The organism is Ignavibacteriota bacterium (assembly GCA_016212665.1).
Classification (GTDB): Bacteria; Bacteroidota; Ignavibacteria; order UBA10030; family SZUA-254; genus FW602-bin19.
In genome coordinates this window covers 1-57,671 of the sequence record JACREZ010000037.1, presented here as the reverse complement: position 1 = coordinate 57,671, position 57,671 = coordinate 1, and the positions used below count along the sequence as shown (strand labels likewise).

At 42.6% G+C, this 57,671-nt stretch carries 47 protein-coding genes and 1 tRNA gene (1 of these 48 running past the window's edge); 26 read left to right on the top strand and 22 right to left on the bottom strand.

The features are described from left to right. The 3 genes in view from HY960_13240 to HY960_13230 are tightly spaced (each overlapping or abutting the next) and all read right to left on the bottom strand, a layout consistent with a single transcriptional unit that may run on beyond the window. Positions 1-458, bottom strand: the 5' portion of a protein-coding gene (locus HY960_13240) for a hypothetical protein (protein MBI5216710.1). It extends 1,378 nt beyond the left edge of the window; only the first 458 of its 1,836 coding nucleotides appear in the window; it begins with the start codon at positions 456-458; the stop codon falls past the left edge of the window. After that, on the bottom strand, positions 458-1,594 hold the full coding sequence (locus HY960_13235; protein ID MBI5216709.1) for a hypothetical protein: 1,137 nt from the start codon (positions 1,592-1,594) through the stop codon (positions 458-460). The genes HY960_13240 and HY960_13235 overlap by 1 nt, the downstream gene beginning before the upstream one ends. Then, positions 1,594-2,739, bottom strand: coding sequence for a helix-turn-helix domain-containing protein (locus HY960_13230; protein ID MBI5216708.1), 1,146 nt, complete (start codon positions 2,737-2,739; stop codon positions 1,594-1,596). Before HY960_13230 ends, HY960_13235 begins: the two co-directional genes overlap by 1 nt. Positions 2,740-3,186: 447 nt before the next feature. On the opposite strand from HY960_13230, the gene HY960_13225 reads away from it, so the two are divergent. Then, positions 3,187-3,813, top strand: coding sequence for a hypothetical protein (locus HY960_13225; protein MBI5216707.1), 627 nt, complete (start codon positions 3,187-3,189; stop codon positions 3,811-3,813). Between the two features lie 118 nt (positions 3,814-3,931). Here the strand turns inward: HY960_13225 and HY960_13220 are convergent, their stop codons facing one another. Further along, a complete protein-coding gene (locus HY960_13220; protein MBI5216706.1) occupies positions 3,932-4,441 on the bottom strand; it encodes a hypothetical protein in 510 nt (169 codons plus the stop codon). A gap of 1,895 nt (positions 4,442-6,336) precedes the next feature. Here HY960_13220 and HY960_13215 point away from each other — a divergent pair. The 4 genes from HY960_13215 to HY960_13200 all read left to right on the top strand — a co-directional run bounded on the left by HY960_13215 (position 6,337) and on the right by HY960_13200 (position 15,561). Next, positions 6,337-8,859: a T9SS type A sorting domain-containing protein gene (locus tag HY960_13215; GenBank protein ID MBI5216705.1), complete on the top strand. Its 2,523-nt coding sequence runs from the start codon at positions 6,337-6,339 to the stop codon at positions 8,857-8,859. A 194-nt stretch (positions 8,860-9,053) separates the two neighbouring features. Then, complete coding sequence (locus HY960_13210) at positions 9,054-12,017, top strand: hypothetical protein (GenBank protein MBI5216704.1); 2,964 nt, start codon at positions 9,054-9,056, stop codon at positions 12,015-12,017. Further along, positions 12,014-14,149 carry a T9SS type A sorting domain-containing protein gene (locus HY960_13205; protein MBI5216703.1) on the top strand — a complete coding sequence of 712 codons (2,136 nt, stop codon included), beginning with the start codon at positions 12,014-12,016 and terminating at the stop codon, positions 14,147-14,149. Before HY960_13210 ends, HY960_13205 begins: the two co-directional genes overlap by 4 nt. A gap of 149 nt (positions 14,150-14,298) precedes the next feature. Further along, positions 14,299-15,561 (top strand): T9SS type A sorting domain-containing protein, encoded by a 1,263-nt coding sequence (locus HY960_13200; protein MBI5216702.1) that lies wholly within the window; start codon positions 14,299-14,301, stop codon positions 15,559-15,561. A gap of 66 nt (positions 15,562-15,627) precedes the next feature. Here the strand turns inward: HY960_13200 and HY960_13195 are convergent, their stop codons facing one another. Beyond that, positions 15,628-17,241 (bottom strand): hypothetical protein, encoded by a 1,614-nt coding sequence (locus HY960_13195; GenBank protein ID MBI5216701.1) that lies wholly within the window; start codon positions 17,239-17,241, stop codon positions 15,628-15,630. Positions 17,242-17,425: 184 nt separating this feature from the next. On the opposite strand from HY960_13195, the gene HY960_13190 reads away from it, so the two are divergent. The 7 genes from HY960_13190 (at position 17,426) to HY960_13160 (ending at position 24,175) form a co-directional block, all read left to right on the top strand. Continuing rightward, positions 17,426-18,529: a Glu/Leu/Phe/Val dehydrogenase gene (locus tag HY960_13190; protein MBI5216700.1), complete on the top strand. Its 1,104-nt coding sequence runs from the start codon at positions 17,426-17,428 to the stop codon at positions 18,527-18,529. Positions 18,530-18,559: 30 nt separating this feature from the next. Continuing rightward, positions 18,560-19,063, top strand: coding sequence for a transcription antitermination factor NusB (nusB, locus tag HY960_13185; GenBank protein ID MBI5216699.1), 504 nt, complete (start codon positions 18,560-18,562; stop codon positions 19,061-19,063). Further along, complete coding sequence (locus HY960_13180; GenBank protein ID MBI5216698.1) at positions 19,060-20,355, top strand: MFS transporter; 1,296 nt, start codon at positions 19,060-19,062, stop codon at positions 20,353-20,355. Before nusB ends, HY960_13180 begins: the two co-directional genes overlap by 4 nt. Positions 20,356-20,407: 52 nt before the next feature. Next, complete coding sequence (locus HY960_13175; protein MBI5216697.1) at positions 20,408-20,851, top strand: hypothetical protein; 444 nt, start codon at positions 20,408-20,410, stop codon at positions 20,849-20,851. Positions 20,852-20,856: 5 nt separating this feature from the next. Continuing rightward, on the top strand, positions 20,857-21,579 hold the full coding sequence (locus HY960_13170) for a UDP-2,3-diacylglucosamine diphosphatase (GenBank protein MBI5216696.1): 723 nt from the start codon (positions 20,857-20,859) through the stop codon (positions 21,577-21,579). 5 nt (positions 21,580-21,584) lie between these two features. Beyond that, positions 21,585-23,801 carry a PBP1A family penicillin-binding protein gene (locus HY960_13165; protein MBI5216695.1) on the top strand — a complete coding sequence of 739 codons (2,217 nt, stop codon included), beginning with the start codon at positions 21,585-21,587 and terminating at the stop codon, positions 23,799-23,801. A gap of 290 nt (positions 23,802-24,091) precedes the next feature. Further along, positions 24,092-24,175, top strand: a tRNA-Leu gene (locus HY960_13160). Between the two features lie 95 nt (positions 24,176-24,270). Here HY960_13160 and HY960_13155 read toward each other — a convergent pair. The 8 genes from HY960_13155 to HY960_13120 form a co-directional block, all read right to left on the bottom strand. Further along, complete coding sequence (locus HY960_13155; protein MBI5216694.1) at positions 24,271-25,365, bottom strand: FAD:protein FMN transferase; 1,095 nt, start codon at positions 25,363-25,365, stop codon at positions 24,271-24,273. Beyond that, complete coding sequence (locus tag HY960_13150; protein ID MBI5216693.1) at positions 25,344-25,835, bottom strand: hypothetical protein; 492 nt, start codon at positions 25,833-25,835, stop codon at positions 25,344-25,346. Before HY960_13150 ends, HY960_13155 begins: the two co-directional genes overlap by 22 nt. Next, entirely contained in the window at positions 25,835-26,416 is a 582-nt protein-coding gene (locus HY960_13145; GenBank protein ID MBI5216692.1) for an FMN-binding protein, read from the bottom strand. Before HY960_13145 ends, HY960_13150 begins: the two co-directional genes overlap by 1 nt. A gap of 4 nt (positions 26,417-26,420) precedes the next feature. Beyond that, positions 26,421-27,530, bottom strand: coding sequence for a hypothetical protein (locus HY960_13140; GenBank protein ID MBI5216691.1), 1,110 nt, complete (start codon positions 27,528-27,530; stop codon positions 26,421-26,423). 293 nt (positions 27,531-27,823) lie between these two features. Further along, complete coding sequence (locus HY960_13135; GenBank protein ID MBI5216690.1) at positions 27,824-27,988, bottom strand: hypothetical protein; 165 nt, start codon at positions 27,986-27,988, stop codon at positions 27,824-27,826. Positions 27,989-28,090: 102 nt separating this feature from the next. Next, a complete protein-coding gene (feoB, locus tag HY960_13130; protein MBI5216689.1) occupies positions 28,091-30,217 on the bottom strand; it encodes a ferrous iron transport protein B in 2,127 nt (708 codons plus the stop codon). 21 nt (positions 30,218-30,238) lie between these two features. Next, on the bottom strand, positions 30,239-30,469 hold the full coding sequence (locus tag HY960_13125) for a ferrous iron transport protein A (protein ID MBI5216688.1): 231 nt from the start codon (positions 30,467-30,469) through the stop codon (positions 30,239-30,241). A 1-nt stretch (position 30,470) separates the two neighbouring features. Next, positions 30,471-30,908 (bottom strand): transcriptional repressor, encoded by a 438-nt coding sequence (locus HY960_13120; GenBank protein ID MBI5216687.1) that lies wholly within the window; start codon positions 30,906-30,908, stop codon positions 30,471-30,473. A 225-nt stretch (positions 30,909-31,133) separates the two neighbouring features. Here HY960_13120 and HY960_13115 point away from each other — a divergent pair, with 225 nt between their 5' ends. The 4 genes from HY960_13115 (at position 31,134) to HY960_13100 (ending at position 34,790) form a co-directional block, all read left to right on the top strand. After that, on the top strand, positions 31,134-31,892 hold the full coding sequence (locus tag HY960_13115) for an SDR family oxidoreductase (protein ID MBI5216686.1): 759 nt from the start codon (positions 31,134-31,136) through the stop codon (positions 31,890-31,892). A gap of 97 nt (positions 31,893-31,989) precedes the next feature. Beyond that, on the top strand, positions 31,990-33,102 hold the full coding sequence (locus HY960_13110) for a deoxyhypusine synthase (GenBank protein MBI5216685.1): 1,113 nt from the start codon (positions 31,990-31,992) through the stop codon (positions 33,100-33,102). 87 nt (positions 33,103-33,189) lie between these two features. Beyond that, entirely contained in the window at positions 33,190-33,393 is a 204-nt protein-coding gene (locus HY960_13105; protein ID MBI5216684.1) for a histone H1, read from the top strand. A gap of 179 nt (positions 33,394-33,572) precedes the next feature. Continuing rightward, the gene (locus HY960_13100) at positions 33,573-34,790 is read left to right on the top strand and encodes a membrane dipeptidase (GenBank protein ID MBI5216683.1); all 1,218 of its coding nucleotides are present in this window, start codon (positions 33,573-33,575) and stop codon (positions 34,788-34,790) included. A gap of 205 nt (positions 34,791-34,995) precedes the next feature. Here the strand turns inward: HY960_13100 and HY960_13095 are convergent, their stop codons facing one another. From HY960_13095 to HY960_13055, 9 genes are all read right to left on the bottom strand, one after another. Continuing rightward, entirely contained in the window at positions 34,996-35,631 is a 636-nt protein-coding gene (locus tag HY960_13095) for a bifunctional phosphoribosyl-AMP cyclohydrolase/phosphoribosyl-ATP diphosphatase HisIE (protein MBI5216682.1), read from the bottom strand. Beyond that, entirely contained in the window at positions 35,628-36,380 is a 753-nt protein-coding gene (gene hisF, locus HY960_13090; protein MBI5216681.1) for an imidazole glycerol phosphate synthase subunit HisF, read from the bottom strand. The genes HY960_13095 and hisF overlap by 4 nt, the downstream gene beginning before the upstream one ends. Then, a complete protein-coding gene (gene hisA / locus HY960_13085; GenBank protein MBI5216680.1) occupies positions 36,374-37,087 on the bottom strand; it encodes a 1-(5-phosphoribosyl)-5-[(5-phosphoribosylamino)methylideneamino]imidazole-4-carboxamide isomerase in 714 nt (237 codons plus the stop codon). Before hisA ends, hisF begins: the two co-directional genes overlap by 7 nt. After that, the gene (hisH, locus tag HY960_13080) at positions 37,084-37,662 is read right to left on the bottom strand and encodes an imidazole glycerol phosphate synthase subunit HisH (GenBank protein MBI5216679.1); all 579 of its coding nucleotides are present in this window, start codon (positions 37,660-37,662) and stop codon (positions 37,084-37,086) included. Before hisH ends, hisA begins: the two co-directional genes overlap by 4 nt. Beyond that, a complete protein-coding gene (gene hisB, locus HY960_13075) occupies positions 37,659-38,750 on the bottom strand; it encodes a bifunctional histidinol-phosphatase/imidazoleglycerol-phosphate dehydratase HisB (protein ID MBI5216678.1) in 1,092 nt (363 codons plus the stop codon). The genes hisH and hisB overlap by 4 nt, the downstream gene beginning before the upstream one ends. Then, complete coding sequence (hisC, locus tag HY960_13070; GenBank protein MBI5216677.1) at positions 38,747-39,778, bottom strand: histidinol-phosphate transaminase; 1,032 nt, start codon at positions 39,776-39,778, stop codon at positions 38,747-38,749. Before hisC ends, hisB begins: the two co-directional genes overlap by 4 nt. A 1-nt stretch (position 39,779) precedes the next feature. Further along, entirely contained in the window at positions 39,780-41,060 is a 1,281-nt protein-coding gene (hisD, locus tag HY960_13065) for a histidinol dehydrogenase (GenBank protein ID MBI5216676.1), read from the bottom strand. Next, positions 41,061-41,918 (bottom strand): ATP phosphoribosyltransferase, encoded by an 858-nt coding sequence (locus HY960_13060; protein ID MBI5216675.1) that lies wholly within the window; start codon positions 41,916-41,918, stop codon positions 41,061-41,063. Between the two features lie 227 nt (positions 41,919-42,145). Next, a complete protein-coding gene (locus HY960_13055; protein MBI5216674.1) occupies positions 42,146-45,358 on the bottom strand; it encodes a S8 family serine peptidase in 3,213 nt (1,070 codons plus the stop codon). A gap of 156 nt (positions 45,359-45,514) precedes the next feature. On the opposite strand from HY960_13055, the gene HY960_13050 reads away from it, so the two are divergent. From HY960_13050 to HY960_13005, 10 genes are all read left to right on the top strand, one after another. Further along, complete coding sequence (locus tag HY960_13050) at positions 45,515-46,714, top strand: glycosyltransferase family 2 protein (protein MBI5216673.1); 1,200 nt, start codon at positions 45,515-45,517, stop codon at positions 46,712-46,714. A gap of 6 nt (positions 46,715-46,720) precedes the next feature. Then, the gene (locus HY960_13045; GenBank protein ID MBI5216672.1) at positions 46,721-47,806 is read left to right on the top strand and encodes a glycosyltransferase family 9 protein; all 1,086 of its coding nucleotides are present in this window, start codon (positions 46,721-46,723) and stop codon (positions 47,804-47,806) included. A 187-nt stretch (positions 47,807-47,993) separates the two neighbouring features. Further along, positions 47,994-50,054, top strand: coding sequence for a tetratricopeptide repeat protein (locus tag HY960_13040; GenBank protein ID MBI5216671.1), 2,061 nt, complete (start codon positions 47,994-47,996; stop codon positions 50,052-50,054). A gap of 21 nt (positions 50,055-50,075) precedes the next feature. Next, a complete protein-coding gene (locus HY960_13035) occupies positions 50,076-51,242 on the top strand; it encodes a glycosyltransferase (GenBank protein ID MBI5216670.1) in 1,167 nt (388 codons plus the stop codon). Between the two features lie 2 nt (positions 51,243-51,244). Next, on the top strand, positions 51,245-52,132 hold the full coding sequence (locus HY960_13030) for a class I SAM-dependent methyltransferase (GenBank protein ID MBI5216669.1): 888 nt from the start codon (positions 51,245-51,247) through the stop codon (positions 52,130-52,132). A 1-nt stretch (position 52,133) separates the two neighbouring features. Continuing rightward, positions 52,134-53,264: a UDP-N-acetylglucosamine 2-epimerase (non-hydrolyzing) gene (gene wecB / locus HY960_13025; protein ID MBI5216668.1), complete on the top strand. Its 1,131-nt coding sequence runs from the start codon at positions 52,134-52,136 to the stop codon at positions 53,262-53,264. A gap of 15 nt (positions 53,265-53,279) precedes the next feature. After that, complete coding sequence (locus tag HY960_13020; GenBank protein ID MBI5216667.1) at positions 53,280-54,173, top strand: glycosyltransferase family 2 protein; 894 nt, start codon at positions 53,280-53,282, stop codon at positions 54,171-54,173. A gap of 15 nt (positions 54,174-54,188) precedes the next feature. Continuing rightward, positions 54,189-54,755 (top strand): dTDP-4-dehydrorhamnose 3,5-epimerase, encoded by a 567-nt coding sequence (gene rfbC, locus HY960_13015; GenBank protein ID MBI5216666.1) that lies wholly within the window; start codon positions 54,189-54,191, stop codon positions 54,753-54,755. Positions 54,756-54,892: 137 nt separating this feature from the next. Further along, positions 54,893-55,741: a dTDP-4-dehydrorhamnose reductase gene (rfbD, locus tag HY960_13010; protein MBI5216665.1), complete on the top strand. Its 849-nt coding sequence runs from the start codon at positions 54,893-54,895 to the stop codon at positions 55,739-55,741. A 108-nt stretch (positions 55,742-55,849) separates the two neighbouring features. Continuing rightward, positions 55,850-57,175 (top strand): oligosaccharide flippase family protein, encoded by a 1,326-nt coding sequence (locus tag HY960_13005; protein ID MBI5216664.1) that lies wholly within the window; start codon positions 55,850-55,852, stop codon positions 57,173-57,175. Positions 57,176-57,671 lie beyond the last annotated feature (496 nt).

The following is a 57,671-nucleotide window of genomic DNA, read 5'->3' as shown; positions in this document are numbered from 1 at the left end:
TTATTGTTTTTGTCTGTTCCCCAGTCAGCAATGATGTAACCTTCATATTTGAAAGTATCAATCAATATTTTAGGAGTTGAGTAGGGATTATATTCAGCACCACCGAATTCTTTTTCACTTTTCTTGTGTCCAGAAATTTTGATGTAATACATTTCTGAAAAATACGCAGCAACTGCACCGTAGGTGCGCTGAAGTTCGTGGTCTTCAGTTTTTACCGCTTCTGTAAATTCAATTAAAGCTAATGGATATTCAACATCATTTTTTACTGCAGTAATTAAGGCATCGGGTGTAGTGAACGATAAGATTGATGATAGAGCACCATTGGAAAGTTGAGTTGCTTTCTTGGGTCGTTTGATAAGTTTGACTGAGGTTTCCTTTGAAACTACCTCGCTAATCATTGGCAACAAATAATCGTTGCCCTGTTCTAAACATTCATAGTAAAGACGAATTTCTTGCATTATACTTTTTCTAAAATGATTAAATGTTCCTTCTTACCTTTCTGTGCATAGGAAGGATTGAAAATTTTTGAATGGCTGGATAAATCAGAAGATAATATTTCATTCACCTTGAAACCTATGCTTGGAGCAAAGTCGGAAATTTCTTTCTCAATTTTTATCAATTCCTTTTTTATTACGCTGTCGCCAATTACAATGAATGCAAAATGTTTGGGTTTTAATACTCGCTGCATTTCAGCAAAACATCTGATCAAATCTTCGTTCCACTTTTCTTTTTTTTCTTTCAAACTTGAATACTCTCGTCTTGAACCGATCTCATTGTATTGGGCGAATTTCACATCAAGGTCAAGCCAGCGTTTGCGGAATTTATGATACAAATAATAGTCATATGTATTTGCGTATGGTGGCGAAGTAATGATGATGTCTATTGAATTATCCGAGATGAAATCTAAGTTCCTACTGTCAGCATTAAAAATCCTTAAGTCTGTTTCGTGGCAAATAAGTTTTGAAAACTCTGACATTCGCGTGTTATATTCTTTTGCCTTCTTGCAAAACTGTTCAAGAGTGTAACAGTCCAAAACGTTTTTCTCTATTGCAGCAAATCTTGTATCACTATCTTGGTTTGAGACTCTTACAATAATTGAGGACAAAACAATTTTTAGAAAATTTTGTACACCCTCATCATTTTGTTTGCTGATTTCATTCAATAGAAATGTAATTTCTTCTGAAACATTATTTTGAAACCAATGGTCTTGTCCTTCAATTTCTTTTACTTTAATCTTTGGCCTACCAGAAAATTTCCATTGAAAAATATCTTCTTCAATTTCTATGATGAAGTTTTCAATTATTGAAAACTGCTTTTCTGAAAGTGGTGTTGCTTTCACCTGAGAAAGTAAAACAGAAAGCCCGTTTACATCAACTCCCACTGCATTCAATCCATAAATCCTTGCTTCAACAAGGGTAGTTCCTGAACCGCAAAAAGGATCAAGAACAGTTTGTCCTTTGACTGCATAATCTTCCAAAATTTTTTTTGGTAGCTGTGGTGGAAACTTTGCAGGATACGGATGTAGAGAGTGATTGAGATAAGACGTATCCTCACCGTTAAAATCAAACTCCATCTCTCTATTAGTTTTTACCATTACTTCGGTTTTCTAAATACAACAATAAATGAACAATTTTGATTAACATAAAATACGCTTGGATATCCAAGTAACACTAATCTTCTTTGTCCAGTTTGGTCCCAAATAATTAAATCCTGATATAACCATCCAACTTCCTGTCCAACTGCTGCTAAGTCAGAATGGAAAGGTACATACGGAATCTTATTTTTCGTGTTTCTATAATCTTTCACCACCCAACATGAATAACCTCCCGGCTTTGTGACCTCCAAATTATCCTTCAAGATATGTTTAATTCCTTTCAAAAAATCTTTGTAAGGCAAATTACCAAAGTCATGTTCATGGTCGCTATATTGTTTTACCGTGCTGTTGTTTTCGTGTGTGATGATTGATGTCTTATGAACAGTTGCTCTGTCCTTTAATGATCTTTGAATAAAATCAGCATACGGCGGCGAGGTAACTGTAAGTTGAATTTTATCTTTTCGGATATGCATTAGCATATTTCGACAATCATCATTAATGACTTTGTAATGTTTGTCGTTTGCAAAAAGTCCCTGCACATCATTTAACCATTGCTGTGCGATGTTGGAAAATTTAGGATTGAGTTCAATGCCTGCTCCATGCCTGTTAAGTCCATGTGCCGCAATTATTGTTGAACCAATTCCAAGGAAAGGGTCAAACACTGTGTCACCTTCCGCTGAATACATTTTTATTAGTCGTTCAGCAAGTTTTACCGGATAAACAGCTCCATGTTCTAATTGATATTTGTTTCTTGGAGAAGAAAGATCATTCCAGACTGGATTGAGAATCTCTTTTTCATCAATGACGTTTTTCGAGAGCAGAGCCCATTCTGTCGGTGTGAGATTGTTAAAACCTAGTTTAGTTTTTTTTAATTCTTTCTCTATTTCCCGCTTTACTGTGTAAGGGGGGTCAGCTTCAGAAACTTTATTCGATTTTAATTTGAGTTCTTGACGATTCTTTTCAACAAAATTATCCCAAACATCATTCTTGACTATACGTCTTGCACCACCAATTTTTACAGATGGTATTATTTCTTTAGAAATATATCGCTTTACGGAAACCTCGGAAACTTTAAGTAATCCCGCAGCCTCTTTTATAGTGAGCAATATTTCACTTTCATTCTTTGTTTTCTTTTGTCTCGGCATTCTAAGTCGTTTTTTTAAAGTATCAATTAGTATCAGATAATATTGATGTTTTTTTCATTGAATACAAATATTCTTTTCTATTTACCTAGCAAGTTACCATTTGTAAATGACTTGATTTCTATCATAAACCGACAGTTTAATCAATCAGATAATTCCGCTTTATATAATACATCATTAGTCTGTTCTTTGACCAACATCTTGCCACAAATATACATTTTGTATCAGGAAACTATCAGGAAATTCCTGATACAAGCATCAGGAATTTCCTGATTGACACGCCTTCATTCCTGATGTATATTACTCCCGTGATTTTTCAGAAGGAAAAAATATCAACAACGTTTTCGGCAAAGATGAGTTCTCTTTCGGAAGGCATCTCCGGCAGACAGATATTTTCAATCCCCAATTTATATTCATCAATCAACAAGCCTTGAAAGGAGGTGAAAAAATATGGCAGCGCGTGATTTTTACCCGGGCGCAGATATGAACGTGATGCGATGGTGGGAAAACCTCAATACGAAGTTAACCAACCATGCGGCAACACTCGGTCTTTCGGGCGGACAATTGACTCAGGTGCAGACGCACTTCGATGCTATCAAGCAAAAACTTGCAGAAGTCGAAGCGGCGAAAAGCACGCTCAGGTCTCTTGTCGCCGCGAAAATACAAGTACTCGAAGAAGCGGAAACCTTCATCCGGAATCTTGTAGCAACGCTCAAACTCCACCCGAACTTCACGCAGGCAATCGGAGAAGACCTGAATGTCTTCGGTTCTTCCGCTCCGGATGAATCCTCAATTATTGCAAATGCGAAGCCTGAGTTTCAGGCAATAGCGCTCGCAACAATGGTAGGGCTCGAGTGGGTGAAAGGACTGTTCGACGCAATCCTCTTCGAACGGAAACGGGGCAACGAAACCACGTTTACGTTTTTCGATAAGGATGACCGCTCTCCCTGCAATGACAAAGATGCAAATCTTGTTGCGGGAGTTCCGGAAGTTCGAACCTATCGGGCAATCTATCTCAAGAACGGCGAACCCGTAGGCAACTGGTCTGACGAAGTGCGTGTGACAGTGCTGATTTAACCTCAGCATACGAACTCCTCAATCATGTGGCAGGACGAACTCCTGCCACTTTTTGTTTTGTATATCAGGAGCATGTCGCCGAATAGTCGTTGTGGGGTAGGGATTGCTTCATCCCGCTTCAGCCAATGGCTCGTAGAGCAGGATGAAGCAATCCCACAGCATCTTTTGGGTATGAGGCAGCAAGGTTATTATCCTTCATTGTGTGAAAACGTTCTAATTTCGATTGTTTTCCGTCCGTAATTGAATTCCGGACGTCCGTAACTCCGCCGCGGACTCCCGTAGCCGAGCCACGGACTCCCGTAGCCGCGCCACGGACTCCCGTAGCCGTGCCACGGACTCCCGTACTTGTGCCACGGACTCCCGTACTTGTGCCACGGACTCCCGTGCTTGTGCCACGGACTCCCGTGTTTGTGCCACGGACTCCCGTAGCCGCGCCACGGACTCCCGTAGCCGCGCCACGGACTCCCGTACCTGTGCCACGGACTCCCGTAGCCGCGCCACGGACTCCCGTAGCCATGCCACGGACTCCCGTACTTGCGTCACGGACTCCCGTAATTGCGTTGCGGACTTCCTCAACTGCTCTACGGATTCCAGTATTCGCTTCATGGGTTCCCGATCTCGATTGCATAGAGGTTGTTCTACTTTCATTCGACATGTTGAAATAACACCCCATACTTGAATATTTTTCTAAAAACTCCTTGTTTTTATCATGGAGTTTAGTTACAATTCGACTGCTAAAAAGCCCGTTTTTCAACTACTACAATGAAACACGTAGTTTATTCACACCGTAGTTCACTGCATGTTTCATTACATTGAAGTTTAAGAATCATCAACCAAAATTTTCAAAAAGGATAACGTATGAAATTTTCTGTTTCTATTTTTCTGGCGGTCATGGTATTTGTACTGCCGACATTTCTTTTTGCTCAGGCGCCTGCGAACGATGAGTGTATTGGCGCCTTTGCTGTTGATACATTGCCATATATTTACAGCCAGAATACACGAGTGGCAACATCAAATGTTCTTGACCCATATCTACCGTGTGCTGAAGGTGGCGGGGGAAAAACAGTCTGGTTCACGTTTACACCAGACACTACAAGATTTTTCACGATTACAACGCGGTACAGTACACCGGCGGGTCCGGATGGCGCCTATGATGTTGCGTTAGGTCTTTTTACAGGTATATGCAACAGTCTTAATTTGGTAGAATGTAACGACGATATTATTCCCGGTAATCCTCGTCAATCTGAGTTGACAGTTTTTTTAGACTCGGGCGTTACGTACATTGTCCATGTAGCAGAGTGGAAAGGTGGAGGACCTAATGGTGGAGTACCAACAGGTGGTGATTTAGTGTTTGAAGTTTTTCCGGATTTTCAGAAACCATTATATCAAGGACCTAAAACGGGTTCCGTTGCAAGCGGTGCGACGACAAACACGGGTTTGTTTATGAACATCAAACCGAATGAAAATGAAGAACAAAAAATAATAAAGAATCCTGTCTATCCTTCTTTAATTGAAGCGCAGAAAGGGACAGTTCGTCCGACAGGAAAAGTCGGTTCAAATCTTCAAAAAGGAGAAACGATGAATACGAATTCCGTTTCTCAACCTGTTGTGTTAAATAATTTTCAGGGAATGACTCCCTCCGGTGCAATTCCTCCCGACCCGATTTGTGCCGTTGGTCCGAACCATGTTATTACGATGGTGAACTCACGATTCAGGATTTTTGATAAAAACGGAACGATGCTTCACCAAATAGAACTTGATTCATGGTTTTCAAATGTCAGAAATCCAGTAGGCTTCAGCGACCCGCAAGTGTTTTATGACCACTTTGCTAATCGTTGGGTGATGGCGGGCGGTGGATTTGCAGAACCATATTCCCTGCTTCTCTCTGTTTCGGATGATGATGACCCGAACGGAACGTGGTATAACTGGTCGTTACCTGCGGGACTTGGCGACTCGGCTACAGGAAACTTACCCGATTATCCTCAAGTCGGATTCGATGCTGATGCGGTGTACATTACTTCCAATGAATTTAACCCGACATTAAAATACAGCAGAGTAAGAATCATAGAAAAATCTCAACTCTATAATGGTACTGCGGGAAGTGTTAGTTGGTTTGACTTTTGGGATTTCCGTGAGCCCGACCACAGAAGTGTTCCGCTCACTTCACTTCGTCCTTCAATTCAGTTTGGTCAACCGAATGTTCATTTCATGGTGAATACTTCGCCTTATACACCGGGAACATTTTTTACTGTCTGGACAATTTCCAATCCGACAACATTTCCATCTTTAACTGCTGTGAATGTTCCCGTTGTTGAATATTATTCGGCAGGAAATGCAAACCAACTCGGAGGGTCGAGCACATTATTAGAAGCAGGCGGCAGTGCGATAAGGCACAAGACTGTGTATCGCGACAGTTCCTTATGGATGGCACACTCGATTGCCTACGATTCGGGAAGTTCCTATTCATCGTTGCGTTATGTCCGGTTGAATCCATTTACATCAACAAGCCTGGAAGATGTTGCGATGGGGATGCCGAGTTATTGGCATTATTATCCTTCGCTCATGGTTGATGCGAACAAAAGTGTCGTGATTACCTACACACGTTCGAGTGTGTTTGATTACCCCGGGATGTATGTTTCTGGAAGAAAAGATACTGACCCGCCCGGACTGGCGCCAAGTGTGGTGGTGAAAGCCGGAGAAGGACATTACCAATTAGTTGGCGGCGGAAGAAATCGTTGGGGCGATTACAGCGGCGCAGGATTAGACCCTGTTGATACAACGGCAATCTGGGTGAATGGTGAATATTCACTGAGCAATAACAACTGGGCAACGTGGGTAGGTAAAATAAAATTATCGCCGGTTGAAGGAAAATATATTTATGGAACGCCTTCAACAATAGATTTTGATGAAGGAGAAATCGGTACACAAGGTGCAGGGAAAACAGTCATGTTACGAAATTTCGGAGTGGACCCGGTTGAACTTTCGGATATTGTTTTATCAAGCCCGCACTACACATTGCTCAATGAACCATCGTATCCATACTCAATTGCTTCCGGTGATTCCTTCGCTTTAAACATTGCGTTTGTACCACAGGATACAGGTGTTCTCTCAACAACCTTGGAGATTGTTAGCAATGATGCCGAGCGTTCTCCGTTGCAGGTGGAATTATCCGGGGTCGGATTCAGAATTATTCCGGTGGCAAGTGGAACGATGTACACAACCTCCGGCAGTTCGGATGGCGGACGGTTGTTTACAATTGATGAAAGCAACGGAATGACAACGTTAATTGGTAATTCTGATTACCAGCAAGTTGTCAGCTTACGTGTTCACCCGACGACGAACGAATTGATTGGCTTGGTACCGGTCGGCACAACACATCTGCTTGTACGAGTAAATAGCGAAGCCGGTGATGCTCACCCGATTTCTACAATCAATCTTCCGACATTGAAAGGAATGGAATTTATCAATGATTCAACGTTGTATGTTGGAAGAATCAATGGAAAAATTTATAGTGTAAATTTCTATACCGGAATTGCGACGGAGATTGCAAATACTGGAATCGTTATTGCCGGTCTTGCCATCAATCCGGTAGATGGACAACTGTGGGCTTCAGTCCGCGCGTTTTCCGGTCCCGACCAGATTTATAAAATCAATATGCCATCCGGGACAAAAACATTAGTCGGAACAACCGGTTTCAATCAGCAAACGCAGGATATTATTTTTGATGGAAACGGAAATCTGTATGGCATTACCGGTTACTCAGCACAGACAAACAGATTAATTTTAATTGATAAGCAAACCGGCGCAGGTACGGAACTTGGCTCGACCGGGCGGACAAATTTGCAGTCATTAGCATTTGCAAACGGTACGTCATTCGATTTGACAACATTTAGTCTCCGCCCATCATGGAATATGTTGTCGGTACCGGTTACGGTTGCCAATGCCTTGATTGACTCTGTCTTCCCGACTCACTCCTCGAATGCTTTCTCGTTCGACGGGAGATATATAAGTAACACCACGCTGGAAAACGGAACAGGGTATTGGGTAAAGTTCAATGCATCGAAGTTTCATCTCTTAAAAGGAACATATCGCGGCGATGACACGATTGCTGTACGCGCAAAGTGGAATATGATTGGTTCGGTGTCGCAATCAATTCCAACGAGCGCGGTATTCCCGGTTCCTCCGGTGGATATTCTTTCTTCGTTCACGTGGTACAATCCCGATAGCGGCTATCAGGTGAAAACGACAATTGACCCGGGCAAAGCATACTGGGTGAAGACCGATGAAGCAGGCGAGATGATTTTGAATTACACAACGGCGTCAAAGAATATTGTGCATCACAACGATGTTGATGTGTTGAAGAATCTGAATGAGTTGGTGATTAAGGACAAGGCGAATCATTCACAATCGCTGTATTTTGGTCAGCGTGAAAACGGAATCAACACGGACCGATACGAAATGCCGCCTCCTCCGCCAAGCGGAACATTTGATGCGCGGTTTGGAACGAACAGCATGATTGCACTGCACTCATCGAATGTCTCTTCGGAAACATTCCCGGTACAGATTGAAGCAAGCGCGTATCCTGTAACGCTCTGCTGGAATATTGATGAGAATATAAATGTTCGGTATTCAATTGAAACATCAGATGATGACGGACAGAACAATCGTTCCGTAACAATGAAAGGGAACGGAAGCATTTCGATTTCAAGTGCAACAACGAACGTTCGGTTACGCGTCAGTGAAAATGTACTCCCGGCGGAATTTGCATTGAATCAAAACTATCCGAACCCGTTCAATCCTTCGACCGTCATTCGTTATGAGTTACCCGTTTATAGTTCTGTCAGTTTGCGGGTGTTTGATGTGTTGGGGAAAGAAGTTGCATCGCTCGTAGAACAGGAACAGGAAGCAGGCGCGTATGATATTTCGTTCAATGCTTCGGCGCTTGCAAGCGGTGTCTATTTCTATCAATTAACGGCAGAGCCGCTTGATGCTTCAAGCGGCAAAGCGAGATTCCAGAGCATTCAGAAGATGGTGCTCATGAAGTAAATCTCAACTAAGGTAAATACCATTCAGAATGGCAATTACCTTGAAACGGAGTAATGGATTGTTGGAGTTTTGGAGCGGTGAAATTTCTCTCCGAAACTCCATCGCTCCAATGAACCACTAACAACGTGGCAAAGTTTTTTTACAATTACATTTTACAAAATAACTATCTATTCACTAATAATTATGGGGTGCGTATGAAGCTCTCTACTACATTTCGAATAATCAGCGTTTCGGTTCTTTGTTTATCATTTCTTGTTGCCGTGGGAATCGCGGGTGGCAAACATGTTTCAAAGGAACAACAAGAATCTTCTCAAGTGATTTTCTCACTGAGTAACCATGCCGGTACGGGATTGCCTGCAAACGTCTCAGTTGCTGAAATTAAAAAACAAATTCAAGAACACCGTTCGCAAATACAACAGCAGAAACCTGTGGTGAATGAACGGGACGGTCGCCGTGTCGGCGGTGCGAGGGAAACTTCTTCCCGCGGCGGAGAACAACATTCACCGATGAGCGATATTTCCAACTTCCTCATCATGCGGAACGTTGATATGGCAAGCGGTGGATATGGTGGAATGCGCAATTCCGGTGTCGGAACAATTTCAACACAGCCATATACAGGGACGGTTTTGAAAGCATTTCTCTATTGGAATGGTCCGACCAATTCATCCGTACCGGACGCGAATTCAGAAGTTCAATTTAACGGCACAACAATCTTCGGTGATAATATCGGTTTCTCCGATGATAACTGTTGGGGATTTGAGAACAGTCATGCGTATCGTGCCGACGTTACCGATATTGTCAGCGCAAATGCAGGACCGTACTCGCTAAACGGATTTTTGAAAGAAAGTGGTAATGTAAATATCAATGGAGTTTCTCTTATCGTTTTTTATGATGATGGCGATTCCACCAACAACCGCGATTATGTTGTGTTTGACGGGAACGATTCAAATGAAGATAACGCGTATGATGTGAACGGTTGGAATGTCATGCTCAACGGCATCAACTATTCATCAGGTAATGCTTCGATGATACTGCACGTTTCCGATGGACAAATTTGGGTTGATGACAATTTATATTTGAATACGGTTGCGATTACGAATACAGACCAAATATTCGAAGGGAAAAGCGTTCCGTACGACACCGTGAGTGCGAATAATACAAATGGTAGTATGTGGGATATTAAAGAGTTTGATATTACCACGTCACTCGTTCCCGGTGTGAATGATGTCTATTTATACACAGGTATGAATAATGATTGCCTCGCGTTAGTTGTCGCTGTCGTTTCATTACCTGCCGGTTCCGCGCCCACAGAATTCGGAACAGGAAAAATTTCCGGCGCGAAGTTTCTCGATGCTAACAATAACGGACTATGGGATGAAGGAGAACATGGAATCGAAGGTTGGCAGATAGTTTTAAGCGGTGCCGATGCAGAGACTACCGAGACTGACCCGTACGGAAATTACACATTCCGAAATCTTCTCCCCGGAACATATACAATCTCTGAAATAAACAGAGAGCAATGGACACAGACAGCACCGGAGAGTTCATATTCCGTTACGCTTGATAGCGGCGCAGTGGTGGATAAATTATATTTTGGAAATTATCCTCCGCCAAGTTCCATTTCGGGATATAAGTGGGAAGATGCAAACGGAAATTATGAGTGGGACATTGACGAATCGGGAATCGTGGGATGGGTAATTTACCATGAATATTACGACCTGAACGGATATCGTTTTGATTCAACGGTGACAGATTCTACTGGGTATTATATATTCGCGAATTTGACAAATGGTTACCACTATATTTATGAACAGACGAAACCCGGTTGGCAACAGAAATATCCATTCTCGTATTACTATTATTTTAATATTGATGAACCGGGAGAAACATACACAGAAATGAACTTCGGCAACATGCAGGTTACGCCGGTAACAATTTCGGGAATGAAGTTTAATGACTTGAATAATGACGGAGTCAAAGATGAAGGCGAACCGGGACTTGCCAATTGGGTTATTCATCTTTATGCTTCTGATGTTGCAATGAAGTTGATGGAAAAGAGTCCGTTGGCTGAAGGGAAGAAATTAGAAACAATGCCGGAACGAATTCCCTACTTCAAAACGACAGGTGGAGGCGGTTGGGTAGCAACAACGGATTCACTTGGAAAGTATTCGTTCACGGATATTTATCCGGGTTATTATTATGCTGTTGAAGAACCTCAGGAAGGTTGGCAACAAACGTATCCATCCACAAGTTCTTGGCAAATTCAAGTCAATTCAGGAATTGACGTAGAAAATATTGATTTCGGAAATCATGAAATTCCACCGCCGCCGCCGTTTGTGTGCGGTGATGTGTATGCCTCGGTGAACAATGGTTTGGTGTATCGTTTCAGTCAGGATGGAACATTGATTCAGGTATTGAATACCGGTTTGGGTGGTTTCACCACAGGCATGGCATTCGACTCTACGGGAAATCTTTACGTTACAAACTTCTCGGCAAATTCTGTGAGTAAGTTTGATACGAATGGAACGAACCTTGGAACATTCGGAAGCGGATATAATGGATATCCTGAATCCATCTTATTTGATAAGTATGGAAATGCATACGTCGGTCAGGCTGGTTCTACCATCATCAAAAAATTTGATGCAACAGGAAATTCGATAGCAGATTTTACGGTTGAAATTGAAGATAGAGGAACAGACTGGATTGACATTGGAGGTGACCAAGCAACCATGTTCTACACATCTGAAGGATATTTAGTAAAACGGTATGATGTCGGGACGAACACGCAGTTACCTGATTTTGGAACGCTTCCCGAACGACCGGCATATGCGTTGCGATTACTTCCGGGCGGTGGTGCGTTAGTCGCCGCAACAGGAAATATTTATCGCTTGGATAATCTCGGAAACGTCGTCCAGACATACGATGCCGAAGGTCAGAATCAATGGTTTGCTTTGAATCTTGACCCCGATGGTCGTTCGTTCTGGAGCGGCGATTTTGCAACCTCGGAGATTTACAAGTTCGATATTGAAACAGGAAATGTGTTAACACATTTCAATACAGGGACAAGTACGTACACATTGTTTGGTTTGACTGTCTATTGTGAAGTGACAGCCGCTCCGTTGTACGGCTCATTTCCGGGACGAAGTTCAATGACATGAACGGAAACGGAAGTAGAGATGAAAATGAACCGGGAATTCCTGAATGGGCAATTGTTATTGAAGGTCCGGTGACGGCACGAGCGTTAACGGATGAAAACGGTGAGTACCACTTTACGAATCTTCCCTTAGGTCAATACACGGTGTGTGAAATGCCGCAAGAAGGTTGGGTGCAAACCTTCCCGGATGAAGATGACGGGTGTTATGAAATCGAGTTGACAGACAGTATCAGTAACCGTTGGTATATTGATTTCGGAAATCATTCAACTATCGGTGGAATTACCTTCGATAGAAAATGTATCACGTTCCCGACAGTCCGACCGAGTGAATCGCTCGCACTGCCGTTAACACTCACCAATGAATCAGCATCTGCTGTAGAAGTCACTTTTGTAACGACAGATGGTGCATTCAATGTTGTAAATAACGGAAGTTCGGTTATTAATCCCGGTGAATCTATTACTGTAGATATTGATTTCTCGCCGGCATATCCGGGAGATTATCTTGCATCATTGTTCGTTATGGCAGGGGAAACTACCGATACATTATTCCTTGCCGGTCAGGGTGAACTTGAGACGACGGGCGCCGGTCAACAAATCTTTGCAGGCTTGGCAACGATGCACAACATGGTAGCACCCAGGCATGCAGTCGTCGTCGCGCTGACAACAAGTTATCAACTCATCAAAGCATCGCTTATACAACTTTCGCCCGATAGCGTTCTCGAAGGAATGAATTACGCACTTTCCATTCAGGAAGGTCAGGCAGGAATTGAAGCAGGCGACACAATTCTCTTCGGCATAAGTTACGGTTGCGATTTACAGTTCGAGCGAATTTGTGGTGCAACAATCTTCCAGCCCGGGTTCCCTCCCGAAGGCGGTTACACATGGCATGACATCATCGGTGTTGATTTCAAGTCGGTGAATATTTCTCTGCGTGAAGGATACAATGCCGTTTCTTGGAATGTTCTCCCGCACGACCAGAGTATCATGGGTGTGTTCGGTAACGCGCTCTATTCTCGTAATGTCAAAATCATACTCGATTATGTGAACGATGGTTCAACCCAGCCGAGATTTGATTTCTACATTCCGGCGTTGGGCGAGTATAATCCGTTACAGACGACAGATTTCCGAAAAGGATATTTTGTTAACATGTGGGATGATGTAGAAGGTATGCAGGTTTGGGGTCAACCGGTCTGTGCCTCGATTCCTCTTACGTTATTTCCGGGATATAATTTTGTATCGTATTTACCAAACCAAACACATCATGTTTCGTCGATACTCTCATCGCTCGGTGAAAACCTAAATGTTGCTCTCGATTGGGTGAATGACGACGGCTATCAATACTTTGACTTCTATCCCAACGGTGGATTTGAATACATGAACGAAGGAAAAGGATATTTCCTGAACGTCTTCTATCCGAGTTATTTCGTCTATCCTGATTTCGAGGATAGTATCGGTTTCTCGGCGAAGCGGAAGGAAGGTTCCAGCGCAACGCAACGGAAAACTTTATCATCTTCCGGAATGCCTGAAGCAGTGTTCGCCTATGGGAAGAATGTTCAGATGAATGGAACAATAATTCCGAAGGGAACCGAAGTGAAAGCGCTTGACAATGATGGTGTTGTATGCGGAACCGCGAAGTTCCTTGCAGACGGGATTTTCGCATTGCCGATTCTTGCCGATAATCCTTCGACCGCACAGGACGAAGGCGCATCGAAAGATGAGTTGGTGAAAGTCTATATCGGAAACCAACTTGTTTCTCAGCGCGTGAAGTGGACGAAGTTCGGCGATACGCCGGAGTTGAGCGGTAATCTCGAAGTTCTCGCTGCCGGAGATGCGAACACCGTTCCACAACAATTCGTGTTGCATCAAAACTATCCGAATCCGTTCAACCCGGTAACATCCATCAAGTATGAACTTCCCAATGCTGCGTCAGTATCATTGAAAATTTATGATATGCTCGGTCAGGAAGTTCGCACGTTAGTAGATGCCCAACAGGATGTTGGATTCTTTGAAGTGACATGGGACGGAACGAACAATTCCGGTCAGTCGGTCTCCAGCGGAATCTACACGTACCGTCTGACAGCGAATGACGGAAAAGATAATTTCGTTCAGTCGTACAAAATGATATTGATGAAGTAATGTGATGAAGTGAGGTTGTCTCGAAACTCGAATTGTAGAGTCCGATTCGTAATCGGACGAGAACGTTTGGAAAAACACAGTCCATTTGCGAAATGGACACTACAATATGTTTGAGACAACCTTACTGTTATCAAGAAAAGGATGTAGTTATGAAAAGATACTTAGGAATTATTTTCTTGTTGATGGTTGCAATGACTCAGGTCTTTCCGCAAACATCGCAATGTATATTTCAGGGGAGCGTGACGATTCACCCTGAAATATTTCCCAATCCCTGCTCAACTGAACCGCCGGTCATTCAATTGCTTATTCACGACGGCGATTCGAGTCGTACGGCATCGTTCAGTCCGGAAACGCAAATGTATGGTGTGAGTGCATTCTCTTGGGATGGATTCAATGACAGCGATGTTGTGCAATTCAGAATTTTGTACAACTGTGATACGCTGATTGCAAGAACGAGCGGTGAAGCGGCAATCTTTATCGGAACGCCTTCGCCACAACCGCCTGAACCACGAGAAGTAAATCTCACTATCAATCGCCGACCGTATTTCACTGAATTTGTCAGCGATACGACATTGGAAGATTTCCCGTATCAACGTCAAATCGTAGCACACGATTTGGACAACGATGCAGTAACATTTTCTCTTGTCGGTGCGCCATCGTGGCTTTCTATTGATGAAGAAACCGGTTTCATTCATGGAACTCCCGGAGCGTCAGATGTCGGTTCGCACCAAATTACTGTTGAAGTAAACGACGGCTATTATCGCGGTATGAATCAGATGACATACACGCTGTATGTACTTGCGACGAACCATGCACCGTCTGCATTCCACCTTCTGACACCAACGATGTTTGATACGCTTGAATATCATCCGTCTGATAATGTTCATTTCTCCTGGAGTCGCGCTCACGATTCTGATGTAGGCGATATTGTCGGTTACGAAGTTGTCATTGTGAATTTGAACTTTGATACGTTGCGGTTTTCAACGACCGACACATTCAAGACCGTTGCAATGACGCAATTCCAACAATGGATGGCGTACGGATGGAGCGTGTTTGCATCGGATGGCATTGAAACGGTTGCCGCTTCCGATACGTTCTTTTTCTTCATGGTTGATTTCAATGATGTGAAAGAAATGCCCGGAATTCCGACGACGTTTGCGCTCAAACAGAATTATCCGAATCCCTTCAACCCGAGCACGAATTTCGAATTTCGGATTGCCAATTTCGGATTGGTGATGTTGAAGGTGTATGATGTTTTCGGAAGGGAAGTTGCTGAGTTAGTGAATGAAACGATGCATCCCGGAAATTATCATGTAACATGGGATGCACAATCGCTTGCCGGCGGAATGTACTTTGCTACGTTGCGGGTGAATAATTTTACTGAGACGAGGAAGGTAGTGTTGGTGAAGTAAGGTACCATTTAGAAACCAGCAAAAAAATGGGCTGTCTCTTTTGGTTATTGAGACAGCCCGTTTTTTTTAGAACTTGTACTGTAAAGCCATCACCCAATCCCGCGATTCGGTAATGCTTCCTGTGTTTATAAAGTCGGCTTGCAATCCTTCGATTATCTCCCATCCGAAACCAATGGTCGGAATTGAAGAATACATGTCGTTTGTAGAATTCCGTGCTGCTTTATACTCAGAATAATTTTGGTCAGTTTCAAAAAAATACTCAATATACCAACCGCCACGAAGTGTTAAATCTTCCACTACTTTATATTCAATCCCGACAGGAATTGAAACTCGGAAAATTCCAAATTTTCTTTGATACGAATTATTGACAATTGTTGCTTGCTGCCTTGTAATGATTGTTGTATCCGGTTTAATACGAATCGAGGTATCTATATAACTATAGTACGACGGATAATCATAACTGAATTTGGCAAAATTACAAATGACCCCGATTAAAAAGTGAGCATTAGTAACAGACAGTTGATATACCAATCCTCCATTGAGAAAATATCCCGTTCCATCCGGGGAGAGAGTTTCGGAACTAATCCGATTAAGGATATTTTTATTATAAGAATAACTTGTATCGGTACTCAATTCCGCGATACCGATTGACTTGTAACTACTGCCTTTCTGTTCTTCCGCATTGAATGAACTCAGACCTCCATCAAAACTTGCAATAATGGAATTTCGTTCATTAATGATATTTTTGTATCGAAAATTTAATTTTATAATAGTAGCATCGGTATTACTCAGCCCTGACCCAATAATATCGTACTCGTTTTGATTGAACCCATTTCTACTACCTTCGGTATAATGATAAATACGCCAAGAGTTGTTTATATCATGACTGTATCCAGTAGCCCGAAGCGACATACGTTCTATTGTTCCAGTGACATCGAAAATTGCACGTTCTTTTTTCCATTGTAATCCGCTTCGAAAAATATGGGAGGAGTTTTTATATGACGATGCACTGTTCCCTGTGCGTTCTTCGTATGATGTATCAACATAAGTTGAGTTGATATTATCATCTTGTAGCAATCTGTATTGATTATGCTCAGTAGGCGTTTCATCAAACACAAATGAGTAGCTAAACCCCAATGAAGTGTTCTCTTGTAATGGAAAAGCATAGGATAACTGAACATCACTGATGTTTTTTTTCCAATCGTTTTGTTCGATGTTCATATACAACGGAATGATATTAGTGATATTGTCACTGCGAGTAGAATTATTGTCCTTGTCAGAACTCGCATGTTTCAATCGAAGCATTACTCCCCATGAATCTGCGTATCCGACTCGTACACCCTTTGCTTTTTCCGAAACATAATAAGGATAATAATCCGACCCGTTGAAGTATTTTGAAAGCGACGGGGTTGTTCTCTGGAAGTTTCCTTCGTACTCACCAAACACTATTGCTTGCTTCATCGTATTGAAGTTTGCAGGGTTACGATATAAATCTGACACGTCATCTTCGATGAAGTTTGCAAAATCACTCCCTAACGTATATACACGATACGATTGATACGTTTCCCGTTCAGATCCAAGAATAATTCCTGAACGTAAGTATTGTTCACTGCTCACGATGTTGTAATACTGTCCCATCGTTTGCAGTGGGAGAAGCAAGAGAATTATGAATAAACCCATTTTCATTTTTGACCTCAAGATTGTAAATAGTTTTGGATATTAAACGCCGAACCTGCCTGACGTTTATTCTTTGTCGAGAAGGTACACAACTTTTCTTTGAAATTCAAAACAAAACATCTTTTGTCTTCCTCTCATTTTTTCGGTACATTAGCACAACTTTTTACGCGAATCAACTACATTACTCATGTCGGTCTTTTCTGAAATCACTCAATACGGTCACGAGCAAGTCGTTTTTTGTTCTGATACAAAAGCGGGATTGAAAGCGATTATTGCCATTCATAACACGACGCTTGGTCCATCGCTTGGCGGAACGCGCATGTGGAACTATGCAACCGATGAACACGCACTCACCGACGCGCTCCGGCTTTCACGCGGGATGACGTACAAAGCCGCAGTCTCCGGTTTGAATTTAGGAGGCGGCAAGGCGGTCATAATCGGCAATCCGAACACGGATAAAACAACGCAACTGTTCCGTGCTTACGGAAAGTTTGTTGATTCGCTCAATGGAAAATACATCACAGCAGAAGATGTCGGGACGAATGTGCATGACATGGAAATTGTGCATCAGGAAACGAACCATGTCACCGGAATTGATCAGGCATTCAAAGATAGCGGAGACCCTTCGCCGTTGACCGCGCTTGGTGTCTATTACGGAATTAAAGCGTGCATGAAAGAAACGACCGGGAACGATTCGCTTTCGGGGAAGACCGTTGCCGTTCAAGGTGCGGGAAATGTTGCAAACGCACTGTGTGAATTTCTTGCAAAAGAAGGGGCGAAGATTTTTATCACAGACATTTATGAACACAAAGCGCAGTCCATCGTGGCGAGAACGAATGCGACGCTTGTCAAGCCGGATGAAATTATTGAGATGGATGCGGATGTGTTTTGTCCCTGTGCGCTCGGAGCGATTCTCAACGACCATTCTATCACTCAGTTGAAAGCAAAAATTGTCGCGGGCGCCGCCAACAATCAACTTGCCGATGAACAAACGCACGGAATGAAACTGCTCGAACGAGGAATTCTCTACGCTCCTGATTACGTCATCAATGCGGGGGGACTTATCAGCGTTGCGAACCAACTCGACGGCAACACGTACGAGCAGGCAAAGAAACAAATCGAAGGGATCTACGAAACACTTCGGAACATCTTCAGAATATCACACGAGAAGCAACTGCCGACATTTCAGGCTGCAAATCATTTGGCAGAAGAACGACTTGCACAGGGACGAAACAGAGCAAAAGGGAAATTGACATACTCAGGAAATAATGTAGTTGCGCATATTGCGTAACGAAATATTCATTGACAAAGAAAGAAGACAATGGCAGCAATCAGAAGAAGAATCCTCAGGGAAAAAGTAATGCAGGTGTTGTATGCATCTGAAATTTCGAAAGAACCGCTTTCGCTTATTTTAGACCAACAACTCACAGACATTCATCCAAAACCGAATGAAATAAAATTTATCAAAGAATTGTGTCAGGCAGTCGTGCAACACGAAATGGAACTTGACCAACTTATCAAATCAAAAGTTCAACATTGGGAGTTCGACCGGCTCGCACTTCTTGACCGCATCGTCATGCGGATGGCGCTCGGTGAGTTACTCTACTTTCCTGATATTCCTCCGAAAGTTTCTCTCAATGAAGCAATTGAACTTGCGAAAGTGTATAGCACACCGAATAGCGGAACATTCATCAACGGAGTGCTGGATGCGATTCATCATGAGTTGATTGATTCGGGCACTATCTTGAAATCAGGAAGAGGACTTGTCGAGCAGACGCTTCACACTCACGAGGAAGAAGAGCAACAACCAATCGGAGATGCATGACGGAGACGAATCCGGACGTAGTGCGCTCGCTTCCGAATGTCGAAGCACGTCGCGGAATGCAAGTGTTCGCATGGTCTCTTTTTGATTTTGCCAACACGGCGTTTTACGTTCTCATTCTTGTCATCAGTTATCCACTCTATTTCAAAGAGGTTGTTGTTCGGGAGTCTCAGTACGCAGACTTTCTCTGGGGATTGACATTCAGTATTTCAATGGCAATTGTCGCGTTCATTTCTCCCATACTTGGCGCGGCGGCAGACCGAGGTGTTTCCAAGAAAACATTTCTTTTCCTTTTCACTGCATTGTGTATCGTTTCAACGTCGTTCCTTTTTTTTGTTGATGCAGGAGCAATTGCCCTTGGAATGTTCCTGCTCGTTCTTGCAAACATCGGTTTTGAGGCAGGTTTGGTTTTTTATGATGCGTTTCTCCCGGAACTTTCCCGACCGCATGAACTCGGAAAAATTTCCGGCTATGGATTTGCGATGGGATATGTCGGTTCGTTAGTGACGCTTATCGTTTCCTTCCCATTGCTGAGCGGCGGGTTTGTCGCTTCAAATCTGATGAACGTGCGAAGCAGTTTCCTTCTTGCGGCAGGGATGTTTTTTTTGTTTGCAATTCCGCTTTTTGTTTTTGTTCGAGAGAAGTCGGGGCGTGAACGGTTTCATTTCGGATTTGTCTCGCTCGGTTTCAGACAAGTCGGACAAACGTTGAAGGAAATTTCCCGTTACAAAAATGTCGGGCGGTTTTTACTTTCGTATTTTATTTATTTCGATGCTATCAATACGATAATTATTTTTTCCTCAATTTTTGCAAGACAATCATTGCACATGGATTTGAGTGAAATAGTGATTTTCTTTTCGTTAGTTCAAACTTCAGCAATCATCGGTTCCTATTCTTTCGGAATTCTCGCCGACCGAATCGGGCAGAAACGCGGGCTTAACTTCACGTTGCTTCTTTGGTTGTTCGTGTTGGTAGCCGCGTTTTTCACGGAAGAGAAAATGATGTTCTTCGGAGTGGGAGCGGCGGCGGGAGTTGCGCTCGGTTCCTCGCAATCAACGAGCCGAAGTCTCATGTCCGTTATTATCCCGCCGGAAAAGAGAACGGAATTTTTCGGGTTTTATTCGTTTTTTGGGAAAGCATCGGCAATTTTGGGTCCCGCGCTTTTTGGTTATATTTCTTCCGTTATGAATCAACGCGCCGCACTTGTTGCTATCGGAGTGCTTCTCATTATCGGTTTTCTACTTCTCCAACGAGTTCAAGAAGAACCGTATGCGAAGGAACTCTCGCTTTCATAAATCCGTTCTGTTTGTGTTTGATATCCGTCCACAGATATATTACAGGTAATTGATGAACATACTTTTCTCACTCTTTGTTATTGTAATGATGCTTGTTTCGTCCGGCGATAAATCCAAGCCGAGCGTTAATAAATTTGTGCAATGTGAAATCAAATTGGTTGAACAATCGCTCAAAGCCGGTTCGACCGGAACTGTACAAATTTCTTTCAAACCGACAAAAGGAATCCACGTCAATCTTGACCCGCCGATGAGTTTGAATCTTGATAAATCAGATGTAATTTCTAAAATAGAAAAATTAGAGACGACGAAAGATAAAAAGCACGATTATCTTGATGCAACCAAACCGGTGACTGCAAAATTCACTATAACAAAAAACGCAAAACCCGGTACCATCAAACTGAAAGGCACATTCACTTATTTTTATTGTTCCGATGCAGAGGGATGGTGCAACCGGTTCAAGCAACCGATAGAACTTGCTCTCACTATTACTAAGTAGATTTGATGTCGAAGACATATTTCATGTCTGATGCTCATCTCGGGTTGAGTGCGCCGGATGTTGAGCGGGAAAAAGAGCAACGCCTTCTTTCTTTTTTTGATTTTGTGATGAACGATGCAAGTCAACTCTTTATCCTCGGCGATTTATTCGATGCGTGGTTTGAATATAAAACGGTCGTTCCGAAGGGATTTCATCGTACGCTAACAAAGTTAGAAGACGTTGCGCGTAATCAAATTACTGTTCACTATCTTGCCGGCAACCATGATTACTGGATGGGAGATTCATTCCGGGAACTCGGCATCAATGTTTATCATGAAGAATTTGAAACGACAATTGACGGGAAACGAATTTTTCTTCATCACGGCGATGGACTTGCACATAACGACAATGGCTATCGAATATTGAAAAAGATTCTTCGTAATCCCATCAATATTAAACTGTATAAACTTCTTCATCCCGACCTCGGGCTTTCGCTTGCGAAATCATCTTCAAAGAAAAGCCGGAGTTACACTTCCGCAAAACATTATGGCGAAGAAGACGGTATGATGCAATTCGCACAAGAAAAAATTAAACAAGGATGTGATGCCGTGATTATGGGACATCGTCACGTACCGAACTTCAAACAATTCGGAAATGGAATCTATATTAATCTTGGTGATTGGATTACGTATTTTTCCTATGCTGTACTGGAAAACGGAATTTTTGAATTGAAACGCTGGAACGATTGAACTGAATGACAAAGAAACTGTTAAAACCTGAACAGAAGAAAAAACTTATTTGGGCGAGCGTATTTGCCTCGCTGCTTGTAATTGCGTATGGCATTTTTGTTTTGTCCGGCTTGCCCTCACTTGAGCAATTGGAAAACCCGCGACCGGAACTTGCAACGAAAATCTATTCCATTGACGGAGAAGTGCTTGACCAATTCTATATTAAAAACCGAACGCAGGTATCTCTCAGTGATTTGCCGCCGCACCTTGTTGATGCACTCATTGCAACGGAAGACAAAAATTTTTATGAACACTGGGGAGTTGACTTGCGCCGCTTCGTCACCGCGATGGTGAAGAATGTGTTCACGCTCCGGCTTCGTGAAGGTGCAAGTACAATTACCCAACAACTTGCTCGCAATCTCTATGGGTTCAAAGGAGAGAGCGAAAATGTTTTTTCCAAAGCAACGAGGAAAATCAGGGAGTTTATCACTGCCGTGCAGATTGAACGTAACTACACGAAGCAAGAAATCATCGAAATGTACCTGAGCGTTGCATACTTCGGTCGAAGCGCGTACGGCATAGCCTCCGCGTCAGAAATATATTTTGATAAAAAGCCGATTGATTTAAGTTTGACTGAAAGCGCTCTCCTTATCGGTATGTTGAAAGGACCTGGAACGTATGACCCGTACAAAAAATTCGAGCGAGCTATCGGGAGAAGAAATACGGTTCTCGGTCAAATGATAAAATACAACTACATCACCGAGGCGGAGGAACAACGTGCGCGCATCGAGCCGATAATTCTCCATCCGCTTGAAGAACAACGAACAGGTCTGGCGCCGCATTTCGTCGAATACATCCGGCAACAACTTATTCAAAAGGCAGAGACCTACGGATTTGATATTTACCGTGATGGACTATCGGTGTACACAACGCTCGATAGTAGAATGCAACAACATGCAAACCGCGCTGTTGATGAACATCTCACGGAATATCAAAAAATGTTCGATAAATCATGGAACTGGAAATACCATCCGCACGATTTGAAGAAGGTTATTTCTCACACCATCAGAACTCTTGACGTCTATAGGGATGCGCCGGAGGAATTGAAAGACAGCATTGCAAAAGCATTGAAGAACAATCCGGAGTTTGTTGATTCCGTCAAACGTGCGACTAAACAAATCGAAGTCGGTTTTGTTGCACTCGACCATCGAACCGGAAATATCCTTGCGATGGTTGGAGGTTCGCAGTTCAAAGTATTTAAGTATGGATTGAATCACGTTACGCAAACGAAACGTCAACCCGGTTCAACATTCAAGCCGTTTGTATTTACTGTGGCGATTGATAATGGGTATGCGCCATCGTATGAAATTTTAAATCAGCCGGTCACCGTGATGTTGCCCGGAGGAAAACGATGGACTCCACAAAATTTTGATGGAACGTTCGGAGGAAAACTTACTATACGCGAAGGATTTACATACTCCATTAATTTAGTCGCCATTCGTACGATGATGGAAATTGCACCGGTTCAGCAAGTGATAGAGTATGCTCACAGGATGGGAATCAAGTCCGACCTTCCTCCATACGAATCGTTAGCAATTGGAACCGGTGAGGTTGTTCCCTTGGATATTGTTTCAGCGTTTGGTGTATATGCTAATGAAGGAGTGCATGTGGAACCGATTTCGATTTTGAAAATCATTGATAAAAACGGAAGCATCATCGAAGAAAACTTTCCGTCGAGACGCGAGGTATTAAATCCTGAGACTGCGTACATCATCACTGACATGATGGAAGATGTGGTGAACAGCGGAAGCGCAGCGCGTATCCGTTCAATGTTTCATTTACCAGCGGCAGGTAAAACCGGAACGACACAGGAATATGCCGATGCTTGGTTTATTGGCTACACACCACACATTACCGCCGGAGTTTGGGTCGGATTCGACAATAAAACTGTGCATTTCACAAGCGCAGATGGACAGGGTGGACGTGCCGCCGCACCGATTTGGGGAAAATTTATGAAATACACATACGAAGACGGGACAATTGGAATGCCGCTCGGATATTTTAATCAACCCGAAGGCGTCGTCCGTGATACGATTTGTGCCGAAACGAAAAAACTCGCGACAGAATATTGTCCGAACAAAATAGAAGAACTCTTCAATCGAAAATACCGACCGGAAGCCTGCCCGAAACATACTTCATGGCGATGGAAAGAGGAAGAGGAAGCGAAAAGCCCTATCAACTAATACCGTTTGGCTCCACACAGCCGACGATTATTCTTCCGCGTAAATATCGAAATCATCTTCGATTGCAACATCGGCTTCGTCCGTCCGAAGTTTTCTGACAATCAGGAAAATCGGGAGCGACACCAATGCCGCAACACCGACCCACTTTAAAAATTTCATCATTGGGTAGTTGTTGTTGAGATTGTGAATTATATTCTGTGACAAGATACATTCATTTTTTTAATGATTGGTTGACTAAAGTCACCCATTGGAAGTAGAAACTGAAATTCTTATATTGGAGCGCAAGAAAAGCCCGGATGGCGGAATTGGCAGACGCGCTAGATTCAGGTTCTAGTGGCTGAAAGGTCGTGCAGGTTCAACTCCTGTTCCGGGCACAATAGACCATCTCTTAAAAGCATGAAATGGTTGGTAGGAACTTCAAATTATTTTGAAGATTTATGTCTTGTAATTATTTTACTTTTTTTTTACACTAATCAGAGTCTATTACAATAAAATGCATCTTTTGTTGTGACAAAAATTGAGTTGCTTCCTTTTTTCCCATCACAAACATCCCCGTAGAAAAAGCATCAGCCTCAATCGCAGTGTTTGCTATTACAGTTCCGCTGAGAATTGATGAAGCACTTCGTCCTGTGCGCGGGTCAAGCAAATGCCCGATTCGTTTACCATTCAGTTCGATAAAGTTTTGGTAGTTGCCGGAAGTTGAAAGCGCCTGATTTTTTATTTTGACTGTTGTCATAATTTCTTCCGTGTTCTGCGGGTCAACAATTCCGACTTCCCATGCATCCTCATAGGGAGGAGTACCAAGTGAAAAAATATCTCCGCTATGATTGATAAGCGCAGATTCGATTCCGTGTCGCTTGAGAATGTTCACTGCCCGGTCGAGCGCGTAGCCGACGGCTATGCCGCCGAAATCAAGACGTGTATTTTCGTGTAGTAAGTTGACGACTCCAAGTTTGCTGTTTTCGGTTTCCGGTTTCCTGTTGCTAATCAAGTGTTTCGAGTTTTGAGTTTTGGGATTTGTGGTTGTCCTTTCGAAGTTTGAACTGAATGAGACATTGTGGAAACCCACTCCATCGAGAACTTGGGCGATTTGTTTATCGGTCGGGAAGTGATGGAGAGATTTGTCATCACGGAAACCATAGAGTTCCATCAATGGCTCGATGGTTACATCGAAAGCGCCGCCTGTGAGTTGATGAAATTTCCTCGCGTGTTCAAGTACCTCGATGATTCTGAAATCAACAGCAATTTCTTGTTTAATCGAATGACAATTGACCAATGACAAATGACTATTGACATCATACACACTCATCAGTTTGTCAATCGTCTTCATCTCCTTGATTGCTTCATCAATTGCATTGTTGCACAGTCGTTCGTCTTCGTGATATGCTGTGAACGTAACGATGCTTCCCATGGTGAACGCCGCTCGGTTGATTTCCTTCAACTGAAGAATTTCTTTTGAGAAAATCTTCAACGGAATTAGTGACGCTCCAACTGTTAACAGGGAAGAAAGCCGGAGAAACTTTCTCCGCGTGAACGAATGAATCAATTCGTTTTTCTGAACCATAATTCTTTCAGCATCAATCCAACCATAACAAAATAACAACCGACCATCGAAGTGCCGGAGATAAGGACGAGCCAGACGAAATGTTCGGAGACAAACCGCATCGCCCAAATTCCCCCGAACGTTGTGATGATGGCGATGAGCGGTTCAACCATCAGCAATGTTTTCCATGATTCTTTTATCGAAGAGAAATAAAACAATCCACCAAGTGCAAAGAAGACAAATGATAACGAAAGAATATGATTGTGAAGAAAGATGTACATTTCATCAGCGCTCTTCTCGTATTTCAGTTCAGCCGATTCAATTCCTTCCGGCGTGCCTCGATATTCTTCCACCAAACCGGAGGGTGAACCGCTCGATTTATGTTCGACAAAAAACAAGCCGATGGAATAACCGATAGTAAGTACAAGCAAGAACGCTGTAAGAAATAGCCGCAACGTTGTGTCGGCATCTTTTAATCGCCACTGTGTCATTATTTTTCCAACCGTTCTTTGATAAGTTCGTACGTTGTAAGAACTCTTTTCACCCCAAGTGTGATAGCCCGGACGGACAGCGTCGCTCCGCTGATGTTCTTGATATCTTTGCCCGAAAGAAGTTTATCATTAAAACCCTTGCCGCGAAATTGTTTCCGGAACGATTCATAGGTGATTTCCCCTCCATACGCCTCACGGTACGCAAGAACGTCCACATCAACAACTTCTCCGCTCGGTTTCAATGAAACGAGATATGTGATGAGTTGTACTTTTCCCTTCACATCATCAACAAAACCGAAGCCGACAACTTCGTTTTTATTCTTACAAGAATACACCTTCACCGTATCAGATAACCACTGCGACTTGCTTTGCTCAAAAATTTTCTTCTTCTCGTCTGCACCGAGAACAACCTTCGACAAAGTAACGGCGACTGAATCACCGAACATCTTTTTCAGTGACTCAGTAGCCTTCGATTGCAGTAATGGTTGTGCGCTTGCATCAAGAAAAAACAAAGTACAAAGTACAAAGTACAAAGTACAATGAGCGAGGAGCGGTGAGTGTTGAGCAGAGAGCAAAAACATTCTCTTAGAAATTGTAACCAATTCCAAGGTTTAACTGCTTTGTATTTTTCTCCGCCGCGTTGTTGAAGAACTGATAATCAAATTTGAAGACAGTGTTGTATGTCGGTTTGTAAGAAACACCGAGTGTGATTTCATTCCGGTCGAGCAGAGGATTGGCAGTAATGTTCGTGACCTTCGATTGTGTATTGTACTTTTCATATCTGCCAAAAGCATACAGCGCTTGTTCTGTATCTTCGCACATATGAGGAAGAACATTGTACGCCGCTTCGATATAGTAACCAATCATTTGGTCGCCAACACCTTTCTTATATTTTTTGTTGATAAGTTCTGCATCTCCAAGATTTTCCAACACAGCAACAGCCCGAACTGCGAGATTATCGTACGAATATTGTGCATCGGCAGAAAGTACGCTCAAAAATCCGCCGCCTAACGAATCGTTTGCCTCAGTCGTATTTCCAAGAAAGAAAGAACCGCCGAGTTTCAAATCAGTTGAGGCAGTGTAATCAACTCTTCCTGTGAATGTTGGATTAATCGGTGAACTGTAAAAACTGCTTTGGCGTCCGCCGCGAATTCCACTTGTGCTATCAAAGCCGCTTGCTTTTAATCCAGCCATGACATAGAGTTGGTAGTTCATTCCTTCAGCAACCGAGCCATAAATTCCCACACCCGATTCTCTCCATGTTGAAGGAATTATCGTGCGGTCAACATTCGGTCGTTCAACTCCGTGAAATGTTGGCGGTTCATGAAATTGGTTGATGATTCCAACAGGTGGAAGCAAAATACCTGCTCGCAATCCGATGGATTGATTGAAATGCCAATCGAGGTATGCCTGCTCAAGTGCAATTTCACTGCCTGATTTTGTTCCTTCGACTTTCGTATGCTCAAGTTCAAGTTCGGACTTGAACGAAAGTTGTTCGTTGAAGGAATGTCCGATATACAACACGAAGCGATGGAAATCAAGTTGTCCGGCTTTGTCGCCATCGGGCTCGTTGTAGTGTAACTCGCCATAACCGCCGACGGTTGTGGCTTCTTCGGTTTGTGAGAAAAGTCTGCTGTTGAAAATTGAAACACTCAACAGCAGCGTGATAGTAATAAGTGATAATAAAGAACGCATTGTTGTTCTCCTTAAGTTAGTTATTGATTTAGTTATTGATTTAGTTAATTAAGGAGTGATGATTGATGCTTGAAATCCACCAAACACTTCAGTATATTGGTGCCGTGACTGATGGGCAGCATCGCTCATCACTCTCTTTGATTGAGTACTTCACCTTCAAGTTAGCGCAAGAAGTGAAGTACTCTTTTTTATTTATGGTGATTGGTGAATAGTGAATAGTGAATGGTTAATGGTTAATCATCCATTGATGTTCAGGTTGACAAATCACGATTCACAATTCACTACTCACTATTCTAAACTTCGAATGTCGTTTGCTTTTGTTTGATTGTAACAGAACAACCGCAATCATGGCCGCACGCGCTCAACTTCGCTCGCTTGCGGCGACGAAGTTCATGCCGAACGAGAAGCACTGCGCTCACGCCGACAATTAGTAACGATAGTAGTTGCTGCCAATCCATAAATCAATTCAAAAATGAAAAATGCAAAAGTAAAAAAATGTTCTGTACAATGAGCGATAGTTGACAATTGACCGTTGGCCGTTGGCCATTCACCATTGACAATTATCCATTGATTAATAACCCAATTCTGTAAACTATAAAAGTAACAACGTAAGCGAGTGCGGTCATGTATCCGAACTGGAGCGTTGCCCATTTCCAACTGCCTGATTCACGGCGGACGACGGCGATGGTTGAGAAACATTGCATCGCAAGAACGTAATACACCATCACGCAAATCGCAGTAAGTGCTGTGAACGTCGGCAGACCTGTTTCGGGATTCGTATCGTTCTGCATTCGTGTTTGAAGCGAAACAGTTTCCGAATCATCCGATGTATTCACGTTGTATAGCGTTCCCATCGTGCTTACGAAGACTTCACGTTGTAACAGCGAGGTAACAATTCCAACTCCGATTTTCCAATCAAAGCCAAGCGGTTTGATGAGCGGCTCAATCAAATGTCCGGCTTGACCTGCAAAACTTTTTTCGAGCCGTTCTGTCGGAGTTCCATATTCAGTTTTTGGATACGTTGCAAGAAACCACAAAATGATAGACACGCCGAGAATAATTGTTCCGGCTCGTTGGAGAAAGTGCCACGCTCGTTCCCACATTTGAATCAAAATATTTTTCAGTGATGGAACTTTGTACGGTGGCAACTCCATGATGAACGGAGAGGACTTTCCTTTTAACAACGTTTTCTTGAACAACCAAGCAACTGAAAGTGCCATCACTACTCCGAGGAGATACATTGAAACAAGCGTCAAACCCGGGAGCGAAAATATTCCGAGTACCGTTTGTTTTGGGATGAACGCGGCGATCAACAACGTATAGACAGGAAGCCGTGCGCTACAACTCATGAGTGGAGCGACGAGCATGGTTGCAAGTCTATCATTCTTGTTTTCGATTGTTCGCGTCGCCATGATTCCCGGAATCGCACACGCAAACGAACTGAGTAACGGAATGAATGATTTCCCATGCAGTCCAACTTTGCCCATCATTCTATCCATAACGAATGCGGCGCGTGCCATGTACCCCGTGTCTTCAAGAAATCCGATGAAGAGAAAGAGCAGTGCAATTTGCGGAAGAAACGTTACAACTGCGCCAACACCTGCAACCGCGCCGTTCACAAGTAAATCCTGTAAATCTCCGGGTGGAATGATGTTGGTAATCATCGCTCCAATTCCATCAACTCCGCTCGAAATCCAATCCATCGGATAACTTGCCCACGAGAAAATTGTCTGGAACATCAGCAGCATCACAAGAAGAAAGAACAAAAATCCCCAAACATTGTGTGTGAGAATTTTATCAATCTTATCGCTGAGTCGTTGTGGAGTTTGCGCATTTCTCTTGACCGCTTCGTTGCAGATTCGTTGAATCAACTCGTACCGCGACTCGACAAACACTAACTGCGTATCAAATCCAAGTCCTCCGAGTTTTTTGTAATCGCCTTTTACATGCTCAATGATTTCCGGGTCGAACCGGTCTTCATGTTCATGCAATGCTTCGGGTGAAGTGAGGAGCGTAATCGCTTCATGAAATGCAAGCGCGTCATGAAAATGGTGTTTCTGTTGAAGCAACTCTTTGAGTTCATCACATTCTTCCCGAACGACTTGAGGAAGTTTCCATTGCCGAACTTTTAGCGAGACTTCAATTTTCCTAATGACGACATTTTTCAATTCATTCAAGCCGATGCCTTTGCTTGCGACGGTCGGAATGACGGGAACGCCGAGTGCGCTCGAAAGTTTGTTCACATCAATTGAAATTCCCTGTTTTTCGGCAACATCCATCATATTCAACGCGATGACGATTGGGAAACCGTAGTCAATAATCTGAGTAACAAGGTAGAGATTTCGTTCGACGTTGCTTGCATCTACTACACAAATGATAAGCGAGGGAGAAACGATACCTTCAATTTTTTGAAGGAGAACATCAGTGGCAATTTTTTCATCGGGAGAATTTGCAGTGAGACTGTACGTCCCGGGAAGGTCAAGCAGAACGGCTTCGGTTTCATCGGGGAGAGAAAGCGTGCCTGACTTTTTTTCGACTGTTACGCCGGGATAGTTCGCGACTTTTTGTCGCAAGCCGGTGAGTGCATTGAAGAGCGTTGTCTTGCCTGCATTCGGATTGCCGATGATGGCGATGTTGCGGAGAGCGATGTACTGAGTTGACTCAACTTGTTGAGCAGTGAGTGACATGGTTCAGAATCCTGAACGGAATTAACCGAAAGGAACGACGAGAATTTCCTTTGCGATTTGTTCATTCAACCCGATGCGAGTGTTGCACACTTCGCAGACGAGATGGCTATCGTGGTTAATCGTGCATCGGATGATTGCGTTTTCGTAGAAACCAAGTTCGCGCAGGCGATGACAAATTTCCGGCGTGGATTGGATGTCGTAGATTCTGCAAAATTGTCCGACGGGGGCTTGTGTTAATGTAGTTGCACTCATATTATTTTTTCTGACACTTAGAACATGTTCCAAAAATTTGAAGCGAAGAATTTTCAAACCGAAACTTGTGTTCCTCACATACTTCGGTTTGAAGCCGGTCTAACTCTGTGTTGACGAACTCGATGATGTCGCCGCACGTGAGACAAATGAGATGGTCGTGGCGCGGTCTGCCGAATGCTTTTTCGTAGCGTGATGAGTTGTCGCCGAAGCGATACTTGGAAATCAATCCGCACTGAACGAGAAGGTCGAGCGTGTTGTAGACCGTCGCCCGCGATGCCTTTGTTCCTTTTGTCCTCAGAATTGAATAGAGTTGGTCGGCATCAAAGTGACCATCGGTATTCATAATTTCTTCAACCAAGGAGAGCCGTTCCTGAGTAACACGGAGTTGCTTTGTTTGAAGAAACTGAGTAAAAGTTTCGATTGCGGTTAAATTATCCAAAAATCTTATTCTTATTTAGACTTAGTCTAAATATAAACAAACATCGTGCAAGAAACAAAACATCTGATTGGGTCGTTGACGATGGAGTCATTGTCGTATTGAAATTTGGCTGATTCGTTTTGTTTTCATCTGTTTCGAAGAATTATATGTTGGAGAAATTGCCGAGAAAGAGTACATTCGCGGAGAGAAAAATTCAAATAATTTATCAAATGAAAGAAAATGAACATGATTGATGTATCAAATCAGATAGTATTGATTACGGGCGGTTCAAGGGGAATTGGCGCCGCAACGGCAATGCTGTTTGCACAAGCAGGAGCAAACATAGCGATAACGTATCAAACTAATAAGATGGCGGCAGAAGAAGTAGAACGCACTGTGAAAAATCTCGGCAGGAAATGTCTTTTGTTGAAAGGAAAAATTGAACTGTATTCAGATTGTGAACGAATCGTTCAGCAAACACTTGAGAAATTCAAGCGGATTGATGTGCTTGTTAATTCAGCAGGAATTTGGGAAATGGGGAAGATTGGAGCGATGTCCCCCGAACAATGGAAACGAACGATTGATGTCAATCTTACGGGTACATTTAACCTATGTAATCTCGTCGTTCCAATAATGAAAAAACAAAAGTATGGCAAAATAATTAATGTTTCAAGCACGGCGGGGCAGAGAGGTGAAGCAAACTATTCTCATTACGCAGCCTCAAAGGGAGGAATGATTGCGTTTACAAAATCCATAGCAGTTGAGTTAATTCGGAATGGAATTTGGGTGAATTGTGTAGCCCCGGGTTGGGTTGATACCGATATGGTTTCTCATGTTTTCAAGAATTCAAATCAAAAAGAGGGAATTTTCGATTCGATTCCAAGGGGAAGAATTGCTTCGCCGGAGGAAATTGCCGGACCGATTTTGTTTCTCGCATCGGATTTATCAAACCACATAATCGGGGAAGTGCTGAATGTGAACGGTGGTAGCGTATTATGCGGATAAAATAAAATCAGTCAAAGAATCATTTTTTTTAAGATTTTGCTTGACAAGTTGTTGAAATTTTGTATATTTGAGCGATTTTGAAAACGATATTGACCAAATGAAAAAACATCACACAAAATTTCTTTCCGGAAAAGCAATCGAACGAAAACCGATTGCACCGAATACGAGCGTTGTGAATTTGGTTGAAAATTATTTTAATGCTTACAACGCCGCACGGTTGAGAGAAGCATGTCAGTTATTCACACAAAAAATGCTTGTGCCTGAATCAACTGTAGGATTGAGTTTAACAGGCGCTTTAACTCCGGCAGGATTAGGTGGAACATGCATTGTTCCGCTGATGAAAGCGGGCTTTGTTGATTGGATTGTCAGTACCGGTGCGAATCTCTATCACGATACACATTTTTCAATCGGGCATTCGTTGCATCGCGGCTCGCCGAACGTGAACGATAAGGCGCTTCGCAAAGCAGGAGTGATTCGCATTTATGATATTTTATTTGATTATGATGTTCTGCTGACGACAGATGCGTTTTTCAGGAAAGTTCTTCGGCTTGAAGAATTTCAAAAAGAAATGGGAACTGCCGAGTTTCATTATCGAATGGGTAAATACGTTGCAGAACGTGAACGAGTTCTCAGAATCAAACACAGCAGTATGCTTGCGGCGGCGTATCGTTATGGTGTTCCGATTTATACTTCATCGCCGGGCGACAGTTCGATTGGAATGAACATAGCGGCAACAAAACTTACAGGAAGCAAAATTAGTATAGATGTTTTGCTTGACGTAAATGAAACCGCAGCGATTGTCCTCGCGGCAAAACGAAGCGGTGGAAAGAGTAGTGTTGTTTTGATTGGCGGCGGCTCACCGAAAAATTTTGTGTTGCAGACCGAACCACAAATTCAGGAAGTTCTCGGCATCAATGAAAAAGGGCACGATTACTTTTTACAAATCACCGATGCGCGACCCGATACCGGCGGACTTTCCGGCGCAACTCCGGGCGAAGCAGTCACGTGGGGAAAAGTTGACCCCAACTCACTCGGCGATGCAGTTGTCTCGTATCTCGATTCAACAGTTGCTCTTCCGATTATGACATCGTACGCCTTGAAAAAAATCAAGCCGAGACCGTTGAAGAAATTGTACAAACGGCGTGAAGAATTTATGGCGTTGTTGACAAGCGAGTACAACAAAGCAAAATCAAAAAAGAAAAAGAAATAAAATTAGATTGTTTAAAAATATAATTCAGTACTGTAACGTCGAAAGACATTGCAGGGTCATCCACACTAATTAACTCAAGGAGTCACCATGGGCAGATACACAGAACTGCATGAATTACTTAACAGCTTCGAGAAAGACTTTGTCAAGTTTTACGAGAAGGGAAATAAGTCAGCAGGAACACGCGTTCGGAAACACATGAACGACCTGAAGCGCAAAGCACAGGAAATCCGAATGGAAGTTCAGTCAATGAAAGCAGTTTCCAAAGGTTCAGAAGAACCCGCGGCGCAATAATCGTTTGAAAATTGGACTCCTGCCCGCTTTGGCGGGCAGGAGTCTAAAACGAATGTAAGACGAATTTCAATTCGTCTCCAATAGGTCGAAATGAAATTCGACCAATATGTCTTCTCTCCAACAATCGTAGAGATGAAGAAAGCGGTGTATTCACTTTACTCATCAACTCCTCGGTTCCTATGAACTTCTCCAATCATTTCGTCTCCCACAAAGCAACGTACTTTTTATTATTGATTGTCGTCTCTGCATGTTTTGTCTTCGGATTTCAATTCGGAGCGAATTACCGGGCGATTCATTACAACGCACTTCTCGTTGATACGCATAATGATGTTGTTCAACGCGTTCTCGGCGGCGAAGATATTTCCTTCAGAACGTTGCACGGACATTCGGATTTGCCCCGCTTTATCGAAGGGGGTGTTGATGTTCAAATGTTTTCGATTTGGGTTCCGCCCGAAAAGAAAAAGCAGTCGTATTACGCGCAGGCAAACGAGCAGATTGATTCCATCATGAGTTTTGTCAAACGAAATCCTGAGCAAACCGGATTTGCGCGGACTGCAAACGAGGCGGTTTCCATTGCGTTGAAGGAGAAACTTGCCGCGATGCTCGGAATGGAGGGCGGACATCCGATTGGTAATGATTTGAAAAAATTAGAACACTTCTACAAACGTGGCGTCCGGTATATGACGCTGACATGGAACAACAGCACCGATTGGGCTACATCCGCGAAAGACGAAACAGACACGACCTTGCATCTGAAGCATAAAGGTCTGACAGAATTCGGAAAAAAAGTTGTGCAGAAAATGAACGAACTCGGAATGATGGTGGACGTTTCCCATGTCGGCGAGCAAACGTTTTGGGATGTTATGAGCGTAACAAAAAAACCGGTGATTGCCTCGCACTCGGATGTGTGGGCGCTACGACAACACCGCCGCAATCTGAAAGATGACCAAATCAAAGCGATTGCAAAAAGCGGTGGAGTAGTGTTCATCAACTTTGCTCCATGGTTTATTGATAGCACATTCAGTGCGAAGGAAGATGTGCTTCACGAAGAGTACAAACATCAGATAGACTCACTAAAGAAAGCGCACAAAGGACCTGAATGGCTCGAAGATTTTTTAGTGTGGGAAATGTTATTTAAGGAATACCTGAAAATTCGTCCGCCGTTAAGCATGTTGATTGACCATTTTGATTATGTTGTCAAACTCGTGGGCGTTGACCATGTCGGTGTCGGCTCCGATTTCGATGGCATTACCGCTGTGCCGGGTGAAATGGATGATGTTTCCTGTTTTCCAAACATCACCCGAGAATTGTTAAACCGCGGATACAAAGAATCAGATGTTAAGAAAATTCTGGGAGAGAATTTTTTAAGGGTGATGAGGGAAGTGGAGAAAAAATAGAGTCTGATTCATCATGGGGTTGGAAGTAGAACTTCCTTGAATATTGGTTATGAACATTTAATTTGTAGTTGGAGAGCGTCTGTATTTTGCAAACAACAAATGCATCCCCGAACTTAATAAGCCTCTGAACTCTCTATTCTCACGAGATCGTATGGGAGATAATGCCGACGTTGACTTTTTCATTGAAAAAAAAAGTATCTCTCAATCAAGAACTCGAATTATCGTCTTTTGGGTAATGCTGTTGCATACTATTTTTTTTTGTCCTTGAATAAAGCACCTCTTCAATATCAACTAATGTCACTTGTTTTGCTTTGAGAAGTATTAAAAAATGATAGAGCAAATCTGCAGCTTCGTTTTTGAACAATTCAGTATTATTATCTATGGCTTCAATCACCAATTCTACAGATTCTTCTCCGACTTTTTGAGCTACTTTCTTAATGCCTCTTTTGTAAAGCTGGTTTGTGTATGATTTTTCCTCGTTGTTTTCAATTCTTTGAGCAATGGTTTGTTCTAATCCATAAAGAAATCCTTTTGGAGTTTCTGTCTTAAAACATGAGGTACTGCCCGTATGACAAGTGGGTCCTTGAGGTTCAACTTTAATGAGAATCGCGTCGTTATCGCAGTCAATATGAATGTCTTTTACGATTAAAAAATTGCCGGAAGTTTCTCCTTTTGTCCACAATCTGTTTTTACTACGGCTAAAGAATGTTACAGTATTGGTAGCTTGAGTTTTCTCCAATGCTTCTTTGTTCATGTAGCCCAACATCAATACTTGTAACGTATTGTTGTTTTGAATGATTACCGGTACTAAACCATCGTGTTTATGAAAATCTATATTCATCGTACTTCAATATTTTGTTTTTTTAAATAAATTTTAAGTTCTGGAATGGAGATTTCTCCAAAGTGAAATACACTTGCGGCTAAAGCTCCGCTTGCTTGGGTTTGTTCAAACACGTTTTTGAAATGTACTTTTAAACCCGCACCACCGGAAGCGATGACAGGAATAGTTACAATTTTGCTTACTTGATTTGTTATGTCAATGGCAAAACCATCTTTGGTTCCATCGTTATTCATAGAGGTCAGCAATATTTCTCCAGCGCCTGATGCCTCTGCCTGTTTTGCCCAATCAATAGTTTTTAGGCGTGTAGGTGTTTTTCCGCCATGAATGAAAACAATCCATTCGTTATTCAGGAATTTAGTGTCAATGGCTACAACTACACATTGATTTCCATATTGTTCTGCTATTTCAGTTATTAGTTCAGGTCGTTTTACTGCCGAAGAATTAAGACTAATTTTATCCGCACCAGATTGAATGATGATTGCCACATCTTCCAGCGAATTGATTCCACCACCAACGGTAAATGGAATATTGATTTCAGCGGCAATTTTTGTAACTAATGAGGACAAGTTTTTTCTTTTTTCAATAGTCGCCGTGATGTCTAAAAAAACTAATTCATCAGCGCCTTCTTGTACATATCTTTTTGCTAATTCAACCGGGTCGCCGGCATCTATGATGTTAATGAAATTGACTCCTTTTACGGTTCTCCCATCTTGAATGTCAAGACATGCTATAATTCTTTTTTTTAACATAATCCCGTAAGTTCTTTTAAGGTGATTTTCCCTTCATAAATGGCTTTACCGATAATAACGCCTTCGCAACCAATTATTTTCAAATCATTCAAATCTTGAATTGATGATACTCCACCGCTTGCAATCAATTTTACATTTGTTGCTTTCAGTATATCAGCATATAAGTCATTGGAAGTTCCTTGCAACATTCCATCTTTTGAAATATCGGTGCTAATAACATATTGAATTCCACTTTGCTCGTAGCCTTTGATAAAATCAATTATGTTAATTGTTGATTGATTTAACCAGCCGTTAGTTGAAATTTTCCATTCATTACAATCGGCACCCAATACTATTTTATCGGAGCCATACCGAGATAACCACGAGAGAAACAATGTTTTATCATGTACAGCAATACTTCCTCCCGTGATTTGAGAAGCGCCACTGTTAAAAGCTATTGCTATATCTTCATTACTCCTTAGCCCACCGCCGAAATCTATTTTTAAGTTTGTACGAGAGGCGATTTGTTCCAAGATTTTATGATTCACAATGTGCTTTGATTTTGCTCCATCTAAATCTACCAGATGAAGAAAATTCATTCCATTGTCTTCAAATTCAATGGCAACCTCCAAAGGATTTTCGTTGTAAATGATTTTGGTCTCATAATCACCCTTGGTTAAGCGAACACATTTTCCTTCAATGATGTCTATTGCCGGAATGATTCTCATAATGCTAAAAAGTTTTTAAGGATTCTTTCGCCAACGGCGGCAGATTTTTCAGGGTGAAACTGGGTAGCATAAAAATTGTTTTTCTGAATAGCCGCGCTAAAGGATACGCTATAATTACACTCGGCTATAGTTTGCGGACAAATATCAGCATAATAACTATGCACATAATAGACATTATCTGTCTTTTCAATTCCATTAAATAGCTCACCTTTTGTAAAAGTAAAATCATTCCAGCCCATATGCGGCACTTTCTCTTTGGATGGAAATTTTCTTACCCTGGAATCAAATATACCAAGACATTCTGTATTTGCTTCTTCAGAAAATGAACACATCAATTGTAAGCCCAAACAAATGCCTAACGAAGGTTGTTCTAAAGACAGAATTGTTTTGTCGAGTTCCCGTTCTCTTAAATACTTCATAGCCGAACTTGCTTCACCCACACCGGGAAAGATCACTTTTTTAGCATTAAGTATCTCTTCTTTATTGTCGGTAATAATGCACTCGTGACCGAGTCTTGTTATCGCATTTTTTACTGATGTAACATTCCCCGCGTTGTATTGTATGATTGCTATCATAAACTCCCCTTAGTGCTAGGAATAGAAAAATTATTTGTTTTACTAACAGCCATTTTAATCGCCATTGCAAAAGCCTTAAAGATAGACTCAATTTTGTGGTGTTCATTTCCACCTTCTGCTTTTATATGAAGGTTGCATTTAGCATTGTCGCTGAATGATTTAAAAAAATGCATGAACATTTCAGTAGGCATTTCACCAATTTTTTCTCGCGTGAATTTTGCATCCCACACTAAATAAGGACGACCGCCAAAATCAATAGCCACTTGTGCCAAACAATCATCCATAGGAAGTAAAAAGCCAAAGCGTTGTATTCCTTTTTTGTCTCCAAGCGCTTGTATGAATGTGGTTCCTAAGGTGATGGCTACATCTTCAATAGTATGGTGTTCGTCAATGTCTAAATCTCCAATAACACTAATTTCCAAATCTATATTTCCATGTTTTGAAATTTGTTCTAACATGTGATCGAAAAATCTTATTCCGGTTGAAATAATACTGTTCCCGGAACCATCAAAGTTTAGTACGACGCTAATTTCTGTTTCCGAAGTTTTTCTTACTGTTTTGGCAGTTCTGGGTTTTTCTTTTAGATACTGATAAATATGTTCCCAACTTGAAGTTGTTAAAGTAGCTCCCGTATTTTTTTCTTTACCTAAAAATATAGATTGACACTGTAAATTTTTCGCCAATTGTACATCTGTAAGTCTGTCCCCAATAACGTATGAATTATCTAAATCATACTTCCCGTTCATATAATGGGTAAGCATTGCAGTTCCCGGTTTACGAGTAGGTGAGTTATCTGCCGGAAGACTTTTGTCAATAAGGATTTCAGAAAATACGACACCTTCATTTTGAAAAGCCTGAATAATTTTATTCTGACTTGGCCAAAAAGTGTCTTCGGGGAATGATGCTGTGCCCAAACCGTCCTGGTTGGTTACCATGACTAAATCGTAATCTAATTCTTTTGCAATTCGAGATAGGTATTGGAAAACGCAAGGATAAAATTCCAATTTTTCCAATCTGTCCAACTGGGAATCAATAGGAGGTTCAATAACAAGCGTTCCATCTCTATCTATAAAAAGTACTTTTTTCATTTTGACATTTCTCTTAAAGCGTTTATTAATGCTTGATTTTCTTCCGGGCTTCCCACTGTTATCCTGATACAATTATAGATTACACTATGTCTATTTCGGGTAATGATTTTTCTACGCACTAAATCACTGTAAATTTGGTTAGCATCAATGACTTCAACCAAGAGAAAATTAGCATCAGAGGGATATATTCGTTTTATGAGGCTACTATCACGAAGTGCGGCTTCCAGCATTCTCTTTTCCGTTAAAATGATTTTTTTATTTTTTTCAAACTCCTCTTTTTTAGACAGGGCATCGATTGCCGCTTGTTGATTGAGCAGGCTAACATTATAAGGAGGTTTTACTTTAGTAAAGAATTGAATGATTGCCATAGTAGAATACGCTATTCCAACTCTTGCAGCCGCTAAGCCCCATGCTTTGCTAAATGTTTGAATTACAATCAAATTAGAATACTGGTTCAATTGTTCAAGCCAAGAAGTTTTTTCACTAAAATCAATATACGCCTCATCAATCATCACTACACCTTGAAAATTCACCAAGATAAATTCAATATCTTTAGTATTGATGCAATTACCTGTTGGATTATTGGGTGAGCAGATAAAAATTAATTTCACCTGTTCATCAAAAAGATAGTTTGTTACGGCTGCTATATTTATTTGAAATTCATTATTCAGGGGTAGTTTAATCAATTCAATATTGTTGATATTTGCTGATACTTCATACATTCCGTAAGTCGGTGAGAAAATCAGGGCTTTATCAATCCCTGGATTGCAAAATAGTTTAAAAGCCAAATCAATAACTTCATCGCTTCCATTGCCGATAAAAATATTTTCCGTAGTCGTTCCTTTTAATTGGGCAAGTTTCTTTTTCAGTTCATTTTGATGCGGATCGGGATAGCGATTTAATTCTCCAAAAGGATTTTCGTTAGCATCTAAAAAAACGCCTTCTTTACCGGAAAATTCATCTCTGGCGCTTGAGTAAGGTTTGAGTGTGTGAATGTTAGGGCGGATGATTTTATTTAAATCGAACATCTTATAAAGTCTTTAATCGAATTGTAACAGCATTTTTATGGGCTATCAATTGTTCGGCTTCCGCCATAATTTCAATAACAGATCCAATGTTATGAAGTCCTTCTTTACTAAGTTCTTGAAAGGTGATTTTTTTTACGAAGCTATCTATTGAAACGCCACTATAATTACGGGCATAACCATTAGTGGGTAACGTGTGATTTGTTCCGCTGGCATAATCACCTGCGCTTTCGCAACTGTAATTCCCTAAAAAAACTGAACCGGCATTGTTGATTTTATCAATCAACGACTCGGGATATTCTATAGATAAGAGTAAATGTTCGGGTGCAAATACATTACTGAACTCAATGCAATCGTGTAGATTTTTTAACAGAATTGCTTTGCTATTTTTCATTGCCGCTTCTATGATATCTTTTCTGGGCAATGTATCCAACTGCTCTTCCAAACATGCAATAGTATCTAAAATAACTTGTTCGTTGTCTGACAAAAGAATTACTTGACTATCAGCACCATGTTCGGCTTGTGATAATAAATCGGCTGCTACAAATTCAGGATTGCAATATTTATCAGCGATGACTAATACTTCACTCGGGCCCGCTGGCAAGTCAATAGCCACACCATATCTTTGAGCAATTTGTTTTGCCGCAGTTACATATTGATTTCCGGGTCCAAATATTTTATCTACTTTAGAAATGCTTTCGGTACCAAAAGTTAAAGCCCCGATTGCTTGAATGCCGCCAACGCGAAATATTGATTTAATACCTATTAAGTTGGCTGTAAATAAAATAGCCGGATCTATTTCACCATTGCTACCGGGTGGTGTACAAAGTACGATTTCCTTACAACCTGCTAGTATTGCTGGTATCCCCAACATCAAAACGGTGGAAAAAAGAGGAGCCGAACCACCCGGAATATAGATTCCTATCTTCTCGATGGGCCTGTTCTCTCTCCAGCATTTCACCCCTTTTGTAGTTTCGATAATTTTTTTTTCTTGAATCTGAGAGGCATGAAATTTTTCAATATTTCCTTTGGCTAAGGCAATTGCCTCTTTGAGTTCTAGTGAAACTGTATTCAATGCGTCTTCGATTTTTTGATATTCGACAACGATGGAATTCAGAGTCACATTATCAAAAAGTGAAGTGTACTCAAGAAGCGCTTTGTCTCCATTTTCTCGTATGTTTTCGAAAATACTGTAAACTATTTTTTCTAAATCCTGAGATGATTTAATTGGTCTTTTTGATAATTCAACCCAGTGTTGTTTTTCGGGATTAACTATTTTTTTCATTTACACAATCATTTTTTCAATAGGTACAACCAATATTCCTTCGGCGCCAAGACTTTTTAATTGGTCTATAATATCCCAAAACTCATCTTCTTTTACCACCGAGTGGATACTACTCCAACCTTTTGCAGCAAGAGGTAAAATAGTTGGGCTTTTCATACCGGGAAGTATGCTTGAAATTTTTGATATAGCTTCGTTGGGAGCGTTAAGCAAAATGTATTTATTTTCAGATGATTTACGAACAGCATTAATTCTAAATAATAACTTATCAAGAATGAGTTTTTTTTCCTCATTTAAGTTTTTGTTACTGATAAGTACCGCCTCACTTTTCAATACAATTTCAACTTCTTTTAACCCATTCATTAAAAGAGTACTGCCCGAACTTACGATATCAAAAATTCCATCTGCCAATCCGATACTTGGGGCAATTTCTACACTTCCTCCAATCTCTTCAATCTCAACGGCAATATTGTGTTCTTCAAAAAACTTACTAATGATTTTTGGATAACTAGTTGCTACTTTTTTATTATTGAAATACGACAGCCCCGTATAGTTTTCTTCTTTCGGAATCGCTAACGATAATTTACATACAGCAAAACCAAGTTTTTCTAAAATGTTTATATTTTTATCGGTTTCCCAAACCTCATTCTCGCCCAAGATGCCGATATCGGCGACGCCTTGCTCTATGTATTGTGGAATATCATTATCTCGAAGAAACAGCACTTCTATCGGAAAATTTTGTGCTTCTGTTTTTAGCTTTCTATCACCGTTAGATAATTTAATGCCACAATTTTTTAGCAGTTCGAGTGATTTTTCACTTAAACGGCCACTTTTTTGAATTGCAATTTTTATTTTATTCATTTTTTTCAATAATAATATAGACAAACTGAAGGTGTGTAAAAATAAAAAAACCCGTCTGAATACTTAGACGGGTTTAGAAGAATCTTAAAAATTACATATCATTCCTAACTCGTCTGAGTGCAAGAATGTAAAGCATGAAGGTGTTGTTGAAAATATTTCATTTTATTGGTTCAATAATACAAAGAGAATCAAATAATTCAAAATTCGGATTATATCTATTTCTTGACTCACTTCATCAAAATTAATTTCTTCACATCCGTAAACGAACCGGCGGTGAGTTTGTAGAAATATAATCCGCTTGGCAATGCACTTGCATTCCACTGAATGTTATACACTCCCGGTTCCATTGCTTCATTGAGAACGGTGGCAACTTCCACTCCTATGACATTAAATACTTTCAATGTCACAAATCCTCCGCCAGAAGCGGAGCCGCCGTTGGCTGAGAAATCCGCAATTCGCAATCCGAAATTTGTCGTCGGGTTAAACGGATTGGGGTAATTCTGTTCGAGAGCAAATTCACTTGGTTTTACCGGATGATTGTCATTGCCATCGCCTTCAGGCGGTGGGGGCGGTAACTCAGTCGTTGGAATAATGTGAATTCTGTTTGAGGCATTCAGGAGCGGATTGGTTGAAAGCAATAATTTTCCGTTGCCGGAAACTTTCACCCAATATGCTTTTCCCGGCATGATTGAATCGGAGGAAAAATATCCGTTCTCAAATCCAACAAATTCACTTGTGACAAGTCCTGCCGGTTCACTGGTGATTGTTGCGACATCAACAGGATAAGAAAGTGAGCCGATAATATTCCAACCGTTTACAACATCTATTGAATCATTGAGAAGCAAGTAGCCATCAACCGGTATTGTTTCGACAGAATTGAATTTCATCCAATATCCATTTCCGGTTTCAAGTGTTGCTTGACTGAAGTATCCGTCGGCGTACTTGAACGCATCAGAAATTGCACTCGGGAAAAGCGCCGTCTTAGCAAATGAAAATGCTTTGATTGGAACAGACACAATATTCCATCTTGAAGTGACATCAACCGAAATAACCCTGCGTGAAGCAACATGAAAATCAAGAGTTGTCTCTAATGTTCCTGACAACGAATCATTGCTGAAGAAGTAGAGTGTTGTTGAATAATCTCCGACAGGAACGGATGTAGGGTCAAAAGTGAGAACGATGTCAAGCGATTCATCCGGAGCCAGTGTTCCGTTATCAGAACTAACGGTTAACCATGATGGAAATACAGAACCGCCGGAAGCCATCATGGAAGAACTTGAAGTGATGAGATAATTCAGTGCGGAATATCCATCGTTTGAAAGCGCTATTGTATCATATTTGATTTGTGCTAATTCTGTTTCAATCACAACGGAAGATGGAGGAGCCGAGATGAGCGGTCCGAGCGTGTTCAACACGACATAAATTGTCTTTGTCGTTTGAGCCGGATCGTTCGTGGTAAGAGTAAATGAACTGTTGTACGTCGTCCACATACTTAAATCCTGTGTGTTGATGTTTAATTGGAGCAAGGATGAATCATATTCGACAATCTCACCGGCATCGTTCGAAATGGTCATCCACATCGGTGGTGTGTAACTTGTGCTGTACGTCAGTGTGTCGTCTCCGTTATTGAACAGGCGAAATGTTTTGGTTGTCGCATCGTTCGGCAGGAGTGAAATCTTTACTGTGTCTGTTTGGAAATGCGCCAACTGTCCGATGTTGAATATGTTGCCGCTAATGACGAGTGAGAAGTTTTGTGCGCCGCCCGTGAGCGTTCCTTTGTGCGTCACACGGAGAGTATAAGTTCCTTTTGAAGGAGAAGCGACATACACTTGCTCGACGTTATCACGATTATTATCTCCGGTTGTTGCGGCGTTCGCGGGATTGAATACATCCAACACCCAGGGAGAGTATGTTGTGCCGGTTGCATTTTTGATGATTCTCAAATCAAGGTCGTTCACTAACATTCTTGTGGTATCATCGAGAGCAATGGGACGAATTGTCCCTGAAGGGTCTGTCCAGCAGAGTGTCGCGCGTAACGCTTGTGTTCCGCTTGAAGAAAGTTGAATTTCATACGTTCCACCTTGCGTGAGTTGCTGTTCCTGAATATGCGAGCCGTAACCGTCAATCGAATCTTGCTTCATCAATTGAACTGCCTTGTTTGTATTGACTAATCCCCATCCAAATGAATAATCAGGACCGGTTGCGCTTCCTGCTTCATCAGCAGTTTGAATGAGAATCGCTTTCATTGTTGATGAACGAAGCGGAATTGTTCCCTGCATCCGTTTTTGTTGTTCAAGCAATAAGCCGACAGAACCGGCAACTGATGGTGAAGCCATCGAAGTACCGGACAAAGAACCATAAGCAGTGGTTGATGTTTCAAGGGTTGAATACAACGATTGTCCATTCGCAACGACATCGGGTTTGATACGTCCATCATCTGTTGGTCCCCATGCCGTGTAGGATTCTGCCAACACTGCGGAAGCGTTCGTATAACCACTCGTCAAATCTTTTACAGACCCGACAGAGAGAACATTTTTTGAAAGACTTGTGCCGGAAATACAATCGTAACCTGTGGAGCCACCATCTTCATCCCGTTGTCCATAGACCCAACGCCATTGACCACTTGCAAATATCCAGTGGCTGAGCGCATAATAAGGACCTTCACCTCTGTCATTCCCTGCGGAAACAACAATTAAATAGTTTGGTGCATTGTACGCAATATCATCCCATGTTTTTGCATCGTTATCATAATACCCGAAAGAATAATCTTCCGTTTTACTAATCAGTGTATCACCGAACCAGGCATATTGCCCGTCCCCGAAATAATCGAAATCCCATCCGGTAATTGTTCCATACGAATGGTTAGAGACTTTCATCCCTGCGGATGCGGCTGTAGCCATTTCCGCATCATCACTGTTCCAATCATACGCTTTTAATTTTGCCTGATATGCCATTCCTTTTGCATTGGCTGTTACGCCTGCCGCAATCATGGTTCCCGCTACGTGAGTGGAGTGTTGATGCAGACCTCCTTGCGATTGAATTACTCTGCCGGTGAATTCCTGATGCGTTGTCTTGATGCCACCTGCATCCCATTCACCTAATGTATCTGTTGCACCGGTTAAGTTGTAACCCGAACTGCCACCGGGTTGAACTTTATTAGTTGAAATTGTTTTTGCCGCGTTGATATTATCTGTCTTAAAAATAACGGGTCTGCCGTTTTCAAAGCGTTGGAGTTCGAAGGTTGAACCATCTTTGCGTTCTGCCCGAACAGGCATTTTCAATTTCGTTGCTATTGATTCAGCAACGAGTCGGTCTTTCTGCCATTGATTTGCTTTTTCTATTGAGAATTGTTCAAGCCAACTTTTCTGAGCAAGAACTATGGAGGGAAGAACGAGCAGGCTAAAAATGATGAGCGAAGTAATGAATCGAAAGACTCTCATGGACAATTCCTAATAGTAAAATGATGAGTAAAGTATTTGAATTACTTGAAACTAAGAAATCATTTGGAATATGTCAAATCTTGCTATCAAAGGTACTTTGATTCTAAGCGAAATTTATCGTATTATTGGACTCACATGTAATAAATTAGGAGTTCAATGACTGAACAAAATCAAGAAGTACAACAAAATAACAATAATTCTCAATCCGAAGGGGAACAGCGGGAACAACGACCACAAAGTCAAGACCGCAGATTCAGAGACCGGAGAGAACGAGGAGAGCGACCGGAGAGAGGCGAACGTGAACGAGGGAGAGATAATCGAAGACAGGGAAGAAACGGACGACCATCGGTTGAGCGGGAACCGAGAGATGAGAGGCAACGGGAAGAACGTCAGGATGAACGACGACAAGATGAAAGACAACAGGGCGGGCAAACGGAATTGAGTGTCATTATTCCTCTATTGAATGAGGAACAATCTCTTCGTGAACTTTACGGAAAGTTACGCGATGCACTTTCGAGAGGCGGGTACGAAATAATTTTTATTGATGACGGAAGCACCGATGGTTCGCTTCGTGTTCTTCACGAATTGAGAGCCAGAGACCGTCGTGTCAAGATTATTCGTTTCAGAAGAAATTTCGGAAAGTCAGCCGCGCTTGCCGCCGGATTCAAACATGCAAAAGGAAATTACATCGTAACGATGGATGCTGATTTGCAGGATGACCCGGCAGAAATTCCGAATCTCATCAATGAATTGAAAAAGGGATTTGATTTGGTTTCCGGATGGAAGAGAAAACGGAAAGACCCGATTTCGAAAACGATTCCTTCGAAGTTTTTCAACTTCGTTACGTCGGTGATGACCAATATTAAACTGCACGATTTCAATTGCGGATTGAAAGCATACCGGAAAGAAGTTGTGAAGTCGGTGAAAGTGTATGGTGAACTTCACCGGTATATTCCCGTCCTTGCACATTGGCAAGGATTCAAGGTCGGTGAGATTCAGGTAAAACATTCACCACGAAAATACGGAAAGACAAAGTTTGGTATCGGAAGATTCTGGAAAGGATTTCTCGATTTACTGACCGTGTTATTTACAACCCGGTACATTCAACGTCCGCTCCATTTGTTCGGATTCTGGGGTTCGGTTTCTTCGCTTTCAGGTTTTCTGGTTTGCATGTATTTGGTATTTGAATGGTTTGCAGGTCGGACGGCGTTGAGTAATCGCCCCCTCTTTCTTGCCGGCGTGATGATGATAATTGTCGGTGTGCAGTTTATCTCGCTCGGTTTACTTGGCGAGATGATTGCCAAAACACGGCTTGAAGGTGATGACGAATATTCCATCAGTGAATTTTGGAAGTAACTTCAGTTGAAGAAGATTCTGTATTCAGAATTAAAACGGGATTGTCGTCATTTTCGCGCAGACGTTCCGTGTAAGCCGCACAAGCAACATGGCGTTCATTGTGTTGATGGAAAAGGAAACGCGTGCACGTACTATGATAAAGTCGGCAAGCGAATCCTTATCATAAAGTTAGGAGCAATCGGCGACGTCATTCGAACGACGCCGTTGCTCCATAAACTCAAGCAGGTGGAATCTGATGCAGAAATCTGGTGGCTTACATATTCTCCCGATGTGGTTCCGAAATCAGTTGATGTTATTCTCACCTACACGGCGCAGAGTCTTGCCATTCTTCAAGCAACACCGTTTGATATTCTTTATAATTTAGACAAAGACAAAGAAGCAAGCGCTCTTTGCTCATTGCTCAAAGCGAAAACGAAAAAAGGATACACGTTCAAAAACGGAAAGTGTATTCCAATCAACGAAGCGGCAGAGCATAAATATCTCACCGGCGTATTCGATGATGTAAGTAAAGCGAACACGAAATGTTATCAGGAAGAAATTTTTGAAATCTGTGGCTTCAAATTCAACGGTGAAGAATACATCATGCCGGATGTTCCCGCCCATGAATGGAAACTTCCATCGAAGAAAAAAATCGTCGGACTGAACACCGGTTGCGGTGGTCGTTGGACATCGCGCCTCTGGGCAGAAGAAAATTGGATTGCTCTTGCAAAGCGATTGAAGAAAGGAGGATATGTTCCGTTACTACTTGGCGGCGAGCAAGAACATGAAAAAAATCTTCGGCTTCAAAAGGCGAGCGGTGCATTGTACTTCGGACACTTCCCGATGCCGAAGTTCATGGATGAAATCAAACAATGCGATTTGATTGTCACCGCCGTAACGATGGGAATGCACCTTGCCATCGGATTCCAAAAGAAGATGGTGCTGTTCAATAATATTTTCAACAAGCACGAGTTCGAGTTATACGGCCGCGGGGAAATCCTCGAACCGGATTTCGACTGCGATTGTTTCTACTCGCCGACCTGCCCGAATAACTGTATGCAGTATCTTTCGGTTGATGCAGTGTACGATTCGTGTGTACGGTTGTTGAAGTAAGAACGAGGTTGTCTCATAAGTTTAAGAAAAGAGTAGCCGCAGACTTTATGTCTGCGTTCTTGATGCGGAATCGCAACCATGAAGGTTGCGCCTACGATGGAACCTAACTTTTGAGACAGCCCCTTGAAAATAAAAAAATGAAATCGAAACTGCTTCAGCAGTTTTGTAACACAAGAAATGTTAGTTCATGTCGAAACAAAAAAAACAAAAACAGCAAAGTTTTCTATCTGCTACGTGGTTTAAACGAATTGAATTTGTCGGTTTGATTGCGTTGCTTGGATTGCTTTACTATCACGCAAAACATTTCAACTTTGTTCAGGACGATTCTTTCATCACGTTCCGGTACGTGAAAAACTTTGCCGAAGGACATGGACTCGTCTTCAACATCGGTGAGAGAGTGGAAGGATATACGACATTTCTTTGGACGATTCTCCTCGCCGTTCCGGCAATTCTCAACTTCGATATGATTTCAACTTCGCAAATCATTGGTGTGTTGTTTGGGCTGGCGACACTCTATCTGATGTATCGCCTTTCTCTTGAAATTTCAACCGAGAACCGGCCAATCGGTTTCTCGTTGATTGCTATTTTGTTTCTTGCATGCAACAGCGCGGTAGCATATTGGTCAATCAGCGGAATGGAAACGGGGATGTTTATGTTTCTTACCGTGCTATCAGTCTGGTTATATATCAAAGAAAGAAAACAGGAGAAGAAATTTGCTTACGCTCCGTTCGCCTTTGTTCTTCTTTCGCTTACTCGACCGGAGGGAATGTATCTTTTTGGACTGACGATGATGCACTTTATAGCGGAAGTGTTCCTTGATAAAGAACGAAATCGAAAAGAAGAATTCAAACGATTAGTGATGTGGGGCGCGCTCTATGCAATTCCCATCGGGCTGTTCATGGGATGGAGATTGTTCTATTATGGATGGCTTTTCCCAAACACGTATTACGCGAAAGCCGGTTTCTCGAAAGAATATTTCAACGCAGGAGTTGATTACTTCTGGCAATTCGCTCAAATGGATTTATTCTGGGGAGCGTTACTCGTTCTTCCGATTGCACTTCTCCTCTGGAAACGACGTAGTTCCGAAATTCTCTATCTTTCGTTTTTGATTCTTACGTACACCGCGTACATCGTCTCCGTCGGCGGTGATGTACTTCCGAATTTCCGTTTCTTCATTTCGATTCTTCCTCTCATGTATTTACTTGTGCAGGAAAGTTTGTTTGAACTCTATAAATTGTTTGAAGAAAAACGTTCGATGCTGAGATATATTGTGTACGCTTCGCCATTGGTGCTGGCGTACTACACGTACTCGATTCCGTACGACCATGTTCGCCGCTATTGCGATTTGGAAAACGGTTTAGTTGAAAAAATGACGGAACAGGGGAAGTGGTTCAAAGCAAACAGCAAGCCGGGCGCGGTCATTGCGGCTTCAACAATTGGCGCTGTTTCTTTTTACTCCGAGATGACGCTCATTGATATGCTGGGATTGACGGATGAAACCATCGCTCACAATCCTGAACCATTGGAAGATTTGCAAAGCGGATGGAAAGAACGTCATCATAACTCGACGTATGTTTTGTCGCGCAAGCCGGATTGGATTTTATTCTCGACGGGATTCAAACCGAGCGCGTTCGCAGAACGGGCATTGTTCACGAAGAAAGAATTCCGTCAATGGTATCATCAATATTATTTTCATCCGGGCGGAGATGCGGAGGGAATCGGCATTGTCTATAAACGCGCGGAACAACCTTGGATTGATTCTTCGTTGACTGATTCTCATCCGATACGCAACCAGTTTGTGAATGATTATTATGACGGTGTGAACCGAATCTCCCGATGGCCCAACGATGCTATGGAGTATTTCAAAAAATCGGAAGCCGCCGCACCCGCAGATTTCGGAATGTTGTATGAAGCAATTGCTCAAACGTATCTGACCTTGAAGAATACACAGGAAGCAATCAGATATTATGAAAAAGCCATTGCCGCCGACCCGCGCTTAATCGAAAGCAACCGGATTCTCGGAACGTACATGTTGCAAATCGGGAACGCGCCGAAAGCATTGCAATATCTTGAAATGCTCGTGAAGGTTGACCCTGATTTCTCGAACGCGTGGACATTGTACGGGCAAGCATTGGTAAGTGTCGGCGATGTGAGTCGGGCGCAAGCCGCGTTTCAGAAAGCGCTTGAGGTAGCGCCGAATAATGCTGAAGCGTACAGTTTGCTTCAACGGCTGTCGAGCCGCGGTTGAGTGTAGTATCGTTCGTTGAACGTGAAAATCATTATTGTCAGCACAGCATATCCGTTACGAGGCGGCATCGCACACTTCAACGCGCTTCTTGCCAAACATCTTCGTGTACGTCACGAAGTTGAAACGATTACCTTCAAACGGCAGTATCCCAAATTTCTTTTCCCCGGAAAAACTCAGGTCGAAGACTCGACCCGTCGAGATGAATCAAGCGGAAACACCGGGCTTGAAGAAATTCAACCCGCACCGCAGTTAGTTGATTCCATCAATCCGTTAAACTGGTTGAGCGTTGCCTCTGAAATCAAAAAACGAAAACCCGACTTGGTGATTTTTAAATATTGGCTCCCGTTTTTCGGTCCCTGTTTCGGAACGATTGCAAAACGTGTAAAACGCGGAACGAAGACAAAAGTTCTCTTCATTTGCGATAATATTATTCCGCATGAACGAAGGCCTGGAGATGTTGCTTTTACAAAGTACGCGTTCAAAGCGGCAGATTATTTTATAGTGCAATCGAAATCGGTCGAAAAAGATTTGAACACACATTTTCCAAATTCATCATATCGTCTCGTCCCGCATCCTGTGTATGAAAATTTCGGAAAACTGATTCCGCAGGAAGAAGCACGCGCAATCTTGAACATCAAACAAAAACATGTTCTCCTTTTTTTTGGATATGTTCGTCATTACAAAGGGCTGGATACTCTGATTGAAGCATTCAAACTGCTTACTACCCACTACTCGCCATTCACCAATCACCAATTACTTGTCGTTGGTGAATTTTATGACGATGAGCAAAAGTACCGTCAGCAGGTAAAAGAGTTGAACCTTGAATCATCAGTTCGGTTTGTGTCCGAGTATGTTCCGAACGGAGAAGTCGCGAACTGTTTTTCCGCTTCGGATGTCGTTGTGCTTCCATATCGCTCGGCGACGCAAAGCGGAATTGTGCAGATTGCCTACAATTTTGATAAGCCGGTGATAGCAACGGATGTCGGCGGGTTATCGGAAACGGTTCTCCACGAACGAACAGGCTACATTGTTCCGCCGGAACATCCGCGGGCGTTGGCTGATGCAATCATAAAATATTTTGAAGAAGACAAACAGGAGGTTTTTTCCCGTAATGTGCGGGAAGAAAAGAAAAAGTACTCGTGGGAACATTTTGTCGGGACGATTGAAGAATTGGCGGGAGGACATTGAGCGTGAAGAGTTTGCAATGCAGAATATGTTCTTCTCTGCAACTGAAACCGATTCCATTCGGATACAACTTTAACGGAAGATGGTTCGGCGCTCTTGAGTGCAACGAATGCGGAATAATTTTTCTTGACCCCCAACCAACCGCTGAAGAATTCAAGCAGATGTATTCGCATGAATATTTCGAAGGAGATTTCCGGTGCGGGCATGCAGGAAGTTATTTCGATGATGCGGTGACGGAATCGCTCGAAGACAATTCGCTTCTGCAACGATTGAAGAAATTTAAACCGACAGGGAAATTTTTAGAAGTAGGTTGCGCCGGCGGTGCGTTTTTGAACGCGGCAAAAAAATCCGGTTATGATGTTTATGGAGTGGAGTTTTCCGGCGATGCGGCAAGGTTGGCAAGAACAAAATACGGACTCAACGTTGTTGTTGGAGATATACACGAAGCAAAATTTCCTGAGAACCAGTTCGATGTAATCTTTCTCGGCGATGTGCTTGAACATCTTCCCGACCCGCTTGCGAGTGTGAAAGAATTGTACAGAATCCTCGCTCCGAAAGGAATTGTCGTTTTTGAATGTCCGACGCAAACGAACACACTGTTTTCGAGGAGCGGTTTTGTTCTCTACTCGATGCTGAACAAACGGGCGACAGTCAATATGCCGCCGTATCATGTCTTCGAGTATCGCCCGAACAGCATGGCAAAGTTGATAACGATGTGCGGGCTTCGGGTCGTTGAAACCAATGTCTCTATCATTCCTCCGAAAGAAATTTCACAGCGCGGTTCGGCGTTGGAAAATGCCGGGAAGAAATGGTTTCATTACATCAATTATTCGGTGACGAAGATGCTTGGTATGTTCGGCGACAGAATTGAACTCATCGCGACGAAGGACTGAGATGAAGGTTGCACTTGTCTTCGGCACCCGACCGGAAGCCATCAAACTCGCCCCCGTCGTTCTTGAATTACGGAAACGGAATATTCCGCATGTTGTCATCGTGACGGCACAGCATCGTGAACTGCTCGACCAAAAACTCGACATCTTCAACATCAAACCGGATTACGATTTAAACATCATGCAACCCGGTCAGGATTTGTTTTACATTACCACGACCGTACTGAATGAAATCAAACATGTGCTTGAGAAAGAATCGCCTGATGTTTTGTTGGTGCAGGGAGATACGACAACGACGTTTGCCGCGAGTCTTGCCGCCTTCTATTTGAAGATTCCCGTCGGACATGTTGAAGCGGGATTGCGGACATGGAATAAACTCAATCCCTGGCCCGAAGAAATCAATCGGCAAATTACTTCACGACTGACGGATTTCCATTTTGCGCCAACCGAGTGGGCGAAGAACAATTTGTTGAACGAAGGAGTGGAGCCCGAGACCATTTTCGTTACGGGGAACACGGTCATTGATGCATTGAAGATGATTGTCTCGCCGGAGTTTCAGTTCGATGATGAACGATTGAATCGGATTGATTTCAATAGGAAGAAGGTCATTCTCCTGACATCTCATAGACGGGAAAATTTCGGGAAACCGATGCGTGAAGTGTTCACAGCATGTCGGCAGATAGTTGAATACCATTCCGATGTTGAACTGATTTATCCCGTTCATCCCAATCCGAATGTACAATCAGCGGCGAAAGAAATTTTTTCCTCTGTTACCCGTGTGCATCTGATTGAGCCGTTGGAGTATCGTTCCTTTGTTCAGTTGATGAACAAATGTTATTTGATTCTGACGGACTCCGGCGGCATACAGGAAGAAGCGCCTTCGCTTGGAAAACCGGTGCTTGTTCTTCGCACAACGACGGAACGACCGGAAGCAATCGAAGTCGGAACGGCGAAGTTGGTTGGAACGGATAAAGAGAAAATCATTGCAGAAGCAAATCTATTGTTGACTGATTCCAATGCCTATCAAACAATGTCAACCAAAGCCAATCCTTACGGCGATGGGAAAGCGGCAGAGCGAATCGTGGACATTCTTGTAGGACGAAATTTATTTCGTCCATTGACCGGGTCGAAATAAATTTCGACGTACAACATGAACCCGTTCGTTTATTGCATTATCCTCAATCTCAACGGCAAGCAACTTTTGCTTGAAACGATTGAGTCCGTGTTGAAGATGACATACCCGCGATTTGAAATTATTGTTGTGGATAATGGTTCGACGGATGGAAGTCAGCAAGCGGTGAAGGAAATGTATCCGAATCTTGTCTTGCTGGAAAACGGTAAGAATCTCGGCTTCGGCGAGGGGAATAATGTCGGTATCAACTACGCTGTGGAACAGGGCGCAGAGTGGCTCATCTTATTGAACAACGACATTGCGGTTGATGAAAACATGCTTTCGGAAATGATGAACGTTGCAGTTTCCGATTCACGTATCGGAATTCTTTGCCCGAAGATTTATTTCTTCTCCGAGCCGAACAAGTTTTGGTACGCCGGGGGAAAAGTAAATTTCTTCACAGGCATGGTTGCACATCGCGGCATACGCGAATCGGACAACGGACAGTATGACACGACGGAAGAAACAGAATACGCTACGGGCTGTGCGTTCTTAGTCAAGCGGGAAGTCATCGAGCGGGTCGGAACGTTCGACCCGATCTATTTTCCTGCCTACTCTGAAGATGCTGATTGGACAGAACGAACACGCCGAGCCGGGTATAAAATCATGTACGTTCCGAAAGCGAAACTCTGGCACAAAGTCTCCTCGTTCAGCGGCGGCGGAATGACGCCGTTGAAAACGCAACTCAAAGTCGAACACAATCTTATCTTTTTCAAACGGTATGCGAGTTGGTATCACTGGCTGACCATTCCATGGTTCATCGGCGGCGCGACGCTGTGGTTCGTGTTCAAACATATTCTCTCAGGAAATTTTCGTATAATTGGTGCGCTGTTCAGAGGGTTTCTGAAAGCACTTAATAAACTTTTCCGATAATTTACAACTTGGACTATGGCATTTACAATTGAACCAACACACCTAGAGGGCTTACTCATTGTCAAGCCGGAAGTGTTTGGCGATGAACGCGGCTTCTTCATGGAAATCTATCGCTCCGATTCTTTTGCCGCGTTAGGGTTGCCGTCGAACTTTCTTCAGGATAATCATTCGCGTTCCGCCAAAGGCGTGTTGCGGGGAATGCACTTTCAGTGGGACCCGCCGCAAGGGAAGTTAGTTCGTGTCACGTCCGGTCGTGCGTTCCTGTGCATGGTTGATATTCGGAAAGGCTCGCCGACACTGGGAAAATATTTTTCAAAAGAAGTGGACGCTGAGACACGAATCGAAATTTGGGTGCCTCCCGGTTTTGCAAACGGCTTTTGCGCCTTGACGGACAAAACAGAAATCCAATACAAATGCACCAGCATTTACAATAACAAGAGCGAGGGAAGCATTCTATGGAACGACCCGGAAATCGGAATTCCGTGGACAGTGAGTGAGCCGGTTCTTTCAGAGAAGGACAAGAGGGGGATGACGCTCAAACAATGGTTACAAACACCGATGTCTGATGTGTTTACATACTAACCCTTTTAAAAACGAAGTTAATTATGTATGGTCCATTGTCAATAGTCAATGGTCATTTGTCATTTGTCAATCGTCCATGGCTGAACGTCTTCAAACGATAAACCATAACTACGAACGTTTAACCAATAACTATTAGAATGAAAGTCGCCATCATCGGAGCGAACGGTCAACTCGGTACAGACCTGATGCTTGTGTTTGCAGAATATCAACCGTTTGCATTGAATCACGAACAGATTGAGATTGGAAACATAGATTCGGTGAATTCGGTTTTGTCGGAATTGAAACCGGATGTGGTTGTGAATACTGCCGCTTTCCATAACGTTCCGTTGTGTGAGAAAGAGATTGAAAAAGCATTTCAGGTAAACGGACTCGGCGCGTTGAATCTTGCAAAAGTTACCGAATCTCTTGGGATTGATTTCGTCCATGTCAGTACGGATTATGTGTTTGACGGAACGAAACAAGCGCCCTATATCGAAACAGATGCAACGAATCCGTTGAATGTGTATGCGATTACAAAACTCGCGGGTGAACATTTTGTAGCGGCATATTCTCCGCGGCATTACATTGTACGAAGTTGCGGGTTATACGGACACGCAACGTGCCGCGCAAAAGGGACAAATTTTGTCGAGACGATGCTTAAACTTTCAAAAGAAAAAAATGAACTGCGTGTGGTGAACGACGAAATAATTACACCGACTTACACTTTCCATCTTGCAGAACAAATAAGAGAATTGGTAAAGACTAAAGCGTATGGAATCTATCATGCAACGAACAACGGTTTCTGTTCGTGGTACGAGTTTGCCAAAGCGATTTTCGAGATTGCGGGGATTGAAATCAATGTCATCCCGGTTTCATCGAAGGAGTTTGCATCGCCGGTAAAACGCCCGTCGTATTCGGTTCTGGAAAACAACGCGTTGCTATCGTTAGGGATTGATATCATGCCGCACTGGAAGGAAAGTCTTCAACACTACTTTCGGAATCAGTAACCAGTACTCAGTAAACAGTACTCATTGTCAATGGTGAACGGTCAATTGTCAATTGATAACTCAAAAAATATTAACTGTAAACAGTAAACTGAAAACAAAAAACTGAGTGTGGAATTCGGTAAACACATAACGAAAGGCATCTGGGCGTTTGCGGATAAAGCACTTCCGGCGATTTACGGAGTCGCGTATATCTTCCTCGTCATTCGTGTCTTGCCGGAACAAGAGTACGGAGCGTTTGTTATTGTGCAGACACTCTTCGCGTTTGTTACCGCTCTTGGTTTTGCACTTGCCTTTCAGCCGTTCACGAAGTTTGCGGCGGAAACAGAGGACTACGGACCGTTTGCCGTTGCAAGCGTCATTCTCTCCGGCGGATTTTATCTCCTCGTTTCTGCGGCGATACTTCTTTTTCAACCGGCGCTGGTTCCCATCTTCGACCCGGCGGGGAGCGCGAACATTTCTTCCTTGTTGAAATATGTGCCGCTACTGTTAGTTGCAAGTTTGTACCGGAGTTATGCAATCAGTTTGTTGCAGACGACGTATCAGGTGCAGAAGATTTTTTGGATTGATGCCGCGTATTTTCTCGGTACCATCGTTCTTATTCTTCTCGCACGGGAACTTCACCGGTTCAACACGGCGGAGGATATTGTAAAGATGAACCTGCTCGGTATTTCGTTTTCCTCGCTTCTCTCGATTGCGCTCACGTTTCGTTCCCTGAAAGGGAAGTACTCTTTTCAGAAGGAAGCATTTTGGAAGATGGTGAACTTCGGGAAGTTCAGTTTCGGGGGAAACGCCGTTTATACGGTCTTCTCCCAACTCGACATTTTCTTTGTTTCGTCCACTGCCGGGGTGACGGGCGTGGCGATTTACAACGTTGCGAAAATATTTAACCGGCTTACCGATATGCTTGCTCAGGTATTGCAGATGTTCCTTGTCCCGTTTTCTTCCAAGGCGTATGCAAAAGGAGAACTCGATAACCTTCAGGTAACGGCAGAGAAAGCAATCTGTTTTTCCACGCTTCTGTTTCTTCCGGTGTTTGTGTTGTTATTCTTTTTCCCGGAATGGCTTCTTGAATTGCTCTATCATGGAAAGTATCAGGATGCCGCGCCGGTGGTGCGTGTGTTTAGTTTCCTGACGTTGATTGTTCCGTGGAATGGAGTCATTGCAAGTTATTTGATTGGTATGAATAAATTAAAAGTACCGATGATGTTGAGTGTTGTTCATCTTATTCTTTCTTTCGTTTTATATTATTTTCTCACTGATACTTTGGGATTCTTCGGGACAAGCATTGGCTATGTCACTGCCTTGTTCATCACGACATTCATGATTTACCTTTACCTGAAAAGTTTTGTGGTCATTCTGCCGCAAAAGGTTTTTTCACACATTACTGATGTAATGGCATTTGTTCAAACGAAAATAATAAACTTATTGAAGTAACAATTTGAATGGATTGTATGCTGTTCTTTTAACTGAGGCAAAGTCATCAAACTTTGACAGAATAGTAAACATGGTAAATACATTGACAATTTAAGAATTCGGGATGTCAAAGAATCCGCCCGGAATGCGGAATTAGGGAATCGGAATGCGGAATTAGGAAATCGGAATGCGGAATTAGGGAGTCAGAATGCGGAATTAGCCGACCGGAATGCGGAATTAGGGAATCAGAATGCGGAGTTAGCCGACCGGAATGCGGAATTAGGGAGTCGGAATGCGGAGTTAGTCGACCGGAATGCGGAATTAGGGAATCGGAATGCGGAATTAGGGAGTCGGAATGCGGAGTTAGTCGACCGGAATGCGGAATTAGGGAATCGGAATGCGGAATTAGGGAATCGAAATGCGGAGTTAGCCGACCGGAATGCGGAGTTAGCCGACCGGAATGCGGAATTAGGGAATCAGAATGCGGAGTTAGGCAGACAGAATGCGGAATTAGGGA

Coding starts and splice junctions, on each gene's coding strand:
- HY960_13230 (MBI5216708.1), bottom strand. CDS start 2,739: ATGCCGAGACAAAAGAAAACAAAGAATGAAAGTGAAATATTGCTCACT.
- hisB (MBI5216678.1), bottom strand. CDS start 38,750: ATGAAAAAAGTACTTTTTATAGATAGAGATGGAACGCTTGTTATTGAA.
- HY960_13100 (MBI5216683.1), top strand. CDS start 33,573: ATGAACTTCTCCAATCATTTCGTCTCCCACAAAGCAACGTACTTTTTA.
- HY960_13125 (MBI5216688.1), bottom strand. CDS start 30,469: ATGAGTGCAACTACATTAACACAAGCCCCCGTCGGACAATTTTGCAGA.
- HY960_13055 (MBI5216674.1), bottom strand. CDS start 45,358: ATGAGAGTCTTTCGATTCATTACTTCGCTCATCATTTTTAGCCTGCTC.
- HY960_13040 (MBI5216671.1), top strand. CDS start 47,994: ATGTCGAAACAAAAAAAACAAAAACAGCAAAGTTTTCTATCTGCTACG.
- HY960_13180 (MBI5216698.1), top strand. CDS start 19,060: ATGACGGAGACGAATCCGGACGTAGTGCGCTCGCTTCCGAATGTCGAA.
- HY960_13205 (MBI5216703.1), top strand. CDS start 12,014: ATGAACGGAAACGGAAGTAGAGATGAAAATGAACCGGGAATTCCTGAA.
- hisA (MBI5216680.1), bottom strand. CDS start 37,087: ATGAGAATCATTCCGGCAATAGACATCATTGAAGGAAAATGTGTTCGC.
- HY960_13095 (MBI5216682.1), bottom strand. CDS start 35,631: ATGAATATAGATTTTCATAAACACGATGGTTTAGTACCGGTAATCATT.
- hisH (MBI5216679.1), bottom strand. CDS start 37,662: ATGATAGCAATCATACAATACAACGCGGGGAATGTTACATCAGTAAAA.
- HY960_13105 (MBI5216684.1), top strand. CDS start 33,190: ATGGGCAGATACACAGAACTGCATGAATTACTTAACAGCTTCGAGAAA.
- HY960_13200 (MBI5216702.1), top strand. CDS start 14,299: ATGAAAAGATACTTAGGAATTATTTTCTTGTTGATGGTTGCAATGACT.
- hisD (MBI5216676.1), bottom strand. CDS start 41,060: ATGAAAAAAATAGTTAATCCCGAAAAACAACACTGGGTTGAATTATCA.
- HY960_13225 (MBI5216707.1), top strand. CDS start 3,187: ATGGCAGCGCGTGATTTTTACCCGGGCGCAGATATGAACGTGATGCGA.
- rfbD (MBI5216665.1), top strand. CDS start 54,893: ATGAAAGTCGCCATCATCGGAGCGAACGGTCAACTCGGTACAGACCTG.
- HY960_13210 (MBI5216704.1), top strand. CDS start 9,054: ATGAAGCTCTCTACTACATTTCGAATAATCAGCGTTTCGGTTCTTTGT.
- HY960_13175 (MBI5216697.1), top strand. CDS start 20,408: ATGAACATACTTTTCTCACTCTTTGTTATTGTAATGATGCTTGTTTCG.
- hisF (MBI5216681.1), bottom strand. CDS start 36,380: ATGTTAAAAAAAAGAATTATAGCATGTCTTGACATTCAAGATGGGAGA.
- rfbC (MBI5216666.1), top strand. CDS start 54,189: ATGGCATTTACAATTGAACCAACACACCTAGAGGGCTTACTCATTGTC.
- hisC (MBI5216677.1), bottom strand. CDS start 39,778: ATGTTCGATTTAAATAAAATCATCCGCCCTAACATTCACACACTCAAA.
- HY960_13215 (MBI5216705.1), top strand. CDS start 6,337: ATGGGGATGCCGAGTTATTGGCATTATTATCCTTCGCTCATGGTTGAT.
- HY960_13145 (MBI5216692.1), bottom strand. CDS start 26,416: ATGTTTTTGCTCTCTGCTCAACACTCACCGCTCCTCGCTCATTGTACT.
- nusB (MBI5216699.1), top strand. CDS start 18,560: ATGGCAGCAATCAGAAGAAGAATCCTCAGGGAAAAAGTAATGCAGGTG.
- HY960_13020 (MBI5216667.1), top strand. CDS start 53,280: ATGAACCCGTTCGTTTATTGCATTATCCTCAATCTCAACGGCAAGCAA.
- HY960_13050 (MBI5216673.1), top strand. CDS start 45,515: ATGACTGAACAAAATCAAGAAGTACAACAAAATAACAATAATTCTCAA.
- HY960_13110 (MBI5216685.1), top strand. CDS start 31,990: ATGAAAAAACATCACACAAAATTTCTTTCCGGAAAAGCAATCGAACGA.
- HY960_13220 (MBI5216706.1), bottom strand. CDS start 4,441: ATGCAATCGAGATCGGGAACCCATGAAGCGAATACTGGAATCCGTAGA.
- HY960_13140 (MBI5216691.1), bottom strand. CDS start 27,530: ATGCGTTCTTTATTATCACTTATTACTATCACGCTGCTGTTGAGTGTT.
- wecB (MBI5216668.1), top strand. CDS start 52,134: ATGAAGGTTGCACTTGTCTTCGGCACCCGACCGGAAGCCATCAAACTC.
- HY960_13170 (MBI5216696.1), top strand. CDS start 20,857: ATGTCGAAGACATATTTCATGTCTGATGCTCATCTCGGGTTGAGTGCG.
- feoB (MBI5216689.1), bottom strand. CDS start 30,217: ATGTCACTCACTGCTCAACAAGTTGAGTCAACTCAGTACATCGCTCTC.
- HY960_13165 (MBI5216695.1), top strand. CDS start 21,585: ATGACAAAGAAACTGTTAAAACCTGAACAGAAGAAAAAACTTATTTGG.
- HY960_13115 (MBI5216686.1), top strand. CDS start 31,134: ATGATTGATGTATCAAATCAGATAGTATTGATTACGGGCGGTTCAAGG.
- HY960_13155 (MBI5216694.1), bottom strand. CDS start 25,365: ATGGTTCAGAAAAACGAATTGATTCATTCGTTCACGCGGAGAAAGTTT.
- HY960_13135 (MBI5216690.1), bottom strand. CDS start 27,988: ATGGATTGGCAGCAACTACTATCGTTACTAATTGTCGGCGTGAGCGCA.
- HY960_13235 (MBI5216709.1), bottom strand. CDS start 1,594: ATGGTAAAAACTAATAGAGAGATGGAGTTTGATTTTAACGGTGAGGAT.
- HY960_13190 (MBI5216700.1), top strand. CDS start 17,426: ATGTCGGTCTTTTCTGAAATCACTCAATACGGTCACGAGCAAGTCGTT.
- HY960_13150 (MBI5216693.1), bottom strand. CDS start 25,835: ATGACACAGTGGCGATTAAAAGATGCCGACACAACGTTGCGGCTATTT.
- HY960_13195 (MBI5216701.1), bottom strand. CDS start 17,241: ATGGGTTTATTCATAATTCTCTTGCTTCTCCCACTGCAAACGATGGGA.
- HY960_13060 (MBI5216675.1), bottom strand. CDS start 41,918: ATGAATAAAATAAAAATTGCAATTCAAAAAAGTGGCCGTTTAAGTGAA.